Below are 57,671 nucleotides of genomic sequence, written 5' to 3'. Positions count from 1 at the left end.
TTTCAGCGCGTCGCTGATTTCACGGCTGGCTAACGGCGCGATGGAGCTCATGTCGATCAGCACTGTCCCCGGTTTCGCCCCTTCAATAATGCCGCCCTCTCCCAGCGCCACTTCTTTCACATGCGGAGAATTCGGCAGCATGGTGATGATCACATCGCACTGCTCGGCAATATCTTTCGCCGTGGCGGCGGTTTCTGCGCCTGCGGCAATCACTTCCGCAATGGATTCCGGGTTACGGTCAGCAACCACCAGCGAGTAACCTGCCTTGAGGAGGTTTTTACTCATTGGTTTACCCATAATACCGAGGCCAATAAAACCAACTTTCATTGTCATGTCTTTATCTCTCTCTACTGTCGAGGGGGGTTATTTCTTAAAAGAATCAGCCAATTTTTGCGTGGCTGAACGGAACACGCCAAGATCGCTGCCAACGGCAACAAACGTCGCGCCCCACTCCAGATAACGACGCGCATCCGCCTCTACCGGGGCCAGAATGCCGCTTGGTTTGCCGTGTGCTTTCGCGCGGGCAAAAATATGCTGAATAGCTTTCTGCACATCAGGGTGTGACGCATTGCCGAGGTGGCCTAACGCCGCAGCCAGATCGCTTGGGCCGACGAAGACCCCGTCGACGCCTTCTGTCGCCGAGATTGCGTCAACGTTATCAACGCCCTGCTGACTTTCGATCTGCACGATGATGGTGATGTTCTTATTCGACTGCGCAAAATAGTCCGGTACGGTGCCAAACATATTGGCGCGATGGGATACGGACACGCCGCGAATACCTTCCGGCGGATAGCGGGTCGACGCCACGGCGTTCACCGCCTCTTCTTCCGTCTCCACGAACGGGATCAGGAAGTTGTAAAATCCGATATCCAGCAGGCGTTTGATAATTACCGGCTCGTTGGTCGGTACGCGCACTACCGGCGCGCTGGCGCTGCCTTTCAGCGCCATCAATTGCGGGATAAACGTCGATATGTCGTTCGGCGCGTGTTCGCCGTCCAGCACCAGCCAGTCAAAACCCGCCAGGCCTAAAACTTCGGTACTGATTGGGCTGGCTAATGCAGACCAGCAGCCAATCTGAATCTGTTGCGCCGCGAGAGCCGCTTTAAACTTATTCGGAAAAATCGTGTTATTCATCGCTTACACCTTTGTTTATTTCTGCAATTCCATACGTTTAATGTCACCGACAATAAACAGGTAGCAAACCATTGCCATCAGCGCCGAGCACCCTACAAACATCAGCGCAGCATTAAATGAGTGCAGCTCGCTCACCAGATACCCAATCACCAGCGGGGTGACGATGGAAGCCACATTGCCAAATACGTTAAATACCCCACCGCACAGACCGACAATCTCTTTCGGCGCAGTATCGGAAATCACCGGCCACCCCAGCGCCCCGAAGCCTTTACCGAAGAACGCCAGCGCCATCAGCGCCACCACCAGGGTGGTGTTATCGGTGTAGTTACACAGAATAATGGTCGAGGCGAGCAGCATTCCGAGCACAATCGGCAGCTTACGTGCCAGAGTGATGCTGAAGCCACGTTTAATCAGATAATCAGAGAACACGCCGCCGAGTACGCCACCGGCAAATCCGCACAGCGCAGGAATCGAAGCCACCAGGCCCACTTTCAGGATCGACATGCCTTTTTCCTGTACCAGGTAAATCGGGAACCAGGTGAGGAAAAACCAGGTAATTGTGTTGATAAAATACTGTCCGAAGAACACGCCGAGCATCATACGGTTAGTGAGCAACTGCTTGATATAATGCAGTTTAGGACCGCCTGACTTCACATCACCCGGCTTTTTATGGTCCATATCCACGACCGCGCCGTTTTCAGAGATAAACTTCAGCTCTTCTTGCGACATACGCGGGTGATCGGTTGGGTTATGAATAAACTTTACCCACAGTCCGGTGAGCACAAAACCAATCACGCCCATCACGGTAAAGACGTGTTCCCAGCCCCAGGCGAAGGTCAGCCAGCCCAGCAGCGGCGAAAACAGCGCCAGAGAGAAATACTGTGCGGAGTTAAAAATTGCGGACGCCGTACCGCGCTCTTTCGTCGGGAACCAGGCCGCCACGATACGGGCATTCGCCGGGAAGGACGGCGCTTCCGAGAAGCCCAGCATAAAGCGCATGATGAACATTGAAATACCCGCCCAGGCCAGCGGGAACACGTCGACAAAGCCCTGCAGGAAGGTAAACAGCGACCAGAAGAACAGGCTGTAGGTGTAGACTTTCTTTGAACCGAACTTATCCAGCAGCCAGCCGCCGGGGATTTGCATTAACAGGTAAGCCCAGCCGAAAGCGGAGAAAATGTACCCCATTGAGATGGCACTGAGCTGTAACTCTTTCGCCACTTCCGTGCCGGCAATTGACAGCGTTGCACGGTCCGCATAGTTAACGGCTGTAACGATAAATATTATCAGCAATATTAAGTAACGGGTGTGCGTGCCTTTCTTTTTCTCGACAACTGTATCCAGAATCATTCTAATTACCTCGGGTACATTAAATTTTTATTATTATTGGGTAGATATTCCTGGTGATAAATTACTGATAATAAGAATGCATAATAATTTATCAGACGCTATGAAACCGTGATTTAGTATAATCAGCAGCGCCACGTTAATCATTGTGCAAGCGCTCATTAAACATGCGTTATTAAAATAATGTTTTGGGCATATGCACACATACATGGGCGCTAATGCACACATTTACGTATTGCTACCCCTGGTGGGGCGGCCTTGCTGAGTTTAAGTGATCATCATCACATTCTTGGCGATAAACTCCTGACATTCTTATTTCACGATACCGAATCTTTATTACTTATAATTAGATTCAAAATATAAATATCCACACTATTATCACCACCTTGTTGGAGAATACTGGACAATGGCCGACATCGAAATCAGACAAGAATCGCCAACGGCGTTTTATATTAAAGTTCACGAAACAGATAATGTGGCGATAATTGTCAATGACAATGGTCTGAAAGCTGGGACGCGTTTTCCAGACGGACTGGAACTCATTGAACATATTCCCCAGGGACATAAAGTGGCGCTCTTGGATATTCCTGTTCGCGGCGAAATCGTGCGTTATGGCGAAGTGATAGGCTATGCCGTTCGCGATATCCCACGCGGCAGTTGGATTGATGAATCAATGGTTGAGCTACCCAAGGCCCCGCCGCTGGAGACGCTGCCGCTGGCAACCAAAGTGCCAGAGCCGCTGCCGCCTCTTGAGGGTTACACCTTCGAAGGTTATCGCAATGCGGACGGTAGTGTCGGCACCAAGAATCTGCTCGGTATTTCCACCAGCGTGCACTGCGTGGCGGGCGTGGTGGATTATGTGGTGAAAATCATTGAGCGCGATCTGCTGCCCAAATACCCGAACGTTGACGGCGTGGTCGGACTCAATCACCTGTACGGCTGCGGCGTGGCGATTAATGCCCCAGCCGCCATCGTGCCGATTCGTACCATTCACAATATTGCGCTAAACCCGAACTTTGGTGGTGAAGTGATGGTCATTGGCCTCGGCTGCGAAAAACTGCAGCCAGAGCGCCTGCTGGAAGGCACGCACGATGTGAAAAGTATTCCGGTCGACAGCGCCAGCATCGTCAGCCTGCAGGATGAAAAACACGTTGGCTTTCAATCGATGGTTGCCGATATTTTGCAGGTGGCCGAACGCCATCTGGCAAAACTCAATCAACGCCAGCGTGAAACCTGCCCGGCGTCAGAACTGGTGGTCGGCATGCAGTGCGGCGGCAGCGATGCGTTTTCCGGCGTGACGGCCAACCCGGCGGTCGGTTATGCCTCCGACCTGTTAGTACGCTGCGGCGCCACTGTAATGTTCTCTGAGGTTACCGAAGTGCGCGATGCCATCCATCTTCTGACCCCACGTGCGATTAACGAAGAAGTAGGTAAACGCCTGCTTGAAGAGATGGCCTGGTACGATAACTACCTTGATATGGGCAAAACGGATCGCAGCGCCAACCCTTCTCCAGGCAACAAGAAAGGCGGTCTGGCAAACGTGGTGGAAAAAGCGCTGGGTTCTATTGCCAAGTCTGGCAAGAGCGCGATTGTCGAAGTCTTGTCGCCGGGTCAACGCCCAACCAAACGTGGCCTGATTTACGCGGCTACACCCGCCAGTGATTTTGTCTGCGGTACGCAGCAGGTCGCTTCCGGGATCACCGTGCAGGTGTTCACCACCGGTCGCGGTACGCCGTACGGCCTGATGGCCGTGCCGGTGATAAAAATGGCGACCCGTACCGAGCTGGCCAACCGTTGGTTTGACCTGATGGACATCAATGCAGGCACCATCGCCACCGGGGAAGAAACCATTGAAGACGTGGGTCTGAAACTGTTCGAGTTTATTCTCGACGTCGCCAGCGGGCGTAAGAAAACCTTCTCGGATCAATGGGGACTGCATAACCAGCTGGCGGTGTTTAACCCGGCGCCAGTGACCTGATTATCCACGTTTTTTCTTCATGAGCATGCCTTCGGGCATGCTTTTTTTTTTGCCATATACTTTCGCAATCCTCCCTTTTCTTTCGAAACTTTCATTTATCAGATCGAAATCACAAAAAAACGTTACGAAACCCTATACTTTATTTCGAAGAAAGCAATCGAAAGACTTCGGAGGAAGTATGTTTATCATCTCAAGCAAAATGATGCTGAAGAAGGCACAGCGAGAAGGCTATGCCGTACCGGCGTTTAACATTCACAACCTGGAGACCTTACAGGTTGTCGTGGAAACAGCAGCCGAACTACGCTCTCCGTTGATCGTCGCCGGCACGCCTGGCACTTTTAGCTATGCCGGTGTCGGTAATATCGTTGCAATCGCCAGTGAACTGGCAAGATGCTGGAACCATCCTCTCGCCATCCATCTCGATCACCATGAAAGCGCCACCGATATTGAAGAGAAAGTCGCTACAGGTATTCGCTCCGTCATGATCGATGGTTCCCATCTGCCGTTTGTCGACAACATTGCGTTAGTTAAACACGTAACGGATTACTGCCACCGCTATGACGTTAGCGTTGAAGCTGAGCTCGGACGGTTGGGTGGACAAGAAGATGACCTAATCGTGGACGGAAAAGATGCGCTTTATACCCACCCAGAACAGGCTCGGGAGTTCGTGGAAAAAACCGGTATCGACTCACTGGCGGTCGCGATTGGCACAGCTCATGGACTGTATAGCACTGAACCTAAACTGGATTTTGAACGGCTAACAGAAATTCGTCAGTCCGTTGATATTCCACTGGTTCTACATGGCGCATCCGGCCTGCCAGCACATGATATTAAGCGTGCCATCTCTTTAGGGATCTGCAAAGTCAACGTCGCTACCGAACTCAAAATCGCCTTTTCTGGCGCACTCAAAACCTATCTGAGTACAAATACCAATGCGAATGACCCACGGCATTACATGATGCCAGCAAAAGCCGCCATGAAAGAAGTGGTACGTAAAGTCATTGCCGACTGCGGTTGCGAAGGAAAACTATAAGTAACTGATTAATATGAATTGTATGAATTCTGGCAAAGGTCTGTTTTAAAGCTGGATCACGAAAGCTGCTTTTACCCTTTGCCTTCAATCCAAAAATATTATGAAGATAAACAAAAGATATCGGAGATAGAAGTGAAAGAAATAATCTCTCGTCATAAAGCAGGTGAACATTTAGGTATTTGTTCTGTTTGTTCAGCACATCCGTTGGTCATTGAATCCGCATTACGCTTTGATCTCAATACGGACAGTAAAGTTCTGATCGAAGCAACGTCTAATCAGGTTAATCAGTTTGGTGGCTATACCGGGATGAAACCCGCCGATTTCCGTGATTTTGTCTATGGCATCGCACAAGAAATTGGCTTCCCTCGAGAAAGACTGATCCTGGGGGGCGATCACCTCGGCCCTAACTGCTGGCAAAATGAAGTAGCGGCAGAAGCGATGGAGAAATCCGTAGCCTTGATTAAAGCTTACGTCGCCGCAGGATTCAGCAAAATCCATCTTGATGCTTCAATGTCCTGCGCTGACGATCCGACACCGCTAGACCCGATGGTTGTTGCTCAGCGAGCAGCCATACTTTGCCAGGCAGCAGAATCAACAGCAACCGAAGAACAGAAACGCCAACTGACTTACGTGATTGGCACTGAAGTTCCCGTACCTGGTGGAGAAGCCACCACCATCGGTAGCGTTCATGTCACACGTGAAGAAGATGCCGCCCGGACACTGGAAACCCATCAGGTTGCCTTCAGTGCATTAGGGCTTGAAGAAGCGTTAACGCGCGTAATCGCCATTGTGGTCCAGCCCGGCGTCGAATTCGATCACACTCAAATTATTCACTATCAGCCACAAGCTGCAAAAGCGCTTTCCGCCTGGATCAAAGAGACCCCAATGGTCTACGAAGCGCATTCCACAGATTATCAAACCCGCCAGGCATACCGTGCGCTGGTACGCGATCACTATGCGATTTTGAAAGTGGGTCCAGCACTCACCTTCGCTCTGCGTGAAGCTATTTTTGCCCTTGCGCAAATGGAAAATGAACTGGTATCTCCGGAGCAAAGAAGCCGGGTATTGGAAGTGATTGACGAAGTTATGTTGAATGAACCGGACTACTGGAAAAAATACTATCGCCCAACCTGGAGTCAGGCGATGGTTGATATTCACTTCAGTCTCTCCGACCGTATTCGTTACTACTGGCCGCATCCCCGCATTCGTCAAAGCGTAGAGAAATTAATAACCAATCTTAATGACGTCGCTTTACCACTGGGGCTAATTAGCCAGTTTATGCCCGTGCAATTTGAGCGTCTGTCTGAAGGAACGTTAACCGCGACGCCACACAATCTGATTATCGACAAAATTCAGGACGTTCTGCGCGCCTATCGCTTTGGTTGCGCACCAGCACTTGCCTGAAATCAGGAGAATATATGAGCCAACTTTTTGTCCGAACAGGAATTAACTTTAGCTCGTGTCAGCATGCGCTGACACATATTGGGGAGGAGATGCTGGCCAAAGGGGTCGTGCACGAAAGTTACCCGCAGGCCCTGATTGAGCGTGAAGCAACCTTTCCAACTGGAATAGCGCTGGAACGTCATGCCGTTGCGATTCCACATTGTGAAGCTGTCCATGCTAAATCTCCTGCTATCTATCTGATTCGCCCGGATACACCGGTCAACTTTCAACAAGCGGATGATGATGAAGAGATCGCCGTCTCTTTAATTATCGCCTTAATCGTTGAGAACCCGACGGCACAACTGAAGCTCCTGCGTCGTCTGTTTAGTGAGCTACAAAACCCGAACACCATTGAAGCATTACTGAATGCGCCCGATGCAGAACTGGCAATGCTCTTTCGGGAAAAAATCCTTGAGTCTGAGCTCTGTGCCCAGATTTGATAAAAAACTGATAATAAAAGGAATACCCTATGAAACGTAAAGTAATTGTGGCCTGTGGCGGTGCTGTAGCAACTTCAACAATGGCTGCGGAAGAAATTAAAGAACTCTGTGAAGCCAACAATATACAACTCGACCTGGTTCAGTGTCGTGTAACAGAAATCGAAACCTATATGGACGGCGCAGACCTCATTTGTACCACGGCTCGCGTTGACCGTACATTTGGCGATATCCCGGTGGTTCACGGCATGCCTTTTGTCTCAGGCGTGGGTATCGAAGCATTGCAGCAAAAAATCCTGACCATCCTCGTGGGGTAACGCCATGTTTAGCGAAATAATGCGTTATATCCTCGATTTAGGTCCAACGGTTATGCTGCCGTTAGTGATCATCATCTTCTCAAAATTGCTGGGAATGAAGCTCGGGGATTGTTTCAAATCTGGTCTGCATATCGGGATTGGGTTTGTCGGCATCGGCCTGGTAATCGGCCTGATGCTGGACTCTATTGGACCTGCCGCAAAAGCAATGGCAGAACAGTTTCAAATTAACCTGCACGTCATCGATGTCGGCTGGCCTGGTTCATCACCGATGACCTGGGCTTCGCAAATTGCGTTAATTGCGATTCCTGTCGCCATTGGGGTGAATATCCTGATGCTGGTTACCCGCATGACCCGTGTGGTGAATGTCGACATCTGGAATATCTGGCATATGACGTTTACCGGCGCCATGTTGCATCTGGCGACCGGTTCATACTGGTTGGGCATCCTCGGTGTGGTTGTTCATGCCGCCTTCGTCTACAAACTGGGCGACTGGTTTGCCAAAGACACGCGCGACTTTTTTGGCCTGGAAGGCATCGCCATTCCACATGGTTCCTCGGCATATCTGGGCCCGATAGCGGTCCTGGTTGATACGATCATTGAAAAAATCCCAGGTCTGAACCGGATTCATTTCAGTGCGGATGATGTACAAAAACGCTTCGGCCCCTTCGGAGAACCCGTCACCGTCGGTTTTGTGATGGGGTTAGTGATCGGCATGCTGGCAGGGTATGACGTTAAAGCTGTGCTCCAACTGGCGGTTAAAACAGCTGCCGTTATGTTGCTCATGCCGCGCGTCATTAAACCGATTATGGATGGACTCACTCCCATTGCAAAGCATGCTCGCAAGCGCCTGCAGGCAAAATTTGGTGGCCAGGAGTTCTTGATTGGCCTGGATCCTGCGCTACTGCTCGGCCATACGTCAGTGGTTTCCGCCAGTCTTATCTTTATCCCGCTGACCATTCTGATTGCCGTTCTGGTACCAGGAAACCAGGTTCTGCCATTCGGCGATCTCGCGACCATTGGTTTCTTTGTCGCCATGGCGGTAGCCGTTCATCAGGGAAACCTTTTCCGCACGCTGATCTCCGGCGTCATCATCATGGGTATCACCCTGTGGATAGCCACGCAAACCATTGGTTTACATACCCAGCTAGCCGCCAATGCGGGCGCATTGAAAGCCGGTGGCATGGTGGCTTCAATGGACCAGGGCGGTTCCCCAATCACCTGGCTGCTAATCCAGCTCTTCACCTGGCAGAACGTGGTGGGTTTCATCATTATCGGTGCTATTTACCTGTTGGGTGTACTGCTGACCTGGCGTCGGGCGCGTAATTTCGTGGCGGCTGAAAAAGCGGCAGCCATAACAGAAAGCCAGACCGCATCTTAATTTCTGGGGAGCATTTGCTCCCCTTCACTTTTCTGGAGACACTTATGAAATCAGTGGTTATTCACGCTGAGGGCGACGTACGCGTTGAAGAACGTCCCATACCACAACTGCAAACTGATGAAGATGTACTGGTCAAGGTGGTCAGTTCAGGGCTTTGCGGCTCAGATATTCCCCGAGTCTTCAATCATGGCGCTCACTATTATCCAATCACACTTGGGCATGAGTTCAGTGGCTATGTTGAGTCTTACGGCGCGGGCGTAACCGATCTACAACCCGGAGATACCGTTGCCTGCGTACCGCTGCTCCCCTGCTTCCACTGTCCTCAGTGCGAGCGTGGATATTTCTCATTGTGTAAGCAATATCAGTTTGTCGGATCGCGCAGCGAAGGCGGCAATGCAGAATATGTGGTGGTAAAACGCGCCAACCTGTTCCGCCTGCCTTCAGAAATGCCGATTGATGATGGCGCATTCATTGAGCCCATTACCGTTGGCCTGCATGCTTTTCACCTCGCTCAGGGATGCGAAGGCAAAAACGTGATCATCGTTGGTGCAGGTACTATCGGTTTACTGGCAATGCAATGTGCTCGCGAACTCGGCGCAAAAAGCATCACGGCGATTGATATCAACCCGCAGAAGCTGGCGTTAGCAAAAGAACTGGGGGCAACCTATGTGTTTAACAGTCGGGAGATGAGTGCGACCGAGATCCACTCTGGTCTGGAGAACATTCAATTTGACCAACTCATCCTGGAGACTGCGGGAACCCCACAAACTGTTACTCTGTCGATCGAAATTGCCGGACCTCGCGCTCAACTGGCATTAGTCGGTACGCTGCATCACGATCTGGCGCTAGCTTCAGGTGTTTTTGGGCAAATATTGCGTAAAGAGTTAACCATCCTTGGCAGTTGGATGAACTATTCCAGCCCATGGCCTGGAGAAGAGTGGGAAACCGCTGCCCGTTTACTCACGGAGAAACGCTTACAGCTTGAGCCGTTAATTGCCCACAGTGGCGATGCCGACAGCTTTGCCAGCGCAGTCAAGTCACTCAATGGCGCGCCGATGCAGGGGAAAATTCTGCTCAAACTCTCCTGACCCAACGAGCCAGCAACCTGCGCTGGCTCACATTTACTTTCGAAATTTAGCGTTCACCTTTCGCAATCCTTCGATTAAACTAGTGGCAGTCAAATTATCAGGCAAATCAATATGAACTCATTTGAGAGAAGGAATAAAATTGTCGACCTGATTAATACGCAAGGTAGCGTACTGGTAATGGATCTTTCGAATACCTTTGGTATTTCTGAAGTAACCATTCGCGCCGACCTGCGGTTATTAGAAGAGAAGGGTCTGGTCACCCGTTTTCATGGCGGTGCGGCAAAACCAGGAAGCCATCTGGCTGAAGGTGACAATCAGGAAGTATTATTAGAAGACCGGTATCAGCTTGCCAGCGATCCCAAAAAGCGGATCGCTCAGGCTGCAACGGCAATGGTCGAGGAAGGAATGACCGTGATTCTGGATAGCGGAAGCACGACCTTACTGATCGCTGAGGCGCTAAACCGAAAAAGTAATATCACAGTTATTACCAATAGCCTGCCCGCTGCGTTTACGTTATCGGAAAACAAAGACATTACGCTGGTCGTCTGCGGCGGCACGGTGCGTCACAAAACTCATTCAATGCATGGCACTATCGCTGAACGTTCCCTTCAAGGGATAAGCGCAGACCTGATGTTCGTTGGCGCCGACGGGATTGATGCCACTAATGGTATAACGACATTCAACGAAGGCTATTCGATTAGTAGCGTGATGGCTGCTGCGGCACATAAGGTTATTGCCGTACTGGATGCAACAAAATTTAACCGACGAGGTTTTAATCAGGTACTTCCAATGGAGAAGATTAACTGCGTAATAACCGACGACAGTATCAGCAAACAGGATAAATCAGCGCTGGCCAAAACAGGGGTTGAACTGCTGGTCGTTTAAATTACCCTCCATAGCCCCCCTTTCGTCGCGCCAACGCGTTGCAGTTTGCCTTTTAGCTGCAACGCTTTCAGATAGCGTTCTACAGTTCGGGCTGAGATTTCACACTCATCAGCGATACTTTTGGCGGATCTGCCTGGCTGATTCGACAAGATTTGTAGTATGCGTTTTTCAATATCCAGTAAATCAGGCGACATTTCTTCCGACATTTCTTCCGACATTTCTTCCGACATTTCTTCCGACATTTCTTCCGACATTTCTTCCGACATTTCTTCCGACATTTCTTCCGACAGGGCTGATGATTTCCCCAATCCCTCTTGCAAAGCAGAGATGATGTTTTCAAGGATAAATTCTATAAATGGCGTGCAGCTACTTTGCCGATCGCACTGCCCTAACACCTGGTAGTAGCGATCCTGTTGGTAGTGGATCAGTGTCTCTACTGGTAACCACGCCAATTCCGATCGCCACTCACGGAGGATTAATGTCTGCCACAACCGGCCCATCCGTCCATTGCCGTCGGCAAAAGGATGAATGAATTCAAATTCATAATGGAAAATAGCACCAGCAATCAGTGGGTGGAGCTCTGTCGTTTTTAACCAGCCCAGTAGGTCATTCATCAATCGAAGAACTTGTGACGCCGGTGGGGCCATATGGATAAGCTGTTTCTCCCTGTAAACACCGACATTGCCGGATCGCAATTGACCCGGGTTATCGACAAGCCCCATCATCAGGATTTGATGTGCCTGTAAAAGATCGGAGAGTCTTTCACTTTTCCACTCTGACATTTTTTCATAGGCCAGAATCGCATTTCTGACTTCCTGTATATCTTTAGCCGGAGCCAGAATACGTTTCCCCTCCATCAGAGCGGTGACTTGTTCCGTAGTCAACGAATTATGCTCAATCGCTAAAGAGGCCTGAATAGTGCGAATACGATTCTCTTTGCGCAAAAGAGGAGATGCCCTACCAGCCATCGCCGCCCAATTCCCCATCAACTCCCCAATTTCAATGACTTGATTGAGGATCAATGGAGTGATGACGAAAGGTGGTTGGTAGGTGCTCACTGTTACTCCCCCTGCTGTTCCAGCGCGTACTTATACAGCGCATTCTTCTTCACACCGTGGATCTCAGCGGCCAGTGCGGCGGCCTTTTTCAGCGGCAGCTCTGCCTGCAATAAGGCCAACGTACGCAGCGCATCAGCCGGAAGGTCGTCTTCTTGCGCTTTGTGTCCTTCGACAATCAGCACCATTTCGCCTTTACGACGGTTTTCATCTTCCTTGACCCACGCCAGCAGTTCGCCGACCGGCGCACCGTGAATGGTTTCCCAGGTTTTGGTCAACTCACGCGCCAACACCACGTAGCGGGATTCGCCCCAGACGGCAACCATGTCTTCCAGGCTATCCAGCAAACGGTGGGTGGATTCATAAAAAATAAGCGTACGCGGTTCAGCCTCAATGGCTTTCATCGCATCACGACGCCCTTTCGATTTGGCAGGCAGAAAACCTTCATAGCAAAAGCGGTCTGAAGGCAGACCTGCAGCGCTCAGGGCAGCAATCGCCGCGCAAGGGCCTGGCAGGGGAACAACGCGGATCCCTGCTTCGCGACAGGTCCGTACCAGATGGTAACCAGGATCGTTAATCAGCGGCGTTCCGGCATCAGAAACCAGCGCAATGTTTTGCCCTTCTTTAAGCTTCGCCACCAGCGTTTCGGCCTTTTGCTGCTCGTTGTGATCATGTAAAGCGAACAAACGCGCGTTAATCGCGAAGTGTTGTAACAAGAGTCCTGTATGACGAGTGTCTTCAGCGGCAATCAAATCAACGGCTTGTAAAACTTCGAGCGCTCGTTGGGTAATATCAGCCAAATTTCCTATAGGAGTAGGTACAATAAAGAGTTGGCCTTGAGAATTATCCGCCGATTCGTGTTGTTTCATTGTGTCGTCCGTATTGCCGATTTAATATTGAGCATTGAGTAAAAAAATATCACTGGATACAGTATGGTACCCTCAACATTTTCTCGTTTGAAAGCCGCACGCGCGCTACCAGTCATTCTGGCTGCACTGATTTTCGCAGGCTGTGGCACCCAGGCGCCAGACCAGAGTGCAGCCCATATGCAGGGCACTGCGCAGGCTGATTCCGGCTTTTATCTGCAACAAATGCAGCAAAGCTCAGATGATAGCAAGACCAACTGGCAATTACTCGCCATTCGTGCACTGCTGAAAGAAGGCAAGAGCCAGCAGGCTTTCGAGCTGTTCAACCAGCTACCACAGAAGCTAAGCGATACCCAGCGTCGTGAGCAGTCACTGCTGGCTGTCGAAATTAAGCTCGCGCAGAAAGATGTCGCTGGCGCACAGGCCCTGCTGGATAAGCTAACCCCCGCCGATTTTGATCAAAACCAGCAGGCGAGATACTGGCAGGCGCAAATCGACGTCAACCAGGGTCGTCCATCGCTGACTTTACTGCGCGCCCTGATCGCCCAGGAACCGCTGCTGGCCGCGAACGCTAAGCAGAAAAACATGGATGCCACCTGGCAGGCGCTGTCATCCATGACCCAGGAGCAAGCGCAGACGCTGGTCATCAATGCGGATGAAAACGTGCTGCAAGGCTGGTTGGATCTCCAGCGCGTCTGGTTCGATAACCGTAACGATCCAGACATGATGAAAGCCGGTATTGCTGACTGGCAGAAACGTTATCCACAAAACCCGGGGGCAAAACTGTTGCCAACGCAGTTGGTTAACGTGCAGAGCTTTAAACCCGCTTCCACCAGCAAAATTGCCCTGCTGTTGCCGCTGAACGGTCAGGCTGCGGTGTTTGGCCGTACTATTCAGCAAGGCTTTGAAGCTGCGAAAAATATGGGTACTCAGCCCGTAGCGGCCCCTGCTGTTGCCGCGCCTGCTGCGGATACAGCGGCCGCGACGACTACGGAACAGCCGCAAACGACTGACGGTGTTGCCAGCCCGGCTCAGGCGTCAGTAAGCGATCTGACCAACGAGACGCCAGCACAGCCAGAAGCTACAGCCCCACAACCAACAGCGCCTGCGCAGCCAACAACCGCCAGCGCACCAGCGAATCCGTCCGCGGAGCTGAAAATCTACGACACGTCATCACAACCGCTGAATCAGATCCTGACTCAGGTTCAGCAGGATGGCGCCAGCATCGTGGTTGGCCCACTGTTGAAGAACAATGTTGAAGAGCTGATGAAAAGCAACACGCCATTAAACGTCCTGGCGCTTAATCAGCCGGAGTCGGTGAAAAACCTGCCGAACGTCTGCTACTTCGCTCTGTCGCCAGAAGATGAAGCGCGCGACGCAGCACGCCACATTCGCGATCAAGGAAAACAGACGCCGCTGTTGTTGATCCCGCGGAGTTCGTTAGGCGATCGCGTTGCCAACGCCTTTGCACAGGAGTGGCAAAAACTGGGTGGCGGCGTGGTGCTGCAGCAGAAGTTCGGCTCCACCGCTGAGCTGAAAATGGGCGTCAACGGCGGCTCGGGGATTTCCCTGACGGGCAGCCCGGTGGCCTCTTCTGTACCCGCGCAGCCTGGCGTGACGATTGGCGGTCTGACCATTCCGGCAGCACCTACCGATGCGCAAATCACCGGCGGCAGCGGTCGTGTTGATGCCGTATATATTCTGGCAACGCCGGAAGAAATTGCATTTATAAAGCCGATGATCGCCATGCGCAACGGTAGCCAGAGCGGTGCCACGCTGTACGCCAGCTCCCGTAGCGCACAGGGAACTGCCGGCCCGGATTTCCGTCTGGAGATGGAAGGCTTGCAGTACAGCGAAATTCCGATGCTGGCAGGCGCTAACGCACCTCTCATGCAGCAGGCGCTGGGCGCGGTTCGTAACGACTACTCGCTGGCACGTATGTACGCGATGGGCGTCGATGCCTGGTCGCTTGCCAACCACTTCTCGCAAATGCGTCAGGTGCAGGGTTTCGAAATTAACGGCAACACCGGAGCCTTAACCGCAACGCAGGATTGTGTGATTAACAGGAAGTTATCATGGCTCAAATACCAGCAAGGACAAGTCGTCCCCGCCAGTTAACGAGTAAACAGACCGGTGACGCGTGGGAATCCACCGCGCGTGACTGGCTGCAGAGCAAGGGACTGCATTTTATCGCCGCCAACGTGCATGAGCGTGGCGGCGAAATCGACCTGATAATGCGTGAAGGCAACACCACCGTATTTGTTGAGGTTCGCTATCGGCGCTCAGCCCAGTTTGGCGGTGCAGCGGCGAGTGTGACCCGGAGCAAACAACACAAATTATTACAGACTGCCCGCTTGTGGCTTGCGCGCCACAATGGAAGTTTTGATACTGTGGATTGCCGGTTCGATGTGTTAGCCTTCACCGGAAATGATGTTGAGTGGTTTAAGGACGCGTTCAACGACCGCTCATAGTTGAAGATTCAGAGCCTGGTTCTTAAGGATTAGCGTGTTAGATAGAATTAAAGTCTGCTTTACAGAAAGCATTCAAACTCAGATAGCTGCGGCTGAAGCACTTCCGGATGCGATCTCCCGTGCAGCCATGACGCTGGTTCAGTCCCTGCTCAATGGCAACAAAATTCTCTGTTGTGGTAATGGGACGTCCGCTGCCAACGCACAGCATTTTGCTGCCAGCATGATCAATCGTTTTGAAACAGAGCGCCCAAGTTTACCTGCGATTGCACTAAATACTGATAATGTGGTCTTAACTGCGATTGCCAACGATCGCCTGCACGACGAAGTTTATGCAAAACAAGTCCGTGCGCTGGGACATGCAGGTGATGTTCTGCTGGCAATCTCTACGCGTGGTAATAGCCGCGATATCGTAAAAGCCGTTGAAGCCGCCGTGACACGCGACATGACAATTGTCGCACTGACCGGGTATGACGGAGGGGAGCTGGCCGGGTTACTGGGGCCGCAGGATGTTGAAATCCGTATCCCTTCACACCACAGCGCCCGCGTTCAGGAAATGCATATGCTGACGGTCAACTGCCTTTGCGATCTCATCGATAACACGCTTTTCCCTCACCAGGATGATTAAGGAGTACACATGAAGGCATTTTCGCCGCTTGCTGTGATTATCGCTGCCCTGCTACTGCAAGGCTGTGTCGCTGCCGCCGTTGTCGGAACTGCTGCTGTCGGCACCAAAGCCGCGACGGATCCTCGCAGTGTAGGCACCCAGGTAGATGACGGAACCCTGGAATTACGCGTCAATACCGCGTTGTCGAAAGATGCCCAGATCAAGAAAGAGGCGCGTATCAACGTGAGCGCGTATCAGGGTAAAGTGCTGCTGGTCGGTCAGTCGCCAAATAGCGAACTGTCTGCGCGAGCAAAACAGATTGCGATGGGCGTAGAAGGTACCACTGAGGTCTTTAACGAGATCCGTCAGGGTCAGCCAATCGGCCTGGGCGATGCGTCTAACGATACCTGGATAACCACTAAAGTACGTTCCCAGTTGCTGACCAGCGATCAGGTGAAATCCTCTAACGTGAAAGTCACCACCGAAAACGGGGAAGTGTTCCTGTTGGGTCTGGTAACTGAACGTGAAGCGAAGGCTGCGGCAGACATCGCCAGCCGGGTAAGCGGCGTGAAACGCGTCACGACGGCTTTTACGTTTATTAAGTAAGACAAGCTACAAATGCCGGATGGCGACGCCAGAGCGTCCTCTCCGGCATTTTATTTGGCTCTTTCGCGCAGTTCGGAAGAGGTCAGGATCGAAACGCCTTCATGTCCAGGTGCCAGTGCCTCCGCCAGCATAGCCCGGGCTACATCACGCGCCTCAATCGACTTCCAGTTCCCCGGTAGCAGCCGAAATAACGGCGCTAAAAACCTCTCATTCGCCCGCTGTTTATCCCGCTCTCCGAGTAACATTGAAGGCCGAACAATCGTCAGCCGCGGCCAATTTTGCGCGATCAGCGCCTGCTCCATTTCCCCTTTCACCCGGTTATAAAAAAACGGTGAATTGGCATTGGCACCCATCGAACTGACCACCAGCATATGCTGAGCGCCCAACCGACGCCCCGTCAGGGCCGTGTCCACCACCAGCGTATAGTCAGCATGGATAAACGCTTCTTTGCTACCCGCTTCACGCCGGGTGGTTCCCAGACAACAAAAGACAATATCTACCGGATCGGTGACCTGCGCCAGCGCATCGGTTAGCTGCGGATCATAGGGATTATAGACGCCAGCCGTATCAGCCAGCGGTCGACGCGTCGGCGCCGTGATGGCATTGACCCGGGGTTCATTGAGCAGCATACGCAGCAAATTTCCGCCTACTAGCCCCGTTGCGCCTGTTATTAATACCTGACTCATCGCTAATCTTCCCCTGACTCTTTAATCACTCTATTAACTATAGATCACGTTGCCAGTGCATTTTTTTACCAAAACCCAGCGTGTTGTCCGTGAATTTGACTTCATCCAGTCGAATCTCCCACACGGGCGCAGGCAGCATTCTGGCGACCGGGAAACGGCGGTTGTAGGCGTTACGCGCGGCTTCACTCTCCTGCCCTTCAAGACGCCGGATTTCCCCTTTAAACTGTACGCCACGAATCAGGGCGACCGTTTTGGGCTGACCATTTACCGTGCCGGCAATCGGCGCGCGCGGCCCGGACATCTGCGCATGGCGCGTTTTCTCTTCGGTCAGCACATAGAACACCATCTTCTGCGCATCAAACAGGTAAAACGCATTGGCGCACCATAATTCACCGTCATGATGTACACACCAGGTCACGACGTGCTGCTTTGCCAGCCAGCGGGTCACCGCAGTCAGTGTTTCCATTTCTGTTCTCTTTTATACTGTAGGCCTGAAAATTATAACGTCGATGGTGACAATGACACCCTGGTATCTGTACCTGATCCGTACTGCGGACAACGCCTTATACACCGGAATAACCACCGATGTGCAGCGCCGCTATAAGCAGCATCAAAGTGGGAAAGGCGCGAAGGCGCTGCGCGGAAAGGGGGAACTCACGTTGGCATTTGCGGCTCAGGTCGGCGACCGTTCGCTGGCCCTGCGCTTAGAATATCGCGTCAAACAGCTTACAAAGCGGCAGAAAGAGCGCCTTGTTGAAGGCGAAGGGCTTGAGGCACTACTGAGCAGCCTGCAAACCCCCGGCGCTTAAAAACGATTGAAGTAGTCGTGGTATTCCACAAGGCCCGTCACACCCTCCAGCGCATCTTCCGCCAGGCGATGAACCTGGAACGCGCTTTCGGTACCCGGCCAGCGGCAACGCAGGTCATGATGGGCAGCCAGCTCAAAACCAAAGCGGCTGTACAGCGCCGGATCGCCCAGCGTAACCACCGCGGCGTAACCAAACTCGTTCAGGGAATCGAGTCCTTCATAGACCAACTGACGCGCCAGGCCCTGCCCACGGTAGTTTTCATCCACCGCGAGTGGCGCCATGCCGACCCATTGCAGGTCTTCGCCCTGGACATCGACAGGGCTGAACGCGACGTAACCCACTACCTGACCTTCGTCATCGGTAGCAACCAGACCCAGCGTTATGAAACCGTCTTCACGCAGGTCGTGCACTAATTTCGCTTCCGCATCGCTCTCAAATGAACGACGCAGCAATGCATCAATACCTGGGGCATCAATGGGAATTTCAACTCGAATCAGCATGGCTCACCTACCGAAGTCTGTTTGGTTTCTGGCGACGTTTTCATCCCCGCCTCAACAAAATCCGCCAACTGCATCAGCATGACGCGCAACGCTTTAGGCATCTGATCCAGTTCGATGGCGTCCATCAGATTTTTTACATACAGCCCTAATTCTGTATCACCTTCAATCACCAGGCGACGCTGGAAGAACAGCGTATCCGGATCCTGCTTACGCGCCGCGATCATCAGGAGATCGCTGGCATCCGCGCTAAAACTCACATCCGCCTCTGCATTCTGGCTGACGATAAGTTTATCGTTCTCAACAGAGGTATACCATTTAAGGCCAATGTCACGCACATGAATGCTCAGCCAGCGACCGTCGAGAAACTCCAGCTCCCCATCGGCCAGCGCCTGACTAAACTGCCAGCTCAGGACCTGCTCCAGAACCTGGCGCTTCAGCGCAAAGGGCGTCAGTTTAACCGGTACACTCATCAGAGAAGGACCAAAATGTACTAAGCGTGAACGCAGTTTATCCAACACGAGCTTTACTCCCTGTTTCAATTATCCTGCTATTTTGCCATATCAAATAAACGACATAGCGGCATAAATCAACAATTCGCTACGAAATTGTTACCTCTTATTGGTATCACCAATACGACTTTAACTGCCTCAAATCAAAAATTGTCTCAGCAAGGTTAACTAAAATCCCTCTTCGTTAACATTTCTGCGCCCTTTACGGCGCAACGTTCAGGATAAATTATGGAGCTGCTCTGCCCTGCCGGAAACCTCCCGGCGCTTAAGGCGGCCATCGAGAACGGCGCTGATGCGGTCTACATCGGGCTGAAAGATGATACCAACGCCCGTCATTTCGCCGGCCTTAATTTTACCGAGAAAAAATTGCAGGAAGCGGTGAGTTTTGTCCATCAGCACCGCCGTAAGCTGCACATCGCGATTAACACCTTTGCGCATCCGGATGGTTACGCGCGCTGGCAACGTGCCGTAGATATGGCGGCGCAACTGGGTGCGGATGCGCTGATCCTCGCCGACCTCGCCATGCTTGAGTATGCCGCAGAGCGCTACCCGCATATTGAGCGTCATGTCTCTGTTCAGGCATCTGCAACCAATGAAGAGGCGATTAATTTCTATCATCGCAACTTTGATGTCGCCCGCGTGGTACTGCCGCGCGTACTGTCTATTCACCAGGTGAAGCAGCTCGCTCGCGTCACGCCAGTTCCCCTGGAAGTGTTCGCCTTTGGCAGTCTGTGCATTATGGCGGAAGGTCGCTGCTATCTTTCATCCTATCTGACGGGCGAGTCTCCTAATACGGTTGGCGCCTGCTCTCCTGCCCGTTTTGTTCGCTGGCAGCAGACCCAACAAGGGCTGGAATCCCGTCTTAATGAAGTGCTGATCGACCGTTATCAGGACGGAGAAAACGCCGGTTATCCGACGCTGTGTAAAGGCCGCTATCTGGTTGATGGCGAGCGCTATCATGCGCTGGAAGAACCCACCAGCCTGAATACGCTGGAGCTGCTGCCAGAACTGCTGGCGGCCAATATTGCCTCGGTGAAAATCGAAGGGCGTCAGCGTAGCCCGGCCTACGTCAGCCAGGTGGCGAAAGTGTGGCGCCAGGCGATCGACCGCTGTATGGCCGACCCGCAAAACTACGCCCCACAGGCCGCGTGGATGGAAACGCTCGGTTCAATGTCCGAAGGCACGCAGACCACGCTTGGCGCGTATCACCGTAAATGGCAGTGAGAGAAGCAATGAAATATTCCTTAGGGCCGGTGCTGTGGTACTGGCCGAAAGAAACGCTGGAAGATTTTTATCAGCAGGCCGCCACCAGCCAGGCCGACGTTATCTATCTTGGCGAAGCGGTGTGCAGTAAACGCCGCGCTACCAAAGTAGGCGATTGGATCGATATGGCGAAATCGCTCGCTGGCAGCGGTAAACAGGTGGTGCTGTCAACGCTGGCGCTGGTGCAGGCCTCCTCTGAGCTGGGAGAGCTGAAGCGCTATGTCGAAAACGGCGACTTCCTGCTGGAAGCCAGCGATCTCGGCGTGGTAAACATGTGTGCCGAGCGTAAGCTGCCGTTTGTCGCCGGGCATGCGCTCAACTGCTACAACGCGGTAACCCTGCGTTTGCTGCTCAGGCAGGGCATGGTGCGCTGGTGTATGCCGGTAGAACTGTCCCGTGACTGGCTGGTCAATCTGCTTAACCAGTGTGAAGAGCTGGGTATTCGCAATCAGTTTGAAGTAGAGGTACTGAGCTACGGGCATCTGCCGCTGGCGTACTCTGCCCGCTGCTTTACCGCACGCTCTGAAGACCGTCCAAAAGACGAGTGTGAAACCTGCTGCATCAAATACCCGAATGGACGCGATGTGCTGTCGCAGGAGAATCAGCAGGTCTTTGTCCTCAACGGCATCCAGACCATGAGCGGCTATGTTTACAACCTCGGCAACGAGCTGACGTCCATGCAAGGCCTGGTTGATATTGTGCGTCTGTCCCCTTCAGGCAACGACACGTTCGCCATGCTTGATGCCTTCCGCGCCAATGAAAATGGCACTGCCCCATTGCCGCTTGCTGCCCACAGCGACTGCAACGGCTACTGGAAACGGCTGGCAGGTCTTGAACTACAGCCGTGATTAATAGCTCACTTTGTTAACAACATTCGCTAATCTTTAATGCAGTATTAAAAGATTAACCGGTAACAAAGTGAGCCGTTATGACTGACAAAACTATTCCGTTCTCGGTGCTGGATCTGGCACCGATCCCTGAAGGATCTTCAGCAAAAGAGGCCTTCACACACTCGCTTGATCTCGCTCGACTGGCCGAAAAGCGCGGCTACCACCGCTACTGGCTGGCAGAACATCACAACATGACCGGCATCGCCAGCGCTGCGACCTCTGTGCTGATTGGCTATCTGGCTGCCAATACCACCACGCTGCATCTTGGTTCTGGCGGCGTTATGCTGCCCAACCATTCGCCGCTGGTGATCGCCGAGCAGTTCGGTACCCTGAATACGCTGTATCCGGGGCGAATCGATCTCGGGCTTGGCCGCGCGCCGGGTAGCGACCAGCCGACCATGCGCGCGTTGCGCCGCCATATGAGTGGTGATATCGATAACTTCCCGCGCGACGTAGCTGAACTGGTGGACTGGTTCGACGCCCGCGATCCAAATCCTCATGTACGCCCGGTTCCCGGCTACGGCGAGCAGATCCCGGTCTGGTTATTAGGCTCCAGCCTGTACAGCGCACAGCTGGCAGCCCAGCTCGGCCTGCCATTTGCCTTCGCCTCGCACTTTGCTCCGGATATGTTGCATCAGGCGCTGCATCTGTATCGCACCCAGTTCAAGCCCTCAGCGCGTCTGGCAAAGCCGTATGCGATGGTGTGCATCAACATCATTGCCGCCGACAGCAACCGCGATGCCGAATTTCTTTTCACCTCAATGCAGCAGGCGTTTGTGAAACTGCGTCGTGGCGAAACCGGCCAGCTACCGCCACCGGTAGAGAATATGCATCAGCTGTGGTCCGCTTCTGAGCAGTACGGCGTACAACAGGCGCTGAGCATGTCGCTGGTTGGTGATAAGGCGAAAGTGCGACACGGTCTCGACGCCATTTTGCGTGAAACCCAGGCCGATGAAATTATGGTTAACGGCCAGATTTTTGATCATCAGGCACGTCTACATTCGTTTGACCTGGCGATGCAGGTGAAAGAAGAGTTGGTGGGGTAATCGTTGTTTTGCCCGGTGGCATTTGGCTTACCGGGCCTACGAGATCGTATAGGCCGGATTAGGCGCAACCGCCATCCGGCACTAAAAGGTTACTGGTACACAGGCAACAAATTCACGCTCGACAGAATATGGATAACCGCGTTGCCGATACCGAATACCAGGATCAGCGCAATCATCGGCTTGCCGCCCCAGACACGGAATTTCGGGCTGCCAAAACGCTCGCGGGATTTACGGGCCAGCAGCGCCGGAACAATGGCGGCCCAGATGGTCGCGGCAAGCCCTGCATAGCCAATGGCGTACAGGAAACCGTTCGGCCACAGCAGGCCACCGACAATCGGCGGGACAAACGTCAGCAATGCCGTTTTAAAACGTCCCATTGCCGAGTCATCAAAGCCAAACAGATCCGCCAAATAGTCAAACAGACCGAGCGTGACCCCGAGGAATGAACTCGCCACCGCAAAGTTGGAGAACACCACCAGCAGCAGATCCAGACTGCGGCTGTTCAGCACGCCGCTCAGCGCCTGTACCAGCACATCAATGTTACCGCCCTGCTGCGCAATACCGATAAATTCCGGACGCGGGATGTTACCCATCGTCCCCAGCAACCATACGGTATACAGCACCAGCGCCAGCAGCGTGCCGTACACCAGGCACTTAACGATGGTCTTCGGATCTTTGCCGTAATACTTCATCAGGCTCGGGACGTTGCCGTGATAGCCGAATGAGGCCAGGCAGAACGGTAACGTCATCAGCAGGTACGGCGTATACGAAGCGTTGCTCTGCGCCACGTTAAACAGCGTCGTGGGCGTAACATGCCCCAGCAGACTGCCGAAGGTCAGGAAAAAAGTAATCACCTTCGCGCCCAGCACAATCGCCGTCATGCGGCTAACCGCTTTGGTGCTTAACCACACCACGAACGCCACCAGCAGCGCAAAACCAAGACCCGCCGCACGCGCCGGAACGTTCAGCGACATCTCCGAGAAGGTGTGATGCAGGATCGAACCACTCGCCGAGATATACGCATAGGTAAGGATATAGAGAACGAAAGCAATCGAGATGCCGTTCACAACGTTCCAGCCTTTGCCCAGCAGATCTTTCGTGATGGTGTCAAAGCTGGAACCAATGCGGTAATTGAGGTTAGCTTCAAGGATCATCAGTCCGGAGTGCAGCATGCAAAACCAGGTGAAGATCAGCGCCGCCATTGACCAGAAGAACCACGCCCCGGACATGACCACTGGCAGAGAAAACATCCCTGCGCCAATAATGGTGCCGCCGATGATCACCACGCCGCCAAGCAGCGAAGGTGACGTTTGGGTGGTGGTTAGTGTTGCCATTTAGCCATCTCTCCAGTCATTTATATTGTGACTACATTTCAATGTGCTGCACTGTACCAGTACACGAGTACAAATGAAATAAAAAAAGCCCCGATTGTTGAGATCGGGGCTGTATATTTTACTTTACGGTATTAAACCGTAATTTCGCATGGATTACGCATCACCACCGAAACGACGACGACCAGCGGAATCATCACGACGCGGAGCAGAAGAATCGTCACGACGCGGACCGCGGTTGCCTTCACGACGTTCGCCGCTGAAACGACGACCTTCGCTACGACCGCCTTCACGACGCTCACCGCTGAAACCACGACCTTCGCCACGACCACCTTCACGACGCTCACCGCTGAAACGGCCACCGCCACGACGCTCACCACCGGTGTGCGGAACTGCATCGCCAACCAGCTGCATGTTCATCGGCTTGTTCAGGATGCGAGTACGGGTAAAGTGCTGCAGCACGTCGCCCGGCATACCTTTCGGCAGCTCGATGGTAGAGTGGGAAGCAAACAGCTTGATGTTACCGATGTAACGGCTGCTGATATCGCCTTCGTTAGCAATCGCACCAACGATATGACGGACTTCAACACCGTCATCACGGCCCACTTCAATGCGGTACAGCTGCATATCGCCAACGTCACGACGTTCACGACGCGGACGGTCTTCACCACCACGCTCATTACGGTCACCACGCGGGCCACGATCGTTGCGGTCACGCGGACCACGATCGTCACGGTCGCGGAATTCGCGTTTCGGACGCATCGGCGCATCTGGCGGCAGGATCAGCGGGCGTTCGCCCTGAGCCATTTTCAGCAGTGCGGCTGCCAGCGTTTCGATATCCAGTTCTTCTTCCGGCTGCATTTTCGCCAGCAGAGCACGGTACTGATCCAGATCGCTGCTTTCCAGCTGCTGCTGTACTTTAGCGGCGAATTTTTCCAGACGGCGTTTGCCCAGCAGGTCTGCGTTCGGCAGTTCTACTTCCGGAATAGTCAGCTTCATGGTGCGTTCGATGTTACGCAGCAGACGACGCTCACGGTTCTCAACGAACAGCAGCGCGCGACCCGCACGGCCCGCACGACCGGTACGGCCGATACGGTGAACGTAAGATTCGGAATCCATCGGGATGTCGTAGTTAACAACCAGGCTGATACGCTCAACGTCCAGGCCACGGGCCGCAACGTCGGTAGCAATCAGAATATCCAGACGGCCATCTTTCAGACGCTCCAGAGTCTGCTCACGCAGGGACTGATTCATGTCGCCGTTCAGTGCAGCGCTGCTATAACCGCTACGCTCCAGCGCTTCTGCCACTTCCAGGGTCGCATTTTTGGTACGAACGAAGATAATCGCCGCATCAAAGTCTTCTGCTTCCAGGAAACGCACCAGCGCTTCATTTTTACGCATGCCCCAGACGGTCCAGTAGCTCTGGCTGATGTCAGGACGGGTAGTTACGCTGGACTGAATGCGTACTTCCTGCGGCTCTTTCATAAAGCGGCGGGTAATACGACGAATCGCTTCCGGCATAGTCGCGGAGAACAGAGCGGTCTGATGACCTTCCGGGATCTGCGCCATGATGGTTTCAACGTCTTCGATGAAGCCCATACGCAGCATTTCATCAGCTTCGTCCAGTACCAGACCGCTCAGTTTGGAGAGGTCCAGAGTACCGCGCTTCAGGTGGTCCAGCAGACGGCCCGGCGTACCGACAACGATCTGTGGTCCCTGACGCAGGGCACGTAATTGCACGTCATAACGTTGGCCGCCGTACAGGGCAACCACGTTCACGCCGCGCATGTGTTTAGAAAAATCCGTCATGGCTTCTGCAACCTGAACCGCCAGTTCGCGGGTCGGTGCCAGCACCAGAATCTGAGGTGCCTTCAGCTCAGGATCAAGATTGTTGAGCAGCGGTAAAGAGAACGCTGCAGTTTTGCCGCTACCCGTCTGGGCCATACCCAGAACATCGCGGCCGCCCAGCAGATGCGGAATGCACTCTGCCTGGATTGGAGATGGTTTTTCGTAACCCAGATCGGTAAGGGCTTCAAGGATAGGAGCCTTCAGGCCCAGATCTGCAAAAGTGGTTTCGAATTCAGCCATGTAGTACGTGTGCCTCAAAATTAATGGCGGCCAGTCTACATAACTCATCATGAAATTGATCTGCAATTTTCATTGAAAAGTGTGAACCGGCTCAAAGTAGGTGTATTAACGAACAACAACGCCCTCACCCGTGAAGGTGATGGCAATCAAAAAAGATTACGGGCTGATGTGTACGTCAGCTATTGCTGGTCCGATTCTGCCAGGTCATCTTGGTCCTGGCCCAGGAGCGATAATTCCAACAATGCGTATCGGTGCTCAACAAAGTTATGAACGTTGTTAGCCACCGCCAGTTTGAACAATGCCGTAGCGTTGTCCAAATCCCCCAGACTTAGGTAGTACTTACCTAAATAGAAGTTGGTTTCACTGAGATGCTCAGCGAGCGAGGTGTTATCCGTTGCGTCCGCCTTTAGGCGTTCCATCAGCGTTGCTTCGCTAATGTTGCCCAGGTAGAACTCGACAATGTTCCATCCCCATTGCTCTTTATCCGATTTCTCAAAGCGTTGCTTTAACGCTTCTTTAGCCTGCTTCTCATCGAGCTTCTGCTCGGCGAGATAAAGCCACAGACTACGGAAAGGATCATTGGGATCGTCTTGATAAAACGCTAGCAGATCATCTTGCGCTAACTTGTCGCGACCGCCGTAATACAATGCGATACCGCGATTTAAGTGCGCGTAGTTGTAAGTTGGATCAAGCTCAAGTACAGAATCAAACGCTTCATAGGCAGCATCAAAATTGCCTGCCTGCGTTAAATATATACCTAAGTAATTGAATACTTCAGGCATATCTGGTCGGATTGCCAGCGCTTGTGAAAAATCATTTCGCGCCAGTGCCCTCAGACCGAGACTATCATACAACACTCCGCGCTCATATAAAAGCTGTGCGCGTTCGTCATCGGTTAAAGCCCGACTGGCAAGAATTTGTTCCATACGTGCCAGAATCACTTCCTGCTGCAAAGTCGGTTGCAATGGTACTGCGAGGACTTCACTCTTACGCCAGGCGGAATTACTGCATCCAGCCAGCGTGAGTGCTGTCGCAACGAAACACCAGCGCAAAAAAGGCTTCATTTCCCACTCCCGAAGACAACGATTGAATGAACGTCCAGGTTCCCCGGTTGCTAACAAGGCGTCCTGCCGGGTTAAAAGCCCTCCGCTTTCACGGAGGGCAATGGCAACCTTACTCGCCCTGGCTTGCCGGAGCTTCCGGTTCGCCTGCAGGCTGAGACTGCTCAGTTGCTTCTTTAATGCTCAGACGTACACGGCCCTGGCGATCAACTTCCAGAACTTTGACCGGTACTTCCTGGCCCATCTGCAGGTAATCGGTCACTTTCTCAACGCGTTTGTCAGCGATCTGAGAGATGTGTACCAGACCTTCTTTACCGCCACCAATGGCAACGAATGCGCCAAAGTCAACGATACGGGTCACTTTACCATTGTAGATACGGCCTACTTCGATCTCTGCGGTGATCTCTTCGATACGACGGATAGCATATTTCGCTTTCTCGCCGTCGGTCGCAGCAATCTTCACAGTACCATCATCTTCAATTTCAATGGTGGTGCCGGTTTCTTCGGTCAGAGCACGGATAACAGAACCGCCTTTACCGATAACGTCTTTGATCTTGTCCGGGCTGATCTTGATGGTGTGGATACGCGGAGCGAACTGAGAAATGTCACCACGCGGTGCGTTGATCGCTTGTTCCATCACACCCAGGATGTGCAGACGCGCACCTTTAGCCTGGTTCAGAGCAACCTGCATGATCTCTTTGGTGATACCTTCAATTTTGATATCCATCTGCAGTGCAGAGATACCGTCGCGGGAACCCGCCACTTTGAAGTCCATATCGCCCAGGTGGTCTTCGTCGCCCAGGATGTCAGACAGAACAACAAAGTTGTCGCCTTCTTTCACCAGACCCATCGCGATACCCGCAACGGCAGCTTTGATCGGCACGCCTGCGTCCATCAGCGCCAGAGAGGCACCACATACGGAAGCCATGGAAGAAGAACCGTTAGATTCGGTGATTTCCGAAACCACACGTACGGTGTACGGGAATTTATCCAGTTCCGGCATCACTGCCAGTACGCCACGCTTCGCCAGACGACCGTGACCAATCTCACGACGCTTCGGAGAACCGACCATACCGGTTTCACCTACGCAGTACGGAGGGAAGTTGTAGTGGAACAGGAAGTTGTCAGTACGCTCGCCCATCAGCTCATCAAGGTTCTGCGCATCACGAGTGGTGCCCAGGGTCGCGGTAACCAGCGCCTGAGTTTCGCCACGGGTGAACAGTGCGGAACCGTGGGTACGCGGCAGAACGCCAGTACGCACGTCCAGACCACGGATCATATCTTTTTCACGGCCATCGATGCGCGGCTCGCCTGCCAGTACGCGGCTACGAACAACATTTTTCTCGATAGCGTGCAGGATTTCACCCAGTTCGTTAGCGTCCAGGGTTTCGTCTTCAGCCACCAGAGTCGCGATGGTTTCAGATTTGATCACGTCAACCTGAGCGTAACGCTCTTGTTTGTCGGTGATACGGTAAGCATCGCTCAGACGAGCTTCTGCCAGTGCGGCAACGCGTGCGTTCAGCGCTTCGTTGACGGCTTCTGGCTGCCAGTCCCAACGCGGTTTGCCAGCTTCTTTCGCCAGCTCGTTGATAGCCTGAATAACAACCTGCTGCTGTTCGTGGCCGAATACTACAGCGCCCAGCATCTGGTCTTCGCTCAGCAGTTCAGCTTCGGATTCAACCATCAGTACGGCAGCTTCAGTACCAGCAACAACCAGGTCCAGCTTGCTTTCTTTCAGTTCGTCCTGAGTCGGGTTCAGTACGTACTGGTCATTGATGTAACCAACACGTGCAGCACCGATCGGGCCGTTGAACGGGATACCAGACAGAGTCAGCGCAGCAGATGCACCAATCATTGCCACGATATCCGGGTTAACCTGCGGGTTAACGGAAACAACGGTCGCGATAACCTGAACTTCGTTAACGAAGCCTTCCGGGAACAGCGGGCGAACCGGGCGGTCAATCAGACGCGCGATCAGAGTTTCGCCTTCACTCGGACGGCCTTCACGACGGAAGAAGCTACCCGGGATACGGCCAGCAGCGTAGGTACGCTCCTGATAGTTAACGGTCAGTGGGAAAAAGTCCTGGCCTGGTTTCGCTTTTTTCTGGCCAACAACGGTAACGAATACCGCAGTGTCATCCATGCTAACCATAACAGCGGCAGTCGCCTGACGCGCCATCATGCCGGTTTCCAGCGTAACGGTATGCTGACCGTACTGGAATTTACGAACGATCGGATTAAGCAAATTAATATCCTTTCTCTATTTTTTGACGGCACATTTTTGCGCCATCGTTAATACCCGATCTTCTGCGCATCCTCGCGACTAATGACAACCCTAACCCATAAGCATGAGTAAAGCCTCTCATTAGCCGCGCGAACCTCTGCAACGGAAGATCATTCATAGCAACAATACATTAGTTTCCAGCGAATTGCTGCCATCTGCTGGAAAAAAGGGGCCATGAAGGCCCCCTCTTTCTGAAACTCGAAAGAATTAGCGACGCAGACCCAGACGCTCGATCAGCGCGGTGTAACGTGCAACATCTTTACGTTTCAGGTAGTCGAGCAGTTTACGACGCTGAGAAACCATGCGCAGCAGACCACGACGGCTGTGGTGATCTTTTTTGTGCTCTGCAAAGTGGCCCTGCAGGTGGTTAATCTGTGCAGTCAACAGAGCAACCTGAACATCGGTAGAACCGGTGTCGTTTGCATCACGACCAAACTCAGAAACGATTTTAGCGGTAGCTTCAGTACTTAGAGACATTTTAAAACTCCAAAGTGTTAAGAATGAAAGGATGCCGATCTCTAATTCAGCTATCCCAGTGTATACACGCCTTCTTCAAACTGACCCTGCGCTGGCTGTGTCCGCTCACCTCGGTCACTTACCTGAGTAAGCTCCTGAGGATCCTCAGACCTGCCGCCTTGATGCAGCTCGAATGATTTTGTGTACACGCCACGCAGATTGTTAAACAATTTACGCGACGTTAAGCGGCAGTATTCTACTCGCAGCGCCCTTTTATCGCAAGACAGAGAGCGCTATGCAGGATACTCAACCACCAGGCGACGAGGGGCGACACGACCTTCATCGTCCATCTCCCCCATGCCGATAAACTTGCCGTCATCGCCTTCCGTCACGCGCACCAGCCCTTCAAGCGGCGCACCTGACGTCCGTACCGGGTTACCATTTTTAAAGTAAACCGACGATGTTAAAGGCAAATTAACAACAGGGTAGTCCGATGCAGGACTGTCCATTGGCATCAACAAAGGATCAAGCAGCTGCGCCGCCGGAATGTTCTGCTGTTCGGCCTGTTCAACCAGCTCATGCAGATGTTCCAGCGTAACCATACGATCCACCGGATACTTGCTGACCGTCAAACGACGCAGATACGTTACGTGCGCGCCGCAGCCCAGCTTCTCACCGAGATCGTCAACGATGGTGCGAATATAAGTGCCTTTGGAGCAGTGAACTTCCAGCTCCAGCTCGTTACCTTCGTGGCGAATAAACAGCAGCTCATATACGGTAATCGGGCGCGCTTCACGCGGCACTTCAATGCCCTGACGCGCATATTCGTACAGCTTTTTACCCTGGTACTTCAGCGCCGAATACATTGACGGAATCTGCTCGATATCGCCGCGGAAAGTCTCCAGCGCGCTGGCAAGCTGCTCTGCGCTGAAGGTTACCGGACGCTCCTGCACGATTTGCCCATCGGCATCGGAGGTGTCGGTACGCTGGCCCAGACGGGCAACCACACGATAGCGTTTGTCAGAATCCAGCAAATACTGGGAAAACTTAGTCGCTTCACCGAGGCAGATAGGCAGCATGCCTGTTGCCAGCGGATCCAGCGCGCCGGTATGTCCCGCGCGGTTGGCATTGTAGATGCGCTTTACTTTTTGCAGTACGTCATTGCTGGACATGCCCTGCGGCTTATCCAGCAGTAGAACACCGTGAATGTCGCGACCACGACGACGAGGACGACTCATCAGTCCTCCTTGCTGTCGTCCGCTGGGTTCACACGACGCTCATCGTCATGTTTCACCACGCTGGTCACCAGGTTGGACATGCGCATCCCTTCAACTAACGAATTGTCGTAGAAGAAGGTCAGCTCAGGCACGATACGCAGACGCATTGCTTTACCCAGCAAAGAGCGGATAAAACCAGAGGCTTCCTGCAGTGCCTTAATGCCGTTTTTCACGGCAGCTTCGTCCTGATCGTTGAGGAAAGTCACGAACACTTTAGCGTATGCCAGGTCTCGGGACATCTCAACACCCGATACGGTGGTCATCATACCAACACGCGGGTCTTTGATTTCGCGTTGCAGGATGAGTGCGATTTCTTTCTGCATCTCCTGCGCGACACGCTGTGGGCGACCAAATTCTTTCGCCATAATAAATTCTCCAGAATAAAGACAAAAAAGGGGCCATAAGCCCCTTTTTAAATTTCTTGCCGGGTGGCGCTTCGCTTCCCCAGCCTACACTTAATCATCTTCTAAGGATTTTGGTTTGCAGTAAGGCGGCAAACTCGTAAATCCCCGGGAGCATAGATAACTATGTGACCGGGGTGATCGAGCGCAGCCAACGCAGTTGCGGCCCAAAAGACGACGAAGATTATGCGATGGTACGTTTGATCTCGATAATCTCGAACACTTCGATCATATCGCCAACGCGAACGTCGTTGTAGTTCTTAACGCCGATACCACATTCCATGCCGTTACGGACTTCGTTGACGTCATCTTTGAAGCGGCGCAGGGATTCCAGCTCGCCTTCATAGATAACCACGTTGTCGCGCAGTACGCGGATTGGGTTGTGACGTTTAATCGTGCCTTCGGTAACCATACAGCCTGCGATAGCGCCGAATTTCGGTGATTTGAACACATCACGAACTTCAGCCAGACCAATGATCTGCTGTTTCAGTTCCGGAGACAGCATGCCGCTCATCGCTGCTTTCACTTCGTCGATCAGATGATAGATGACGGAGTAGTAACGCAGATCCAGGCTTTCTGATTCGATAACTTTACGTGCAGAGGCATCAGCACGGACGTTGAAGCCAACCAGAATCGCGTTGGATGCCGCAGCCAGGGTCGCGTCGGTTTCGGTGATACCACCTACGCCAGAACCGATAATCTTCACTTTTACTTCGTCGGTAGACAGTTTCAGTAAAGAGTCGGAAATCGCTTCTACAGAACCCTGAACATCGGCCTTCAGAACGATGTTCACTTCGTGAACTTCGCCTTCGGTCATGTTGGCGAACATGTTCTCCAGTTTAGATTTCTGCTGACGAGCCAGTTTAACTTCACGGAATTTGCCCTGACGGTACAGTGCAACTTCACGGGCTTTCTTCTCGTCACGAACAACGGTAACTTCGTCACCCGCAGCCGGAACACCGGACAGACCCAGGATTTCCACCGGAATGGACGGACCCGCTTCCAGTACTTCCTGACCCAGTTCGTTACGCATCGCGCGAACGCGGCCGTATTCGAAACCACACAGTACGATGTCGCCTTTGTTCAGCGTACCTTCACGTACTAGCACGGTAGCAACCGGACCACGACCTTTATCCAGGAAGGATTCGATAACCGCACCGCTCGCCATACCTTTACGCACAGCTTTCAGTTCCAGTACTTCGGCCTGCAGCAGGATAGCATCCAGCAGTTCGTCGATACCGGTACCCGCTTTCGCAGAAACGTGAACGAACTGGCTCTCGCCGCCCCAATCTTCCGGCATGATGCCGTACTGGGACAGTTCGTTTTTAACGCGATCTGGATCCGCTTCTGGTTTATCGATTTTGTTGACTGCAACCACTACCGGCACACCTGCCGCTTTCGCGTGCTGGATAGCTTCAATAGTCTGCGGCATCACGCCGTCATCTGCTGCAACAACCAGAACAACGATATCCGTTGCCTGAGCACCACGAGCACGCATGGAGGTAAACGCGGCGTGACCCGGGGTATCCAGGAAGGTGATCATACCGTTGTCAGTTTCAACATGGTACGCACCGATGTGCTGAGTAATGCCGCCCGCTTCGCCAGAGGCAACTTTCGTGGAGCGAATGTAGTCCAGCAGAGACGTTTTACCGTGGTCAACGTGACCCATGATGGTCACTACCGGTGCGCGCGGTTCTGCCGCAGCGCCGGTGTCACGGTCGCTCATTACTGCTTCTTCCAGCTCGTTTTCACGACGCAGGATAACTTTGTGGCCCATCTCTTCGGCAACCAGCTGTGCGGTTTCCTGGTCGATGACCTGGTTAATGGTCGCCATTGCGCCCAGCTTCATCATCGCTTTGATGACCTGAGAACCTTTGACTGCCATCTTGTTCGCCAGATCGCCAACGGTGATGGTTTCGCCGATCACAACGTCACGGTTAACGGCCTGAGCCGGCTTCTGGAAGCCCTGCTGCAGAGCGGAACCTTTACGCTGCTTACCGCCTTTACCGCCGCGAACCGCTGCACGCGCTTCTTCACGGTCAGCTTTAGATTCAGCGTGTTTGTTACCTTTCTTCGCCGGACGCGCTGCTTTCGTGCTGCGAGTACGACCACGACCGCCTTCTACTTCGCGATCGTTCTCGTCTTCTGCCTGGCGAGCATGCTGAGAGGTGGTGACGTGATAATCGCTGGTATCTTCAACAGGTTCAGCGTTATTCACACCATTCTTCTCGTTTTCTTCCGCCATACGGCGAGCTTCTTCCGCTACGCGGCGCGCTTCTTCTTCAAGCTTGCGACGTGCTTCTTCTTCCGCTTTACGCTTCAGTTCTGCGGCTTCATTTTCACGGCGGGCTTTTTCGGCCTGGGCGGTTTTAGTCATATCGTCGGTCTGTTGATTGCTCACTTTGTCTTTTTCCGCAGCTTCACGTTTCGCTTTATCAGCGGCTTCACGCTTAGCTTGTTCTGCGGCCTCACGTTCGGCTTTTTGTTGCGCCTCGCGTTTGGCAGCTTCTTCTGCCTCACGACGGGCTTGCTCTTCCGCTTCACGCTGCGCCTGCTCTTCCGCGGCAAGGCGTTCAGCCTCTTGCGGATCGCGTTTCACAAAGGTGCGTGTCTTGCGGACTTCGATTTGTACCGATTTGCTTTTTCCACCGGTACCTGGAATATTGAGAGTACTGCGCGTTTTACGCTGCAATGTCAACTTATCGGGCGCTGAGCCGTTTTCACGGTTCAGATGCGCCAGTAAGGTTTGTTTCTCTTGTGCGGACACAGAGTCGTCAGCAGACTTCGGGATACCTGCATCAGCAAATTGCTGTACCAGGCGATCCACGGAGGTCTGTATCTCTGCAGCCAGCGTTTTTACGGTTACATCTGTCATACTGTTCCTTCCTGCTACAGTTTATTACGCTTCGTCGCCGAACCAGCAAATATTACGGGCAGCCATAATCAGCTCACCGGCTTTTTCGTCGGTCAACCCTTCGATATCAGCCAGATCATCAATGCCCTGTTCAGCGAGATCTTCCAGCGTACAAACACCACGGGCAGCCAGTTTGAAAGCCATCTCACGATCCAATCCTTCCAGATTCAGCAGATCGTCAGCCGGTTTGTTATCACCGAGACTTTCTTCCTGGGCCAGTGCCAGAGTGGTCAGTGCGTTTTTAGCACGCTCGCGCAGCGCTTCAACGGTCTGTTCATCCAGGCCGTCAATTTCCAGCAGCTCTTTCATTGGCACGTAGGCCAGTTCTTCCAGCGTCGCAAAACCTTCTTCTACCAGAACCGTCGCGAAATCTTCATCGATATCGAGATATTTGGTGAAGGTATCAATGGCTGCATGTGCTTCAGCCTGATGCTTCGCCTGCAGGTCATCAACGGTCATCACGTTGAGTTCCCAACCGCTCAGTTGTGAAGCCAGGCGGACGTTCTGACCATTACGTCCAATCGCCTGAGCCAGGTTACCGGCTTCAACCGCGATATCCATGGTGTGTTTGTCTTCATCCACCACGATAGAAGCGACGTCTGCTGGCGCCATTGCGTTAATCACGAACTGCGCCGGGTTATCATCCCACAGGACGATATCGATACGCTCGCCGCCCAGTTCAGTAGAAACCGCCTGAACGCGCGCACCGCGCATACCCACACAGGCGCCGACCGGATCAATACGCTTGTCGTTGGTCTTAACGGCGATTTTCGCACGTGAACCCGGATCGCGAGCAGCCGCTTTAATTTCGATCACTTCTTCGCCAATTTCCGGCACTTCAATGCGGAACAGCTCTATCAGCATTTCCGGTTTGGAACGGGTTACGAACAGCTGGGCACCGCGCGCTTCCGGGCGTACAGAGTAAAGAACGCCACGGATACGGTCGCCTGGGCGGAAGTTTTCACGCGGCAGCATGTCTTCACGCAGGATCACGGCTTCAGCATTGCTGCCCAGATCCAGAGAAATGTTGTCGCGGTTAACTTTCTTCACCACACCGGTGACGATTTCGCCTTCGTGTTCGCGGAACTGATCGACAACCATTGCGCGTTCGGCTTCACGTACTTTCTGTACGATAACCTGTTTCGCGGTCTGGGTGGTGATACGGTCAAAGGTGACAGATTCAATCTGATCTTCAACATATTCGCCCACGTTCAGGCTTTCGTCTTCGAAGCGTGCCGCTTCCAGCGTAATTTCTTTGGTCGGCTGAGTAACTTCTTCTACGATTACCCAACGACGGAAGGTATCGAAATCACCGCTTTTACGATCGATTTCTACGCGAACGTCGATCTCTTGCTCATATTTTTTCTTTGTTGCTGTAGCCAGCGCACTTTCCAGCGCTTCAAAAATTTTCTCGCGTGGCAGCGCTTTTTCGTTGGATACGGCTTCAACAACAGCCAAAATTTCTTTGTTCATCGCGGGCTTTTCACCTCAATCCAGACTGTTAAAAGTGGGGAACCAGGTTCGCCTTCTGGATATTACTCAGCGCGAACACTTCATCTTTACCTTCGACTGTGACCGTGATCATCTCACCATCCACCGCTTTGATAACGCCCTGCCATTTACGACGGTTTTGTACCGCCATACGAAGAACCAGCGTCACTTCTTCACCCAGGAAACGCACGTAGTGTTCAGCTGTGAACAGAGGACGGTCGAGACCCGGAGAGGAGACTTCCAGGTTGTAGGCAACGGTGATTGGGTCTTCGACATCCATCACGGCGCTTACCTGATGGCTCACATCAGCACAATCATCAACATTGATGCCATCTTCACTATCAATATAGATGCGCAGTGTGGATGTGCGACCACGAATAAATTCGATGCCGACCAACTCGTAGCCCAGGGCTTCAACTGGCGCTGTAATCATCTCTGTTAATTTTTGCTCTAATGTGGACAAGCCCACCCCCAAGACATAAAAAAAGGGCCTAAAGCCCAGTTATTCTGTAGTCAGATAACAAAAAACCCCGATAAATCGGGGCTTTATATAACTGAACCCTATAACCGCACCTGCGGTTCGGAAAACCTTCCGAAAGAATTTTTTTCAAATCCAGCTACGAAGGCCTAAGTCTTCACAGTATATTTGAAAAAGAACTCTAAGGGAAAGTGGTTGCGGGGGCCGGATTTGAACCGACGACCTTCGGGTTATGAGCCCGACGAGCTACCAGGCTGCTCCACCCCGCGCCTGAAACGTGGCAAATTTTACTCGTTTTGGGTAAAAAATGCAAATACTGCTGGGATTTGGTACCGAGGACGGGACGTAAAATCTGCGCACAGTATATTGATTCACTATGCGGTATGTCAACCTTGTTACGACTATGCAAATCAATGAATGCTGCCCAGCGAATATTCGACCAGATAAATGTGTCACCCGCGCCGTTATTTAACGAAATTATCACTAAACTCTTCCTGTCATCCAGAAAAGATGATTAAATGAAAACTCACTTATTTTGCATAAAAATGCAATTAGTATAATAAGCCGACCTCTTCACCAGTCTATCAAGCAGGGTTTTATTTTATGACGACGATTCTCAAGCATCTCCCGGTAGGTCAACGTATTGGTATCGCTTTTTCCGGCGGCCTGGACACCAGTGCAGCACTGCTGTGGATGCGACAAAAAGGGGCTGTCCCATATGCATATACTGCGAATTTGGGCCAGCCGGATGAGGATGACTATGACGCCATTCCTCGCCGTGCAATGGAATATGGTGCTGAGAATGCTCGCCTGGTAGATTGCCGTAAGCAACTGGTTGCCGAAGGGATCGCAGCGATTCAGTGCGGTGCATTCCACAACACCACTGGCGGACTGACCTATTTCAATACCACTCCGCTGGGCCGTGCTGTCACCGGCACCATGCTGGTTGCGGCCATGAAAGAAGATGGCGTAAATATCTGGGGTGACGGTAGCACCTATAAAGGTAACGATATTGAACGTTTCTATCGTTACGGTCTGCTGACCAACGCCGAACTGCAGATTTACAAACCATGGCTGGATACCGATTTTATCGATGAACTCGGTGGTCGCCATGAGATGTCCGAATTTATGATTGCCTGTGGTTTCGACTACAAGATGTCCGTTGAGAAAGCGTACTCCACGGACTCCAATATGCTCGGGGCGACCCACGAAGCAAAAGACCTCGAGTTTCTGAACTCCAGCGTCAAAATCGTCAACCCGATTATGGGCGTGAAATTCTGGGATGAGAGCGTGAAGATCCCGGCAGAAGAAGTCACCGTGCGTTTCGAGCAGGGTCATCCGGTAGCGCTGAACGGTAAAACCTTCAGCGACGACGTTGAGATGATGCTAGAAGCCAACCGCATCGGCGGCCGTCACGGTCTGGGTATGAGCGATCAGATTGAAAACCGTATCATTGAAGCGAAAAGCCGGGGCATCTACGAAGCTCCGGGGATGGCATTGCTGCACATCGCCTATGAGCGTCTGCTGACCGGGATTCACAACGAAGACACCATCGAGCAGTATCACGCGCACGGTCGCCAGCTTGGTCGTCTGTTGTATCAGGGCCGCTGGTTTGACTCTCAGGCGCTGATGCTGCGTGACGGTCTGCAGCGTTGGGTTGCCAGCCAGATTACAGGTGAAGTGACGCTGGAACTGCGTCGCGGTAATGATTACTCAATCCTCAACACCGTGTCTGACAATCTGACTTACAAACCAGAACGTCTGACGATGGAAAAAGGCGACTCGGTATTCTCTCCGGATGATCGTATCGGTCAGTTGACCATGCGTAATCTGGATATCACTGATACCCGCGAGAAGCTGTTCGGTTATGCGCAGTCTGGCCTGCTTACCGCCTCTTCCACAACCGGCCTGCCGCAGGTTGAAAATCTGGAAAACAAGGCGAAGTAAATATTCATCATCTTAAGGCCGCGAAAGCGGCCTTTTTTATGCGCAGAAAATAGGGATGTTCTGTGACCCTGAGGCCTGATAAGCCAGGCATCATCAGGTATTGTAATAGTCGGACGGCGTCCTAAATGTCTTATCCGACCTACAGAACTACCACAAATGACAGACGAAAAAAAAGACGCTTTGCAGCGTCTTTTTTTTGGAATTTGGTACCGAGGATGGGACTCGAACCCACAAGCCCGTTAGGGCACTACCACCTCAAGGTAGCGTGTCTACCAATTCCACCACCTCGGTACAGAATACTTAGCGTGGGATATCGCTGGTCGGCTGAGCCGGAGCAGCTGGCTGAGTTTGCTCGGTTTTCGCCGGTGCACTCAGATTTTCCCACTCACTTCCTTTATTGGTCTTATTGCTGTTCATGTTACCCAGCACCAGACTGATGATGAAGAACAAGGTTCCCAATACAGCTGTCATGCGGGTCATGAAGTTACCAGAACCACTTGAACCAAACAGAGTACCAGAAGCGCCTGCGCCAAAAGAGGCTCCCATATCAGCGCCTTTGCCTTGCTGCAGCATGATCAAGCCTACCAGGCCAATTGCCACAATAAGGAAAACTACTAAAAGAGCTTCGTGCATAATCAACCTGTTCCTTGCGGAGTTGCCGCGTACAATGCTTCGACCATTAAAGCGGGAATGTTTACTGTTTCCCACTGAAGCGGGTGTGAATACTAACCAAAGCGAATAACCTTCGCAAGGGCAATTTGTTGGCATTGTATCAACTGCGGAAAAAATCGCCATATCAATCAAAAACGCAGCAACTTCTCCCAGCATCTCTGCATGACGGCGCGTTGATCGTCAAGATTCGCCCATACCACAACGGGGATTTCACAAATCAGGTCAGCGTTTTCTGGCCAGCAGTGAATAATTTGCTGGTTCACCAACTCTTCCGCCACCATCGATTCGGGTAACCATGCCATCCCCATATGCCGCAGCACCATTTCTCGTATCGTTTCGCTTAAACCACTCTCAAACACTTTTTTCAGACGTGGGCGGACGCGTTGTTCAGCTGGCTCAATAATGCGTCTGACAAAGGTGTAGTCGCTATAGCATAGCCATGGGATCGGCGCATGCGGATCGTGAAGCGCATTAGCCAACTGCGCAGAAATAACCGGTATAAATCGCTCATACCGCCATAGTGAACGTTTTAACCCTCCGGCAATCTCCAGCCCCGGCTGCGAAGACGGTAAATCGTAGGTCACCAGCAGATCGATTTGCCGATCTATCAAGGCGTTAAAGTGGTTGTCTATCCCCTGAATACTGGCATTAACCGTAAAATTTAACTGCGGTTCGCTCTGTCGCAGATAGTTGATCATATCCGGCAGGATATTCACCGACAGCGTATGCAGGCTAACCATCACCAGCGTATTGTCCGTTGCTGGCGTCATCGCCGATAGCTCGTGGCGCGCCTCTGTTAGTGTACTGAGGACGTGCCGGGCATAGGGTTCAAAGCGTTCACCATAGCGTGTCAGCGTAACGGGGGTCGTGGTCCGGTCAAACAACGGCACCCCTAACACCTCTTCCAGCGCCTTTATACGCCGACTGAGTGCGGGTTGAGTAATATGCCGCTGCGCCGCGGCCTGAGAGTAGTTTCCATGCTGACTCAATGCAAGAAAATCTTCCAGCCACTTACAATCCACGTTGAACTCTCCACCATGCCATAACCGCATCCTCCAATACCAAATCGGTAATAGTCATAGTTATAGTAATGGCTTTATGATGGGCATCATAACAACAATATTCCTTTTCACCTGCCGACTCTCACCCACGACGTTTGACAGGACCGATATGTTTACTTTATTGACCAATGCCCGTGTTTTTTCTCCCGAGGATTTAGGCCTCTGCTCCCTGCTCATTCATGCCGACCGAATTGTGGCGGTAGAAAAAGATCTTTCCCTGTTTGATGGCGTCGACGAGGTCATCGATTGTCATGGCAAATGGGTTATCCCAGGCATAATAGATCAACATGCCCATCTTACCGGTGGCGGTGGCGAGGCTGGATTTGCCAGCCGAACGCCAGCCGTCAAGCTACGCGATCTGATTCAGGCAGGTATTACCACGGTTGTCGGCGTGTTAGGTACCGATGCCATTTCTCGTTCGCCCAAAGACCTCTACGCCAAAATGCAGTCTCTCAACCTTGAGGGATTACGCGCATTTATGCATACGGGAGCCTACGCGGTACCCAGCCCAACTATTACGCGATCCATCCGCGATGACATGACCTTTATTCCAGCGATTCTTGGCGTCAAAATCGCCCTCGCCGATCACCGTGGTTCTTACCCCTCTTTCCAGGAATTGCTGAGAATAGTAAGTGATATCCGCGTGGCTTCCCTGCTGGCAGGCAAAAAAGGGTTACTGCATGTACATCTTGGGAATCTGCCGGAAGGGATGTCACAGCTTATTGAGCTGTGTGATGCAGGCATTCCGATTCACCACATTTCACCGACCCATGTTGCGAGAACAGCGCCCTTGTTCGAACAGGCGATTGCGTTCGCTCATCGTGGCGGCCATATCGACGTTACGTCTGGCGGTAGTCGCTTTATGCCTCAGGAGCAGGCAATCCTCCACGCTCTGGAGGCCCAGGTTCCAGCCGATCGCATCACGATCAGCTCTGATGGTAATGGCAGCGTTCCGCGCTTTAACGCCCAGGGTATTGTGGAAGGCTTAAGCGCGGCACCGGTCGCAGGTAACCTTAATCTTCTTCCTCGTCTGATTGATGTGGGGATCCCAGTGCCACAAGCGATCGCGATGTTGACGGCAAACGTTGCGCGCTCGCTGGGTATTTCCGGCGGCGTGCTCTGCGCCGGGGAACGTGCCGATATCTGTGTACTCAATGATGACCTCTCGCTGGCCCATCTGTTCGCTGCGGGTAAGCCGTTGCTGCGGGATGGCGAGTGCCTGGTTACTGGCAACTTCGAGTAAGGGGGCAAGAATGTCATTATTACTGGCGCTAATTGCCATCATTTTTGCCGGACGTCTGATCCTCAAAAAATATCACCCCCAGTCAGTGTTGCTGTTGACCGGGATTGTGCTGCTGCTTATCGCGCATTTTAGCGGGATGACCACGCTCAGTGACCTGGTGAAAAAAAGCACCGGATTCGGCCCCTTTGATGCCTTCGAGTTTATTCGCGATACCCTGAGCGTGCGCCTCGGCGGCCTTGGGCTGCAAATTATGCTGATTGGTGGTTTCGCTACATATATGTCGGCCATTGGCGCAAGCCAGGTGCTGGTTCGGGTGACATCTCGCCCTTTGCAACGCCTGAACTCACCGTATCTGCTGTTGGGGCTGGCGCTGTTGCTGGGTCAATTCCTGTCGCTGTTTATCAGCAGCGCCACCGGGCTGGGTCTGCTGTTGATGGCGACGCTCTACCCTCTGCTGACCCGTCTTGGCTGTAGCCGCGCTGCCGTTGCCGCCGTTATCGCCAGTACCTGTGCGGTTGAATTTGGTCCAGGTTCCGGCAACTCGGTTCTCGCCGCCAAAACCGCAGGCATCGAGGTGGTGAACTATTTCGTGCAGGATCAGTTGCCGATCGTCGTCCCCGTTATTCTGTTCATCGCCCTGTTACATATTGTTGTGCAACGCTTTTTCGACCATCGGGAAAGCAGTGACGGTGTGGCTCAGCAGATGCAGACATTAACGTCGACCGATGAAACTGAAGCACCGATCGCCTGGCTTTTTCTGCCCATGCTACCTCTGGTGTTGATGCTGGTGTGCAGTGATTTAGTATTCAGTTCGCTCAAAACTACGCTGGATACCGCCGTACTGATAAGCCTCGCCATTACCCTGGTTTGTGAGTATTGCCGTCATCGTAAGGCGCGCGAGGTGATGGCAGGCGTACAAAAAGTCTTTGACAGCATGGGCAGCGTTTTTGCCACCGTCGTCACGCTGATTATCGCCGGTGAAGTCTTTTCAGCCGGACTGAAAGCTATTGGCGCCGTCGATGCGCTGCTGTCGCTTTCCGGTGAATTTGGCCTCAGCGCCGCCTCTATTATCCTGCTGATGACCCTTATCACCTTTGCAATTTCAGCGCTAATGGGCTCCGGAAATGCGGCGTTTTTCTCCTTCGCCCCAATGGTACCGGACATCAGCCGTCATATCGGTAGCGATATCGCAGTCATGATGTTGCCTATCCAGATATCGGCGGGTATTGGTCGTACGTTATCCCCCATTGCCGGCGTCATCATTGCTATCGCGGGAATTGCAGGCGTCTCACCTGTGGACATTGTTAAGCGCACCGCGATTCCGATGCTGGGCGGTTGGTTACTGATGATTGCGCTGACCTTTGCCCGGTCAGGGCATTTGCTGGCGGTTCTGCCGTGGCTGGCAGTCCTTGTAATATTAATGATCGGTGGTTACTTCTGGCAGCGCCGACATAAACAGTCGCTTCCCGTACAGTAAAAAAAAACCGGAGTCCCAGACTCCGGTTTTCACTGTCTTTAGTGATTACACCGCTTTGACGGCATCGGCAATACGGTGAGCGAATTCAGTCACCTGCGCTTCATCTTCACCTTCAACCATCACGCGAATTAACGGTTCAGTACCTGACTTACGCAGCAGAACACGTCCGCGATTGCCCAGTGCAGCTTCAACTTCAGCCATCACCGCTTTCACGTTTTCATGTTCCAGCGGATCGCCGCTACCTGCGGTGTAACGTACGTTAACCAGCAGTTGCGGGAACATTTTCATGCCGCTGCACAGATCGTGCAAACTCATATGGTTGCGCACCATCGCCGCCAGTACCTGCAGGCCCGCCACGATACCGTCACCGGTGGTGGTTTTGTCCAGCAGGATCACATGGCCTGAGTTTTCAGCACCGATACGCCAGCCTTTTTCCTGCATTTTTTCCAGTACGTAGCGGTCGCCGACTTTCGCACGGGCAAACGGAATACCCAGCTGTTTCAGCGCCAGCTCGAGGCCCATATTGCTCATCAGCGTACCTACCGCACCACCGCGCAGTTGCCCCTGACGCAGGGCTTCACGGGCAATGATGTACATGATCTGATCGCCATCGACCTTATTGCCTTCGTGGTCAACCATAATGACACGGTCGCCGTCACCATCCAGCGCAATACCCAGATCGGCTTTTTCCGCCATCACGCGCGCCTGCAGGGCACGAACGTCGGTAGCGCCGACTTCTTCATTGATATTCACACCGTTTGGCTCACAGCCAATAGCAATCACGTTTGCGCCCAGCTCACGCAGTACATTTGGCGCAATGTGGTACGTCGCACCATTAGCGCAATCCACCACAATTTTAAGCTCACTCAGACTCAATTCATTCGGGAAGGTGCCTTTGCAAAACTCGATATAACGACCGGCAGCATCAACGATGCGGGTAGCTTTACCCAGTTCAGCCGAGTCCACGCAGGTGATCGCTTTTTCCATTTCGGCTTCGATAGCTTCTTCAACCGCATCCGGCAGTTTGGTCCCATCGATGGAGAAGAATTTAATTCCGTTGTCATAGTACGGGTTGTGCGAAGCGGAGATAACAATCCCGGCTTCAGCACGGAAGGCGCGCGTCAGATATGCAACGGCAGGTGTTGGCATTGGGCCTGTGAAAGAAGCCGATAGTCCGGCGGCAGCCAGACCCGCTTCCAGTGCGGACTCCAGCATATAGCCAGAAATACGCGTATCTTTGCCGATAATAATTTTACGTGAACCATGACGTGCCAGCACTTTTCCTGCAGCCCAACCCAGTTTGAGTACAAAGTCAGGGGTAATTGGGGCGTCGCCTACGCGACCACGGATCCCATCGGTGCCAAAATATTTACGATTACTCATAGCGTTTATTTTCCTTTGCAGACAATGTGGCTTCCACCACACGCATCGCTTCTACGGTTTCTTTGACGTCATGGACACGAATGATATGCGCCCCTTGCATTGCGGCAATGACCGCACACGCAAGGCTACCGCTCAGGCGTTCGGATGGCCCCACATTCAGCAACTGGCCAACCATTGATTTTCGTGACATCCCAACCAGCAATGGCAGATTAAAATGATGAAACTCAGCCAAACGTGCCAGTAATGTGTAGTTGTGAGTAAGATTTTTACCGAATCCGAACCCGGGGTCGAGCAACAATTTATCTTTTGTGATTCCAGCCCGCTCGCAGCGTGCTATTTGTTCAACAAAGTAACGATTTACATCAGCAAAAACATCCTCGTACTTTGGTGCTTCCTGCATGGTTTTCGGCTGACCCTGCATATGCATCAGACAAACCGGTAATCCGGTTTCTGCTGCGGCTTCCAGCGCCCCAGGCTCCGAGAGTGAGCGAATGTCATTAATGATATGTGCGCCGACTCTGGCGCACTCGCGAATCACTTCTGCTTTTGAAGTATCGACCGAAATCCACACTTCAAAACGTTGAGCAATCGCCTCCACCACCGGGATCACTCGCTGCAACTCTTCTTCCACGCTCACATCGGCCGCGCCTGGACGTGTGGATTCACCACCCACATCAATGATAGTCGCCCCGGCGTTAATCATCAGGTTTGCGTGTTTTACCGCCTCAACCAGAGAGTTGTGCGCACCACCATCGGAAAAGGAATCTGGCGTGACGTTCAAAATCCCCATGACGTGCGGATGGCTGAGATCCAGTGAAGACCCCTGAGCAAAGAGTTTCATAGTTTTATCCCTGATAACATCTTGAATATACAAATAAGAAAAACCCCGGGGCAAGCCCCAGGGTTTTAAATTAGAACACGGTCATCATCAACGATAACTTATTTGTCGCCCAGTTGCTCTGACATGGTGCCAGAGTCCGGCGCACGCGGTTCATCAACCGGACGCGGCGCACTCGGCTTGCCGGTGCTGCCAGAGTTGTTGTTAGAAGAACCCGGTTCTTCCCAACCCGCTGGCGGACGTACCTCGCGGCGAGCCATCAGATCATCAATCTGCGGCGCATCGATGGTCTCATATTTCATGAGCGCATCTTTCATCGAGTGCAGAATGTCCATGTTTTCGTTCAGCAGACGACGCGCACGGTCATAGTTACGCTCAATCAGAAGTTTAACTTCCTGATCGATAATACGAGCCGTTTCATCGGACATATGTTTAGCTTTCGCCACAGAACGTCCAAGGAACACTTCGCCTTCTTCTTCAGCGTACAGCAACGGACCGAGTTTCTCGGAGAAGCCCCACTGAGTAACCATGTTACGCGCCAGGTTAGTCGCGACTTTAATGTCGTTCGACGCACCGGTAGAAACATGTTCAACACCGTAGATGATCTCTTCGGCCAGACGACCGCCGTACAGCGTGGAGATCTGACTTTCCAGTTTCTGACGGCTGGCGCTGATAGCGTCGCCTTCAGGCAGGAAGAAGGTCACACCCAGCGCACGACCGCGCGGGATAATCGTCACTTTGTGCACCGGATCGTGTTCCGGTACCAGGCGACCGATAATCGCGTGGCCTGCTTCGTGATACGCGGTAGATTCTTTCTGCGCTTCCGTCATCACCATGGAGCGACGTTCCGCCCCCATCATGATTTTGTCTTTCGCTTTCTCGAATTCAACCATCGATACAACACGCTTGTTGCCACGAGCCGCAAACAGCGCCGCTTCGTTGACCAGGTTCGCGAGATCTGCACCGGAGAAGCCAGGCGTACCACGTGCAATGATTGCCGCATCGATATCCGGAGACAGCGGTACGCGACGCATATGCACTTTCAGGATCTGTTCACGACCGCGGACATCCGGCAGACCAACCACAACCTGACGGTCGAAACGGCCTGGACGCAGCAGCGCAGGGTCAAGAACGTCCGGACGGTTAGTTGCCGCGATAACGATAATGCCTTCGTTACCTTCGAAGCCGTCCATCTCAACCAGCATCTGGTTCAGTGTCTGCTCACGTTCATCGTGACCACCGCCCAGACCTGCACCACGCTGGCGGCCTACGGCGTCGATTTCATCGATGAAGATGATGCACGGTGCCGCTTTCTTGGCTTGTTCGAACATGTCACGCACACGAGATGCACCGACACCCACGAACATTTCCACGAAATCAGAACCGGAAATGGTGAAGAAAGGAACCTTCGCTTCACCTGCGATAGCTTTCGCCAGCAGGGTTTTACCCGTACCCGGAGGACCGACCATCAGGACGCCTTTCGGGATTTTACCGCCCAGCTTCTGGAAACGGCTCGGTTCGCGCAGATACTCAACCAGCTCAGCAACTTCTTCTTTTGCTTCGTCGCAACCAGCAACGTCTGCAAAAGTCGTTTTGATCTGATCTTCCGTCAGCATGCGCGCTTTGCTCTTACCGAACGACATGGCACCTTTGCCACCACCGCCCTGCATTTGACGCATGAAGAAGATCCAGACACCAATCAGCAGCAGCATTGGGAACCAGGAAATGAAGATAGAAGCCAGCAGGCTCGGCTCTTCAGGCGGTTCACCAACAACCTTGACGTTTTTGGTCAGCAGGTTATCAAGCAGCTTCGGATCGTTAACCGGAATGTAGGTCGTGTAACGGTTACTATCTTTCTTGGTAACGTTAATCTCACGTCCGTTGATCTTCGCTTCACGAACCTGGTCCTGATTGACCTCTTGCAGGAAGGTAGAGTAATCAACCTTACGGCCATTAGACTCGCTGGGCCCAAAGCTCTGGAATACTGACATCAGCACAACGGCAATGACCAGCCAGAGAATTAGGTTTTTCGCCATGTCACTCAAGGGATTAACCTCATATTACAACTGTGTTAAAAACAGCGTCAGGATACTCTATATCCAGTTTCTTTCAAACTTTCGTTTGAAATCTACCGGTTATGGTTTACGCCCGGTCGCTACAATATACACTTCACGCGAACGGGCGCGAGAAGAGTCCGGCTTACGAACTTTGACCTTCGTAAACAGGGAGCGAATCTCTCTTAGATACTCATCGAAGCCTTCGCCCTGGAACACCTTCACTACAAAACTACCACCTGGCGCTAATACATCACGAGCCATTCCAAGCGCCAGCTCTACCAGATACATGGCCCGGGGAATATCCACCGCCGGTGTTCCACACATATTTGGCGCCATATCAGACATGACAACTTGTACTTTACTGTCACCTACGCGTTCAAGTAACGCTTTCAGGACTAATTCATCACGAAAGTCGCCCTGAAGGAAGTCCACACCAACGATTGGATCCATAGGTAAAAGATCGCAAGCGATAATGCGGCCAGTGTTGCCGATCTGCGTAACCGCATATTGCGACCAGCCACCGGGTGCAGCACCGAGATCAACAATCGTCATCCCCGGTTTAAAAATTTTGTCACTTTGCTGTATTTCATCAAGTTTAAACCAGGCACGGGAACGTAACCCCTTTTTCTGCGCCTGCTGAACATATTTATCGCTAAAGTGTTCCTGAAGCCAGCGACTCGAGCTGGCAGAACGCTTTTTACCTGTCATTTCACATTCCCAAAGGGCAGTTCATCGTAACCAATGGTGTAAATTTCTACACAGCTATTTGGCGATATATGGGAGATGGCGGTAGAATGACCCGTTTTCAATCCCAACGTAAGCAAAAATATACGATGAATCTGAGTACTAAACAAAAACAGCACCTGAAAGGTCTGGCACATCCGCTCAAGCCTGTAGTTATGCTTGGCAACAATGGTTTGACCGAAGGGGTACTGGCCGAGATTGAACAAGCGTTAGAGCACCATGAACTTATCAAGGTGAAAATCGCCTCGGAAGATCGCGATACTAAAACCTTGATCGTGGAAGCTATCGTACGCGAAACCGGCGCCTGCAATGTACAGGTCATCGGTAAAACGCTGGTACTGTATCGCCCGACTAAAGAACGTAAAATCTCGCTGCCACGCTAAGAATATCCCAAAGTTGCACACGAAGTTTGTGTAAAACGCGGGATTTTCCGCTAGCAGGAGAGCAAAATGCCACGCTCTCTTCGTTGATAAAAGGCCGCTAAGCGGCCTTTTTCCTTTCTTTACAATGTATCAACATCTTAACCAAGATGCGAATTACAGGTATTCTACCTTCGTTACTTCATATTCAACTTCACCGCCCGGCGTTTTAATAACCACCACGTCATCCTGCTCTTTACCGATCAGGCCACGAGCAATAGGCGAGTTCACCGAAATCAGGTTCTGTTTAAAATCGGCTTCATCATCGCCGACAATACGCCAGGTCTGCTCTTCGTCGTTATCGAGATTCAGCACGGTAACCGTTGCGCCGAAAACTACACGACCATTGTTCGGCATTTTTGTGACGTCGATAACCTGCGCGTTGGACAGTTTAGCTTCGATATCTTTAATGCGCCCTTCGCAGAAACCCTGCTGTTCGCGCGCCGCGTGATACTCTGCATTTTCTTTCAGGTCGCCATGCTCGCGCGCATCTGCGATAGCGGCAATGATTTCAGGACGGCGCACCGATTTCAGAAAATCCAGTTCTTCGCGCAGTTTTTCAGCACCACGTAAGGTCATTGGGATAGCTTGCATTTGTTATACCTCTTGAACATTCCTGTAGGGGGCGGCTGCTCTCACCCCGGCTGCTAAGCCCACTCTGGCATACGCCATGCCAGAGTCAGAAGCAAAAAAATACCGACCCGGGGCTCAGGGTCCCAGGTCAGCTACAATTCTCTATTTGATGATCATTTTACCCTGGAGTTCCCTATGGGTCATCGTTTACTTTTTGGGGCGTTGCGCCGTAGTATGACGGCCTGTTTCCAGGTTGTTAGCGCGAGATTATGCGATTTTCCAGATTTACCATTGGATTGACTGCCAGTATAGCGTTCAGCGTTCAGGCTGCGAACGTCGACGAGTATATCAATCAGCTCCCTGCCGGGGCCAACCTCGCCCTTATGGTACAGAAGGTTGGCGCACCTGCTCCTGCTATTGATTACCATAGCCAGCAGATGGCTCTGCCGGCCAGTACCCAGAAAGTGATCACCGCGCTGGCGGCATTGATTCAGCTCGGGCCTGACTTTCGTTTTACCACCACGCTTGAGACTAAAGGCAACGTGGAAGGCGGCGTTTTGAAAGGTGACTTAGTGGCGCGATTTGGTGCCGATCCGACGCTAAAACGTCAGGATATTCGCAATATGGTGGCAACCCTGAAAAAATCAGGCGTGACGCAAATTGCCGGAAATGTCATGATCGACACCTCCATTTTCGCCAGCCATGATAAAGCGCCTGGCTGGCCCTGGAACGACATGACGCAGTGTTTTAGCGCACCGCCCGCGGCGGCTATTGTCGATCGTAACTGTTTCTCGGTTTCACTCTATAGCGCGCAAAAACCTAACGATCTCGCCTTTATCCGCGTGGCATCTTACTACCCGGTCACCATGTTCAGTCAGGTGCGTACTCTCGCTCGTGGCTCTGCCGAAGCGCAATATTGTGAACTGGACGTGGTTCCAGGCGATCTCAACCGCTTTACGTTGACCGGATGCCTGCCCCAACGAGCCGATCCGCTGCCGCTGGCATTCGCTATTCAGGACGGCGCCAGCTATGCCGGGGCGATTGTCAAAGATGAGCTAAAACAAGCCGGTATCACTTACAGCGGGACTCTGCTGCGCCAGACGCTGGTCAACGAGCCGGGGACCGTGGTAGCCAGTAAGCAGTCGGCGCCGCTGCACGACCTGCTTAAGATTATGCTGAAAAAATCGGACAACATGATTGCTGATACCGTTTTCCGTATGATTGGCCATGCACGATTTAACGTGCCTGGCACCTGGAGAGCAGGTTCTGATGCCGTACGCCAGATTCTGCGTCAGCAAGCGGGTATTGATATCGGCAACACCATTATTGCCGACGGTTCTGGTCTCTCGCGCCATAACCTGATTGCCCCAGCGACCATGATGCAGGTGCTGCAATATATCGCTCAGCACGATAACGAGCTGAACTTTATCACCATGCTACCGCTGGCAGGCCATGACGGCTCTTTGCAATACCGTGCGGGTCTGCATCAGGCTGGCGTAGATGGCAAAGTATCGGCGAAGACAGGCTCACTGCAGGGGGTCTATAACCTGGCAGGCTTCATCACCACGGCAAGCGGTCAGCGCATGGCATTTGTGCAGTATCTGTCTGGTTATGCGGTAGAGCCAGCTGATCAGCGTAATCGCCGTATTCCACTGGTCCGCTTCGAGAGCCGGTTATACAAGGATATTTATCAGAATAACTGAGTATGTTTGCCGGATGGCAGCGCTAACGCACCTAATCCGGCCTTCTGAAACCTGGAAACAAAACCCCGGCAACATGGCCGGGGTTTTTAATGTGATTAACGCTTGTAGATGAACTCAACGCCTTCTTCGTCGTCTTCGTCCCAATCGTCATCCCAGTCATCTTCTGCTTCGTCTTCGACTTCAGCGAGTTGCTGGCGGTGATAATCATCCCACATGAACTCGACTTTCTCTGGCTGTTTCGCTTCTTCAGCCTGAACAATCGGGTTCTCGATGATAAAGGTCATCACATCCCAGCAGAGATCCTTCACGCCCAACTGGCTGGCGGCGGAGATCAGGTAATATTTACCTTCCCAGCCTAACGCTTCGGCGATCGCTTTCGCTTTCTCTTCCGCTTCAGCCTTGTCCAGCAAATCAATTTTGTTGAACACTAACCAACGCGGTTTAGACGCCAGATCCTGGCTGTATTTCTCAAGCTCGCCAATAATGATACGGGCATTTTCAACCGGATCGGAACCGTCAATCGGATCGATATCAATGAGGTGTAGCAGTACGCGGCAGCGTTCCAGGTGTTTCAGGAAGCGGATACCCAAGCCTGCGCCTTCAGCCGCGCCTTCAATCAGACCCGGAATGTCGGCAACCACGAAGCTCTTTTCGTTGTCCATACGCACCACACCCAGGCTCGGAACCAGAGTGGTGAACGGATAGTCAGCGACTTTCGGCTTCGCCGCGGACACCGCACGGATAAACGTCGATTTACCGGCGTTTGGCATGCCCAGCATCCCGACGTCCGCCAGCAGCATCAGCTCCAGCATCAGATCGCGTTTATCGCCCGGTGTACCCATCGTTTTCTGACGCGGAGTACGGTTGACCGAGGATTTGAAACGGGTGTTGCCCAGACCGTGCCAGCCGCCTTTAGCGACCATCAGACGCTGACCGTGTTTGGTCATGTCGCCCATGGTTTCGCCCGTGCCCTGATCGATAACACGCGTACCTACAGGCACTTTAATCGTGACATCTTTACCACGCTTGCCGGTGCAATCACGGCTCGCGCCATTCTGTCCACGTTCCGCGCGGAATGATTTTTCAAAACGGTAATCGATCAGCGTGTTAAGGTTTTCGTCGGCTTCCAGCCAAACGTCACCACCATCACCACCGTCTCCACCGTCCGGACCGCCTTTTGGGATGTACTTTTCGCGGCGGAAGCTGACGCAACCATTACCGCCATCACCTGCAACGACCAGAATCGATGCTTCATCAACAAACTTCATTTTACTCTCCGTAAATCATTCGCCTGAGCGGGGCTGCGAAACCACCGTTTCATGCTTACGTAAACCGCCCCAAATTCGATGACCAATGGCGGAATACATCGCGCCCGCAACCACGATAAACGCACCGAGATAACCTAATAGGTTTAGCATCGGTCTGGCGAAGAAATCGGGCCAGGCCAGTGATAATAAATCTGAAAATAACAACGTAAACAGCGGAGTGAGCGTAATAATGGCGCTCACCTGTGCCGCCTGCCAACGCGCCATCGCTTCCGCGAGAGCACCGTATCCTACCAGCGTATTCAGGCCGCAGAATACAAGGCATGCCAGCTGCCAGTCACTGAGCTGCGTGATGACACCGGGTTTAGCCAACGGCAACAACGCAATCGTACATAAAGTGTACAGTAAAAACAGGATCTGCGGTGATGCCAGGCGGCGCAATAACACCTTTTGCGCGACCCCATAGCTCACCCAGACCATCGCCGCACCAACACCAAAGATAACGCCCCAGGTGTAATCGGTGAGACGGGTAAAAATTTCGATCAGACTGGTATTAAAAAACAGAACCAGGCCGCTCAGAAGCATAATGGCGCCAATCACCTGCGTACCGCGCATCTTTTCTTTTAGGATAAAGACGCTGGCAATCATCATACCAACCGGTGACAGCTGACCGATAACCTGCGAAGCCGTTGGGCTCAAATATTGCAAGGATGAACTAAACAGAATGAAGTTACCGAACAACCCACCGGTAGCGATAGCCAACAGGATCAGCCAACGCGCTTTGCGAAAAATACGCAACGGAGGGAGCTTTTTTTTAACCGCAAGAATAGCGCCAAGGCCAATGCTTGCCATTAAAAAACGGTAGAACACCACGGTAGGAGGCTCCATCACCTCCAGCACTTGCTTCATCGCTATTGGCAAAGCGCCCCAACATACTGCCGTTGTGAGTGCTAACAGAATACCAATACCTGCCTGCTGCTTCATGCCGTATTCCCTGCAAGGGCTCGTTTCCGGGTTATCACGGCGCGACGAGCGTATTTACCGGCCGTCGAATGTAAAAAGCCCCGCAACGTGTTGCGGGGCTTTTATCCGTTACCGGGACGCGAAAAACTTATTCAGCAACGATGCTGATGAATTTACGGTTTTTCGGGCCTTTCACTTCAAATTTCACTTTACCGTCTGCTTTAGCAAACAGAGTGTGGTCTTTGCCGCAACCAACGTTGGAGCCAGCGTGGAATTTAGTACCACGTTGACGAACGATGATGCTACCAGCCAGAACTGTTTCACCGCCGAAGCGTTTTACGCCCAGACGTTTAGCTTCTGAATCGCGACCGTTACGAGTCGAGCCGCCAGCCTTTTTATGTGCCATTTAATCTGCTCCCCTTAACTTAAGCGCTGATGCCAGTGATTTTTACATCAGTGAACCACTGACGATGGCCCTGCTGCTTACGGTAGTGTTTACGACGACGAAACTTAACAATTTTAACTTTCTCGCCACGACCGTGAGCAACAACTTCAGCTTTGATAACGCCGCCATCAACGAAAGGAACGCCGATTTTGACTTCTTCACCGTTTGCGATCATCAGAACTTCTGCGAATTCAACAGATTCGCCAGTTGCGATGTCCAGCTTTTCCAGGCGAACGGTCTGACCTTCGCTTACTCGGTGTTGTTTACCACCACTTTGGAAAACCGCGTACATAAAAAACTCCGCTTCCGCGCACACCTTTTTGATGATTCAGAGTGCGCTATAAATATTCACAATAGGGCGCGAATATTACGCAAAACGCGAGCCTTTGACAAGTGCTACGTCAATACATGAAGAAAAAAAACACAACATGTACGGTAACGTTTATCTATGGCGTTTTTTCAGTACAATCAGCATATATTTATAACCCTAAACCCGACGTTACCTTCCGATACAGTGAGGTAATCGGGGCGAGAAGCCCGGCTTTTGCGATGAATTTAGAAAAAATCAATGAGTTAACCGCGCAAGATATGGCGGGGGTCAATGCGACAATCCTTGAACAGCTCAATTCCGACGTGCAGCTGATCAATCAACTGGGGTACTACATCGTTAGCGGCGGCGGAAAACGCATTCGCCCAATGATCGCCGTACTCGCCGCGCGTGCAGTTGGCTACCAGGAAAATGCGCACGTTACGATTGCAGCCCTCATCGAGTTTATCCACACCGCGACCCTGTTGCACGACGATGTTGTGGATGAGTCCGACATGCGCCGCGGAAAAGCCACGGCGAATGCGGCGTTTGGCAATGCGGCCAGCGTGCTGGTCGGCGATTTTATCTATACCCGCGCTTTTCAGATGATGACCAGCCTCGGTTCGCTGAAAGTGCTGGAAGTCATGTCGAAAGCGGTCAACGTTATCGCCGAAGGTGAAGTCTTGCAGTTGATGAACGTCAACGACCCGGACATCACTGAAGAAAACTATATGCGCGTTATCTACAGTAAGACCGCGCGTTTGTTTGAAGCGGCTGCCCAATGCTCTGGCATTCTGGCTGGTTGCAGCGAAGAACAAGAGAAAGGGTTGCAGGATTATGGCCGTTATCTCGGTACTGCTTTCCAGTTAATTGACGATTTGCTGGATTACAACGCGGATGGTGAGCAACTGGGTAAAAACGTCGGTGATGACCTCAACGAGGGTAAACCAACGCTGCCGCTGCTGCATGCCATGCGCCACGGCACCCCTGAACAAGCACAAATGATCCGCCAGGCTATTGAGCAGGGTAATGGCCGTCACCTTCTGGAGCCTGTTCTGGAAGCGATGAACGCCTGTGGTTCCCTGGAGTGGACTCGCCAACGTGCAGAAGAAGAGGCTGATAAGGCCATCGCTGCGCTGCAGGTACTGCCTGATACGCCGTGGAGAGAAGCGCTGATTGGTCTGGCGCATATCGCCGTACAGCGCGACCGTTAATACCCTGCGGCATCTTTCATCATCCCGTGCCCTGCACGGGATGATTTTATAAATTCCAATAAACACGTCCCCCTCTCCAGCAACCTTCGCATAAATTTGGCATATTCTGAATATACTCACACTTTACATGAACATTTTAGAACATTCTTTCTCCGGGCGTTATAGTGTCTCCACAACCGATCGTGGAACCATAAGTCGATAACCAAAGGAGAGATGAGTTTATGGAAAACAAGCTGATTGACTGGCATCCGGCCGATATCATCGCCGGACTGCGCAAGAAAGGGACCTCAATGGCCGCTGAATCACGTAAAAATGGATTAAGCTCATCAACGCTGGCCAATGCGTTAACACGCCCATGGCCAAAAGGTGAGTTGATTATCGCCCGATCGTTGGGAACCGACCCGTGGGTGATTTGGCCGTCACGCTATCACGATGCAAAAACACATGAGTTTATCGACAGAACGCGGATGATGAGGGGACGCAAAGAGAAACAGAATCCTGAATGAACACTGATGAGTAGTAACCCCCGGTTCACAGAACTGGGGGTTACAAGAGACGTAGACGATTACTCGCCTTTCACGCGCTCAATGTTTGCACCCAGCGCGCGCAGTTTATCTTCGATGCGCTCATAGCCGCGATCGATGTGATAAATACGATCGACTACCGTCGTACCTTCAGCAATACACCCTGCCAGCACGAGGCTTGCAGATGCGCGCAGATCGGTCGCCATAACCTGTGCGCCGGAGAGCGTTTCCACGCCGTGGCAAATCACGGTATTGCTTTCGATTTCTGCGTGAGCGCCCATACGGCTCAGCTCAGGCACGTGCATAAAGCGGTTCTCAAACACGGTTTCCGTGATGAAACCCGTCCCTTCTGCCACCAGGTTCAGCAACGTGAACTGGGCCTGCATATCGGTAGGGAACGCCGGGTGCGGTGCCGTGCGCACATTGACCGCTTTCGGACGTTTACCGTGCATGTCCAGGCTGATCCAGTCGTCACCGACTTCGATATCCGCTCCCGCATCACGCAGCTTCGCCAGAACGGCATCCAGCGTGTCAGGTTGTGCATTACGACAGATAATTTTGCCGCGAGAAATTGCCGCTGCGACCAGGAAAGTACCGGTTTCGATGCGGTCAGGCAGAACGCGATACACACCGCCGCCGAGGCGCTCAACGCCTTCGATGGTAATACGATCGGTACCCTGGCCTGTGATTTTTGCGCCCAGCGCAATCAGGAAGTTCGCGGTATCCACGATCTCCGGTTCACGCGCGGCGTTTTCGATGATGGTAGTGCCTTCGGCAAGCGTTGCTGCGCACATGATAGTGACCGTCGCGCCGACGCTCACTTTGTCCATGACGATATGCGCGCCTTTCAGGCGGCCATCAACGGACGCTTTCACATAGCCTTCTTCAAGCTTAATAGTCGCGCCTAACTGCTCCAGACCAGTAATGTGCAGGTCAACCGGACGCGCGCCGATGGTGCAGCCGCCCGGCAGTGAAACCTGGCCCTGGCCAAAGCGGGCAACCAGTGGCCCAAGCGCCCAGATGGATGCACGCATGGTTTTGACCAGATCGTACGGCGCACAGAAGACGTTCACGTCACGCGCATCAATGTGCACAGAACCATTACGCTCAACTTTCGCCCCCAACTGGCTCAGCAGCTTCATTGAGGTGTCAACATCCTTCAGTTTCGGGACGTTCTGGATCTCTACAGGTTCTTCAGCCAGCAGCGCCGCAAACAGGATCGGCAGCGCGGCGTTTTTAGCGCCTGAAATTGTGACTTCGCCCTGGAGCTTGGTTGGCCCCTGAACACGAAATTTATCCATTATTCTGTTCTCTGTTAAGAATTTATCTTCGCTACCGGCATATCACCCGTAGCTCAAAAACCGTTAAGTTTGCGATCGCGCGCCCATTCCGCTGGAGTAAACGCCTTAATCGACACGGCATGAATGCGGTTGTCCGCAATGTACTCCATCAACGGGCCATAGACCGATTGCTGTTTCTTGACCCGGCTCATGCCTTCAAACATCTCACCCACGGCAATAACCTGAAAGTGACTGCCGTCGCCAGAAACGTGGACTTCCTGGAGGGAGAGTGCATTCATCAGCACGCTCTGAATTTCATTATTTTCCATGGGCTCTTCATTCGTCAGATAGTGAAAACAGCCCAACATCTTAGAGCAAAGTGGCGCTGTCATAAATAAGCAAAAAGCCCCGCTGATAAATCAGACAAGGCTTTAGTGGCAGATCCCCCACAGAGGATTTGCCGGATGGCGGCACAAGACCTTATCCGGCTTACAAAAATTAACGCGGAAGAACGTCGTCAGGCAAATTGTAAAGCTGCGCCAGCGTGTACACTTTATCGTTAACGCCAGCGAGCGAAACGCTGTTCCCCTGCTGCTTGCCCTCATTAATCAGGTGCAGCAGTAATGCCAGACCACCGGTATCCACCCGGGAAATCTGGTTCAGGTCGATGCAGGATACCCCTTTCATCGCCTCAACTCGCGCATCCCATAATGGGTTTAACACGTCCTGATCCAGCTCTCCCACCAGCACCAGCTTGTCGCCTTCACGCATCCAGGTGAGTGACTGCGTCATTATTTTTTCTCTTCCAGCGTGATTTTCTGCTGAGAAATAGATTTCAGCTGTGCCGTCAGGCCATCAATACCTTTCGTACGCAGCAGGTCGCTCCACTCATTCTGTTTGGTGGTGATCATACTTACGCCTTCAGCAATCATGTCATACGCCTGCCAGTTACCCGTCTGGGAATTTTTACGCCACTGGAAATCCAGACGTACCGGAGGACGACCGTTTGGATCGATGATGGTTACGCGGATAGGCACGATGGTCGCATCACCCAGCGGCTGCTCAGGGGCAATCTGATAGGTCTGGCCGTGGTACATCGCCAGCGCCTGACCGTAAGCCTGCTTCAGATATTCACGGAATGCGGCAAAATAGGCGTCACGCTGAGCCGGTGTCGCATCTTTGTAGTAGCGGCCCAGTACCAGTGCGCCTGCATACTTAACCTGCACGTAAGGCAGCAGTTCCTGATCGACCACCTGACGCAGGTAATCCGGGTTGGAACGGATTTTAGGTTGCTCGTTCTTCAGACGGTCAAACGTCTTCTGCGCCGCCTCATCCATCAGTTTGTACGGGTTCGTCTGGTCCGCTGCGGTTGCCGCGCTAAGTGGAGCAATCACCAGCATAGCCACCATCATCAATCGTTTAAACATACG

Annotated in this window: 57 protein-coding genes, 2 tRNA genes and 1 pseudogene (1 of these 60 only partly in view); 23 read left to right on the top strand and 37 right to left on the bottom strand. The window is 52.5% G+C overall.

The features are described 5' to 3' along the window. The 3 genes in view from garR to garP are tightly spaced (at most 30 nt apart) and all read right to left on the bottom strand, a layout consistent with a single transcriptional unit that may run on beyond the window. On the bottom strand, positions 1–333 hold the 5' portion of the coding sequence (gene garR, locus HV243_RS02800; RefSeq protein WP_016154635.1) for a 2-hydroxy-3-oxopropionate reductase. 558 nt of this gene lie to the left of the window's left edge; 333 of the gene's 891 nt are visible here — the first part of the coding sequence; the start codon lies at positions 331–333; its stop codon lies beyond the left edge, outside the window. A gap of 30 nt (positions 334–363) precedes the next feature. Next, on the bottom strand, positions 364–1,134 hold the full coding sequence (garL, locus tag HV243_RS02795; protein WP_053389273.1) for a 2-dehydro-3-deoxyglucarate aldolase: 771 nt from the start codon (positions 1,132–1,134) through the stop codon (positions 364–366). Between the two features lie 15 nt (positions 1,135–1,149). Beyond that, positions 1,150–2,484, bottom strand: coding sequence for a galactarate/glucarate/glycerate transporter GarP (garP, locus tag HV243_RS02790; RefSeq protein ID WP_053389272.1), 1,335 nt, complete (start codon positions 2,482–2,484; stop codon positions 1,150–1,152). Positions 2,485–2,887: 403 nt separating this feature from the next. Here garP and garD point away from each other — a divergent pair, with 403 nt between their 5' ends. The 8 genes from garD (at position 2,888) to HV243_RS02750 (ending at position 11,040) form a co-directional block, all read left to right on the top strand. Further along, positions 2,888–4,459 carry a galactarate dehydratase gene (gene garD / locus HV243_RS02785; protein ID WP_016154637.1) on the top strand — a complete coding sequence of 524 codons (1,572 nt, stop codon included), beginning with the start codon at positions 2,888–2,890 and terminating at the stop codon, positions 4,457–4,459. Between the two features lie 178 nt (positions 4,460–4,637). Continuing rightward, a complete protein-coding gene (locus HV243_RS02780) occupies positions 4,638–5,492 on the top strand; it encodes a tagatose bisphosphate family class II aldolase (RefSeq protein ID WP_047358513.1) in 855 nt (284 codons plus the stop codon). A 132-nt stretch (positions 5,493–5,624) separates the two neighbouring features. Beyond that, on the top strand, positions 5,625–6,896 hold the full coding sequence (gene gatZ, locus HV243_RS02775) for a tagatose-bisphosphate aldolase subunit GatZ (RefSeq protein WP_016154646.1): 1,272 nt from the start codon (positions 5,625–5,627) through the stop codon (positions 6,894–6,896). Positions 6,897–6,910: 14 nt separating this feature from the next. Beyond that, positions 6,911–7,375 (top strand): PTS galactitol transporter subunit IIA, encoded by a 465-nt coding sequence (gene gatA, locus HV243_RS02770; RefSeq protein ID WP_019077770.1) that lies wholly within the window; start codon positions 6,911–6,913, stop codon positions 7,373–7,375. Between the two features lie 29 nt (positions 7,376–7,404). Further along, positions 7,405–7,689, top strand: a complete 285-nt coding sequence (gene gatB, locus HV243_RS02765) for a PTS galactitol transporter subunit IIB (RefSeq protein ID WP_003828616.1) — start codon at positions 7,405–7,407, stop codon at positions 7,687–7,689. Positions 7,690–7,693: 4 nt separating this feature from the next. Then, positions 7,694–9,067, top strand: a complete 1,374-nt coding sequence (locus tag HV243_RS02760; protein WP_016154648.1) for a PTS galactitol transporter subunit IIC — start codon at positions 7,694–7,696, stop codon at positions 9,065–9,067. A 44-nt stretch (positions 9,068–9,111) separates the two neighbouring features. After that, a complete protein-coding gene (gatD, locus tag HV243_RS02755) occupies positions 9,112–10,155 on the top strand; it encodes a galactitol-1-phosphate 5-dehydrogenase (RefSeq protein ID WP_053390164.1) in 1,044 nt (347 codons plus the stop codon). Positions 10,156–10,266: 111 nt separating this feature from the next. Beyond that, positions 10,267–11,040, top strand: a complete 774-nt coding sequence (locus tag HV243_RS02750) for a DeoR/GlpR family DNA-binding transcription regulator (protein ID WP_003828620.1) — start codon at positions 10,267–10,269, stop codon at positions 11,038–11,040. Here the strand turns inward: HV243_RS02750 and HV243_RS02745 are convergent. Together HV243_RS02745 and rsmI are read right to left on the bottom strand one after the other, a co-directional pair. Then, positions 11,037–12,098, bottom strand: coding sequence for a Fic family protein (locus HV243_RS02745; RefSeq protein ID WP_181603928.1), 1,062 nt, complete (start codon positions 12,096–12,098; stop codon positions 11,037–11,039). The two genes, HV243_RS02750 and HV243_RS02745, sit on opposite strands and share 4 nt — an antisense overlap. Positions 12,099–12,100: 2 nt before the next feature. Further along, positions 12,101–12,964 carry a 16S rRNA (cytidine(1402)-2'-O)-methyltransferase gene (gene rsmI / locus HV243_RS02740; RefSeq protein WP_016154652.1) on the bottom strand — a complete coding sequence of 288 codons (864 nt, stop codon included), beginning with the start codon at positions 12,962–12,964 and terminating at the stop codon, positions 12,101–12,103. 63 nt (positions 12,965–13,027) lie between these two features. Between rsmI and HV243_RS02735 the strand changes: the two genes are divergently transcribed. Genes HV243_RS02735 through dolP form a run of 4 tightly spaced genes read left to right on the top strand, consistent with a single transcriptional unit; the run spans position 13,028 to position 16,642 of the window. Further along, positions 13,028–15,079: a penicillin-binding protein activator gene (locus HV243_RS02735; RefSeq protein WP_047358516.1), complete on the top strand. Its 2,052-nt coding sequence runs from the start codon at positions 13,028–13,030 to the stop codon at positions 15,077–15,079. Next, the gene (locus tag HV243_RS02730) at positions 15,037–15,432 is read left to right on the top strand and encodes a YraN family protein (RefSeq protein ID WP_019077774.1); all 396 of its coding nucleotides are present in this window, start codon (positions 15,037–15,039) and stop codon (positions 15,430–15,432) included. The genes HV243_RS02735 and HV243_RS02730 overlap by 43 nt, the downstream gene beginning before the upstream one ends. A gap of 34 nt (positions 15,433–15,466) precedes the next feature. Next, a complete protein-coding gene (gene diaA, locus HV243_RS02725; RefSeq protein ID WP_003024948.1) occupies positions 15,467–16,057 on the top strand; it encodes a DnaA initiator-associating protein DiaA in 591 nt (196 codons plus the stop codon). Between the two features lie 9 nt (positions 16,058–16,066). After that, complete coding sequence (dolP, locus tag HV243_RS02720; RefSeq protein WP_003024954.1) at positions 16,067–16,642, top strand: division/outer membrane stress-associated lipid-binding lipoprotein; 576 nt, start codon at positions 16,067–16,069, stop codon at positions 16,640–16,642. A gap of 50 nt (positions 16,643–16,692) precedes the next feature. On the opposite strand, the gene HV243_RS02715 is transcribed toward dolP, so the two are convergent. After that, positions 16,693–17,328, bottom strand: coding sequence for an NAD(P)H-binding protein (locus HV243_RS02715; protein WP_016154656.1), 636 nt, complete (start codon positions 17,326–17,328; stop codon positions 16,693–16,695). Positions 17,329–17,365: 37 nt separating this feature from the next. Then, positions 17,366–17,794, bottom strand: a complete 429-nt coding sequence (locus HV243_RS02710; protein ID WP_016157562.1) for a YhbP family protein — start codon at positions 17,792–17,794, stop codon at positions 17,366–17,368. 43 nt (positions 17,795–17,837) lie between these two features. Here HV243_RS02710 and HV243_RS02705 point away from each other — a divergent pair. Further along, a pseudogene (locus HV243_RS02705) lies at positions 17,838–18,147 on the top strand (GIY-YIG nuclease family protein). On the opposite strand, the gene HV243_RS02700 reads toward HV243_RS02705, so the two are convergent. Beyond that, positions 18,134–18,637, bottom strand: a complete 504-nt coding sequence (locus HV243_RS02700; RefSeq protein WP_016154659.1) for an N-acetyltransferase — start codon at positions 18,635–18,637, stop codon at positions 18,134–18,136. The pseudogene HV243_RS02705 and the gene HV243_RS02700 sit on opposite strands and share 14 nt — an antisense overlap. Beyond that, the gene (locus HV243_RS02695) at positions 18,631–19,155 is read right to left on the bottom strand and encodes an SCP2 domain-containing protein (RefSeq protein WP_016154660.1); all 525 of its coding nucleotides are present in this window, start codon (positions 19,153–19,155) and stop codon (positions 18,631–18,633) included. Before HV243_RS02695 ends, HV243_RS02700 begins: the two co-directional genes overlap by 7 nt. A 219-nt stretch (positions 19,156–19,374) precedes the next feature. Here HV243_RS02695 and HV243_RS02690 point away from each other — a divergent pair, with 219 nt between their 5' ends. The 3 genes from HV243_RS02690 (at position 19,375) to HV243_RS02680 (ending at position 22,345) form a co-directional block, all read left to right on the top strand. Next, the gene (locus tag HV243_RS02690; RefSeq protein ID WP_016154661.1) at positions 19,375–20,370 is read left to right on the top strand and encodes a peptidase U32 family protein; all 996 of its coding nucleotides are present in this window, start codon (positions 19,375–19,377) and stop codon (positions 20,368–20,370) included. An 8-nt stretch (positions 20,371–20,378) separates the two neighbouring features. Next, positions 20,379–21,257 carry a U32 family peptidase gene (locus HV243_RS02685; protein ID WP_049270845.1) on the top strand — a complete coding sequence of 293 codons (879 nt, stop codon included), beginning with the start codon at positions 20,379–20,381 and terminating at the stop codon, positions 21,255–21,257. An 80-nt stretch (positions 21,258–21,337) separates the two neighbouring features. Then, positions 21,338–22,345, top strand: coding sequence for an LLM class flavin-dependent oxidoreductase (locus HV243_RS02680; protein ID WP_016154663.1), 1,008 nt, complete (start codon positions 21,338–21,340; stop codon positions 22,343–22,345). Between the two features lie 89 nt (positions 22,346–22,434). Here the strand turns inward: HV243_RS02680 and mtr are convergent, their stop codons facing one another. From mtr to HV243_RS02620, 12 genes are all read right to left on the bottom strand, one after another. Next, entirely contained in the window at positions 22,435–23,679 is a 1,245-nt protein-coding gene (gene mtr / locus HV243_RS02675) for a tryptophan permease (RefSeq protein WP_016154664.1), read from the bottom strand. Between the two features lie 153 nt (positions 23,680–23,832). After that, a complete protein-coding gene (locus HV243_RS02670) occupies positions 23,833–25,764 on the bottom strand; it encodes a DEAD/DEAH family ATP-dependent RNA helicase (protein ID WP_047413955.1) in 1,932 nt (643 codons plus the stop codon). After that, positions 25,757–25,837: a protein YrbN gene (yrbN, locus tag HV243_RS02665; RefSeq protein ID WP_010723222.1), complete on the bottom strand. Its 81-nt coding sequence runs from the start codon at positions 25,835–25,837 to the stop codon at positions 25,757–25,759. The genes HV243_RS02670 and yrbN overlap by 8 nt, the downstream gene beginning before the upstream one ends. Before the next feature lie 106 nt (positions 25,838–25,943). Continuing rightward, on the bottom strand, positions 25,944–26,828 hold the full coding sequence (gene nlpI, locus HV243_RS02660) for a lipoprotein NlpI (protein WP_003024982.1): 885 nt from the start codon (positions 26,826–26,828) through the stop codon (positions 25,944–25,946). A 109-nt stretch (positions 26,829–26,937) separates the two neighbouring features. Beyond that, entirely contained in the window at positions 26,938–29,070 is a 2,133-nt protein-coding gene (gene pnp / locus HV243_RS02655) for a polyribonucleotide nucleotidyltransferase (RefSeq protein WP_008785911.1), read from the bottom strand. 246 nt (positions 29,071–29,316) lie between these two features. Next, positions 29,317–29,586 carry a 30S ribosomal protein S15 gene (gene rpsO, locus HV243_RS02650; protein WP_000059465.1) on the bottom strand — a complete coding sequence of 90 codons (270 nt, stop codon included), beginning with the start codon at positions 29,584–29,586 and terminating at the stop codon, positions 29,317–29,319. A gap of 272 nt (positions 29,587–29,858) precedes the next feature. Next, complete coding sequence (truB, locus tag HV243_RS02645; RefSeq protein WP_047358518.1) at positions 29,859–30,803, bottom strand: tRNA pseudouridine(55) synthase TruB; 945 nt, start codon at positions 30,801–30,803, stop codon at positions 29,859–29,861. Then, positions 30,803–31,207 carry a 30S ribosome-binding factor RbfA gene (gene rbfA / locus HV243_RS02640; RefSeq protein ID WP_003024988.1) on the bottom strand — a complete coding sequence of 135 codons (405 nt, stop codon included), beginning with the start codon at positions 31,205–31,207 and terminating at the stop codon, positions 30,803–30,805. Before rbfA ends, truB begins: the two co-directional genes overlap by 1 nt. Positions 31,208–31,427: 220 nt before the next feature. Next, complete coding sequence (infB, locus tag HV243_RS02635) at positions 31,428–34,118, bottom strand: translation initiation factor IF-2 (RefSeq protein ID WP_016154667.1); 2,691 nt, start codon at positions 34,116–34,118, stop codon at positions 31,428–31,430. 24 nt (positions 34,119–34,142) lie between these two features. Further along, positions 34,143–35,630 carry a transcription termination factor NusA gene (gene nusA, locus HV243_RS02630; protein ID WP_003024992.1) on the bottom strand — a complete coding sequence of 496 codons (1,488 nt, stop codon included), beginning with the start codon at positions 35,628–35,630 and terminating at the stop codon, positions 34,143–34,145. 28 nt (positions 35,631–35,658) lie between these two features. After that, positions 35,659–36,111, bottom strand: coding sequence for a ribosome maturation factor RimP (rimP, locus tag HV243_RS02625; protein ID WP_003024996.1), 453 nt, complete (start codon positions 36,109–36,111; stop codon positions 35,659–35,661). A 207-nt stretch (positions 36,112–36,318) separates the two neighbouring features. Next, a tRNA-Met gene (locus tag HV243_RS02620) sits at positions 36,319–36,395 on the bottom strand. Between the two features lie 334 nt (positions 36,396–36,729). Here HV243_RS02620 and argG point away from each other — a divergent pair. After that, a complete protein-coding gene (gene argG, locus HV243_RS02615) occupies positions 36,730–38,073 on the top strand; it encodes an argininosuccinate synthase (protein WP_003024998.1) in 1,344 nt (447 codons plus the stop codon). Between the two features lie 204 nt (positions 38,074–38,277). On the opposite strand, the gene HV243_RS02610 is transcribed toward argG, so the two are convergent. The 3 genes from HV243_RS02610 to HV243_RS02600 all read right to left on the bottom strand — a co-directional run bounded on the left by HV243_RS02610 (position 38,278) and on the right by HV243_RS02600 (position 39,767). Next, positions 38,278–38,364 (bottom strand) — tRNA-Leu (locus tag HV243_RS02610). A gap of 9 nt (positions 38,365–38,373) precedes the next feature. Then, positions 38,374–38,706 (bottom strand): preprotein translocase subunit SecG, encoded by a 333-nt coding sequence (gene secG / locus HV243_RS02605; RefSeq protein WP_003025000.1) that lies wholly within the window; start codon positions 38,704–38,706, stop codon positions 38,374–38,376. 167 nt (positions 38,707–38,873) lie between these two features. Then, positions 38,874–39,767, bottom strand: coding sequence for a LysR family transcriptional regulator (locus tag HV243_RS02600; protein WP_046275528.1), 894 nt, complete (start codon positions 39,765–39,767; stop codon positions 38,874–38,876). A 148-nt stretch (positions 39,768–39,915) separates the two neighbouring features. Between HV243_RS02600 and iadA the strand changes: the two genes are divergently transcribed. Together iadA and dcuC are read left to right on the top strand one after the other, a co-directional pair. Further along, complete coding sequence (gene iadA / locus HV243_RS02595; protein ID WP_053389270.1) at positions 39,916–41,049, top strand: beta-aspartyl-peptidase; 1,134 nt, start codon at positions 39,916–39,918, stop codon at positions 41,047–41,049. A 10-nt stretch (positions 41,050–41,059) separates the two neighbouring features. Continuing rightward, complete coding sequence (gene dcuC, locus HV243_RS02590; protein ID WP_053389269.1) at positions 41,060–42,526, top strand: C4-dicarboxylate transporter DcuC; 1,467 nt, start codon at positions 41,060–41,062, stop codon at positions 42,524–42,526. A 45-nt stretch (positions 42,527–42,571) separates the two neighbouring features. On the opposite strand, the gene glmM is transcribed toward dcuC, so the two are convergent. The 4 genes from glmM to rlmE all read right to left on the bottom strand — a co-directional run bounded on the left by glmM (position 42,572) and on the right by rlmE (position 47,512). Then, positions 42,572–43,909 carry a phosphoglucosamine mutase gene (gene glmM / locus HV243_RS02585; RefSeq protein WP_016157569.1) on the bottom strand — a complete coding sequence of 446 codons (1,338 nt, stop codon included), beginning with the start codon at positions 43,907–43,909 and terminating at the stop codon, positions 42,572–42,574. Then, positions 43,902–44,750: a dihydropteroate synthase gene (folP, locus tag HV243_RS02580; RefSeq protein WP_016154672.1), complete on the bottom strand. Its 849-nt coding sequence runs from the start codon at positions 44,748–44,750 to the stop codon at positions 43,902–43,904. Before folP ends, glmM begins: the two co-directional genes overlap by 8 nt. A 98-nt stretch (positions 44,751–44,848) precedes the next feature. After that, positions 44,849–46,783 carry an ATP-dependent zinc metalloprotease FtsH gene (gene ftsH, locus HV243_RS02575; protein ID WP_019077783.1) on the bottom strand — a complete coding sequence of 645 codons (1,935 nt, stop codon included), beginning with the start codon at positions 46,781–46,783 and terminating at the stop codon, positions 44,849–44,851. A 99-nt stretch (positions 46,784–46,882) separates the two neighbouring features. Beyond that, positions 46,883–47,512: a 23S rRNA (uridine(2552)-2'-O)-methyltransferase RlmE gene (gene rlmE / locus HV243_RS02570; protein ID WP_003025015.1), complete on the bottom strand. Its 630-nt coding sequence runs from the start codon at positions 47,510–47,512 to the stop codon at positions 46,883–46,885. 125 nt (positions 47,513–47,637) lie between these two features. Between rlmE and yhbY the strand changes: the two genes are divergently transcribed. Beyond that, positions 47,638–47,931, top strand: a complete 294-nt coding sequence (gene yhbY, locus HV243_RS02565) for a ribosome assembly RNA-binding protein YhbY (RefSeq protein ID WP_003025016.1) — start codon at positions 47,638–47,640, stop codon at positions 47,929–47,931. A 153-nt stretch (positions 47,932–48,084) separates the two neighbouring features. Here yhbY and greA read toward each other — a convergent pair whose 3' ends face one another. After that, positions 48,085–48,561 (bottom strand): transcription elongation factor GreA, encoded by a 477-nt coding sequence (gene greA, locus HV243_RS02560; protein WP_016154674.1) that lies wholly within the window; start codon positions 48,559–48,561, stop codon positions 48,085–48,087. Positions 48,562–48,809: 248 nt separating this feature from the next. Between greA and dacB the strand changes: the two genes are divergently transcribed. Then, a complete protein-coding gene (dacB, locus tag HV243_RS02555) occupies positions 48,810–50,243 on the top strand; it encodes a serine-type D-Ala-D-Ala carboxypeptidase (protein WP_053389268.1) in 1,434 nt (477 codons plus the stop codon). 95 nt (positions 50,244–50,338) lie between these two features. Here the strand turns inward: dacB and cgtA are convergent, their stop codons facing one another. The 4 genes from cgtA to rplU all read right to left on the bottom strand — a co-directional run bounded on the left by cgtA (position 50,339) and on the right by rplU (position 53,208). Continuing rightward, complete coding sequence (cgtA, locus tag HV243_RS02550; protein WP_016154676.1) at positions 50,339–51,511, bottom strand: Obg family GTPase CgtA; 1,173 nt, start codon at positions 51,509–51,511, stop codon at positions 50,339–50,341. A 15-nt stretch (positions 51,512–51,526) separates the two neighbouring features. Continuing rightward, positions 51,527–52,492, bottom strand: a complete 966-nt coding sequence (locus tag HV243_RS02545) for a DMT family transporter (protein WP_016154677.1) — start codon at positions 52,490–52,492, stop codon at positions 51,527–51,529. 127 nt (positions 52,493–52,619) lie between these two features. After that, entirely contained in the window at positions 52,620–52,877 is a 258-nt protein-coding gene (rpmA, locus tag HV243_RS02540) for a 50S ribosomal protein L27 (RefSeq protein ID WP_003025030.1), read from the bottom strand. A gap of 19 nt (positions 52,878–52,896) precedes the next feature. After that, positions 52,897–53,208 carry a 50S ribosomal protein L21 gene (gene rplU / locus HV243_RS02535; RefSeq protein WP_003025032.1) on the bottom strand — a complete coding sequence of 104 codons (312 nt, stop codon included), beginning with the start codon at positions 53,206–53,208 and terminating at the stop codon, positions 52,897–52,899. Between the two features lie 257 nt (positions 53,209–53,465). On the opposite strand from rplU, the gene ispB reads away from it, so the two are divergent. Beyond that, positions 53,466–54,437 (top strand): octaprenyl diphosphate synthase, encoded by a 972-nt coding sequence (ispB, locus tag HV243_RS02530; RefSeq protein ID WP_019077785.1) that lies wholly within the window; start codon positions 53,466–53,468, stop codon positions 54,435–54,437. 221 nt (positions 54,438–54,658) lie between these two features. Beyond that, positions 54,659–54,943 carry a DNA-binding transcriptional regulator SfsB gene (sfsB, locus tag HV243_RS02525; protein ID WP_016154679.1) on the top strand — a complete coding sequence of 95 codons (285 nt, stop codon included), beginning with the start codon at positions 54,659–54,661 and terminating at the stop codon, positions 54,941–54,943. Positions 54,944–55,002: 59 nt separating this feature from the next. On the opposite strand, the gene murA is transcribed toward sfsB, so the two are convergent. The 4 genes from murA to mlaC form a co-directional block, all read right to left on the bottom strand. Then, positions 55,003–56,262, bottom strand: coding sequence for a UDP-N-acetylglucosamine 1-carboxyvinyltransferase (gene murA, locus HV243_RS02520; RefSeq protein WP_003839949.1), 1,260 nt, complete (start codon positions 56,260–56,262; stop codon positions 55,003–55,005). 53 nt (positions 56,263–56,315) lie between these two features. Next, the gene (gene ibaG, locus HV243_RS02515) at positions 56,316–56,570 is read right to left on the bottom strand and encodes a BolA family iron metabolism protein IbaG (protein WP_003025040.1); all 255 of its coding nucleotides are present in this window, start codon (positions 56,568–56,570) and stop codon (positions 56,316–56,318) included. A gap of 169 nt (positions 56,571–56,739) precedes the next feature. Then, positions 56,740–57,033, bottom strand: coding sequence for a lipid asymmetry maintenance protein MlaB (gene mlaB, locus HV243_RS02510; protein WP_016154680.1), 294 nt, complete (start codon positions 57,031–57,033; stop codon positions 56,740–56,742). Continuing rightward, the gene (gene mlaC, locus HV243_RS02505) at positions 57,033–57,668 is read right to left on the bottom strand and encodes a phospholipid-binding protein MlaC (RefSeq protein ID WP_016154681.1); all 636 of its coding nucleotides are present in this window, start codon (positions 57,666–57,668) and stop codon (positions 57,033–57,035) included. The genes mlaB and mlaC overlap by 1 nt, the downstream gene beginning before the upstream one ends. Between the last annotated feature and the right edge of the window lie 3 nt (positions 57,669–57,671).

The sequence above is a fragment of the Citrobacter sp. RHBSTW-00599 genome (genome assembly GCF_013784065.1).
Taxonomy (GTDB): Bacteria; Pseudomonadota; Gammaproteobacteria; order Enterobacterales; family Enterobacteriaceae; genus Citrobacter; species Citrobacter braakii.
The sequence above is the reverse complement of the archived record's forward strand: the minus strand, read 5'-3'. Positions and strand labels throughout refer to the sequence as shown.

Coding starts and splice junctions, on each gene's coding strand:
- garD (WP_016154637.1), top strand. CDS start 2,888: ATGGCCGACATCGAAATCAGACAAGAATCGCCAACGGCGTTTTATATT.
- rbfA (WP_003024988.1), bottom strand. CDS start 31,207: ATGGCGAAAGAATTTGGTCGCCCACAGCGTGTCGCGCAGGAGATGCAG.
- argG (WP_003024998.1), top strand. CDS start 36,730: ATGACGACGATTCTCAAGCATCTCCCGGTAGGTCAACGTATTGGTATC.
- HV243_RS02735 (WP_047358516.1), top strand. CDS start 13,028: ATGGTACCCTCAACATTTTCTCGTTTGAAAGCCGCACGCGCGCTACCA.
- HV243_RS02710 (WP_016157562.1), bottom strand. CDS start 17,794: ATGGAAACACTGACTGCGGTGACCCGCTGGCTGGCAAAGCAGCACGTC.
- gatB (WP_003828616.1), top strand. CDS start 7,405: ATGAAACGTAAAGTAATTGTGGCCTGTGGCGGTGCTGTAGCAACTTCA.
- gatA (WP_019077770.1), top strand. CDS start 6,911: ATGAGCCAACTTTTTGTCCGAACAGGAATTAACTTTAGCTCGTGTCAG.
- mtr (WP_016154664.1), bottom strand. CDS start 23,679: ATGGCAACACTAACCACCACCCAAACGTCACCTTCGCTGCTTGGCGGC.
- nlpI (WP_003024982.1), bottom strand. CDS start 26,828: ATGAAGCCTTTTTTGCGCTGGTGTTTCGTTGCGACAGCACTCACGCTG.
- garP (WP_053389272.1), bottom strand. CDS start 2,484: ATGATTCTGGATACAGTTGTCGAGAAAAAGAAAGGCACGCACACCCGT.
- ibaG (WP_003025040.1), bottom strand. CDS start 56,570: ATGGAAAATAATGAAATTCAGAGCGTGCTGATGAATGCACTCTCCCTC.
- iadA (WP_053389270.1), top strand. CDS start 39,916: ATGTTTACTTTATTGACCAATGCCCGTGTTTTTTCTCCCGAGGATTTA.
- rlmE (WP_003025015.1), bottom strand. CDS start 47,512: ATGACAGGTAAAAAGCGTTCTGCCAGCTCGAGTCGCTGGCTTCAGGAA.
- ftsH (WP_019077783.1), bottom strand. CDS start 46,783: ATGGCGAAAAACCTAATTCTCTGGCTGGTCATTGCCGTTGTGCTGATG.
- dcuC (WP_053389269.1), top strand. CDS start 41,060: ATGTCATTATTACTGGCGCTAATTGCCATCATTTTTGCCGGACGTCTG.
- HV243_RS02685 (WP_049270845.1), top strand. CDS start 20,379: ATGAAATATTCCTTAGGGCCGGTGCTGTGGTACTGGCCGAAAGAAACG.
- HV243_RS02780 (WP_047358513.1), top strand. CDS start 4,638: ATGTTTATCATCTCAAGCAAAATGATGCTGAAGAAGGCACAGCGAGAA.
- HV243_RS02700 (WP_016154659.1), bottom strand. CDS start 18,637: ATGCTGATTCGAGTTGAAATTCCCATTGATGCCCCAGGTATTGATGCA.
- sfsB (WP_016154679.1), top strand. CDS start 54,659: ATGGAAAACAAGCTGATTGACTGGCATCCGGCCGATATCATCGCCGGA.
- yrbN (WP_010723222.1), bottom strand. CDS start 25,837: ATGAAAATTGCAGATCAATTTCATGATGAGTTATGTAGACTGGCCGCC.
- glmM (WP_016157569.1), bottom strand. CDS start 43,909: ATGAGTAATCGTAAATATTTTGGCACCGATGGGATCCGTGGTCGCGTA.
- rplU (WP_003025032.1), bottom strand. CDS start 53,208: ATGTACGCGGTTTTCCAAAGTGGTGGTAAACAACACCGAGTAAGCGAA.
- rpsO (WP_000059465.1), bottom strand. CDS start 29,586: ATGTCTCTAAGTACTGAAGCTACCGCTAAAATCGTTTCTGAGTTTGGT.
- HV243_RS02760 (WP_016154648.1), top strand. CDS start 7,694: ATGTTTAGCGAAATAATGCGTTATATCCTCGATTTAGGTCCAACGGTT.
- mlaB (WP_016154680.1), bottom strand. CDS start 57,033: ATGACGCAGTCACTCACCTGGATGCGTGAAGGCGACAAGCTGGTGCTG.
- secG (WP_003025000.1), bottom strand. CDS start 38,706: ATGCACGAAGCTCTTTTAGTAGTTTTCCTTATTGTGGCAATTGGCCTG.
- rsmI (WP_016154652.1), bottom strand. CDS start 12,964: ATGAAACAACACGAATCGGCGGATAATTCTCAAGGCCAACTCTTTATT.
- nusA (WP_003024992.1), bottom strand. CDS start 35,630: ATGAACAAAGAAATTTTGGCTGTTGTTGAAGCCGTATCCAACGAAAAA.
- murA (WP_003839949.1), bottom strand. CDS start 56,262: ATGGATAAATTTCGTGTTCAGGGGCCAACCAAGCTCCAGGGCGAAGTC.
- infB (WP_016154667.1), bottom strand. CDS start 34,118: ATGACAGATGTAACCGTAAAAACGCTGGCTGCAGAGATACAGACCTCC.
- gatD (WP_053390164.1), top strand. CDS start 9,112: ATGAAATCAGTGGTTATTCACGCTGAGGGCGACGTACGCGTTGAAGAA.
- yhbY (WP_003025016.1), top strand. CDS start 47,638: ATGAATCTGAGTACTAAACAAAAACAGCACCTGAAAGGTCTGGCACAT.
- dolP (WP_003024954.1), top strand. CDS start 16,067: ATGAAGGCATTTTCGCCGCTTGCTGTGATTATCGCTGCCCTGCTACTG.
- rpmA (WP_003025030.1), bottom strand. CDS start 52,877: ATGGCACATAAAAAGGCTGGCGGCTCGACTCGTAACGGTCGCGATTCA.
- HV243_RS02715 (WP_016154656.1), bottom strand. CDS start 17,328: ATGAGTCAGGTATTAATAACAGGCGCAACGGGGCTAGTAGGCGGAAAT.
- HV243_RS02680 (WP_016154663.1), top strand. CDS start 21,338: ATGACTGACAAAACTATTCCGTTCTCGGTGCTGGATCTGGCACCGATC.
- folP (WP_016154672.1), bottom strand. CDS start 44,750: ATGAAACTCTTTGCTCAGGGGTCTTCACTGGATCTCAGCCATCCGCAC.
- HV243_RS02545 (WP_016154677.1), bottom strand. CDS start 52,492: ATGAAGCAGCAGGCAGGTATTGGTATTCTGTTAGCACTCACAACGGCA.
- HV243_RS02690 (WP_016154661.1), top strand. CDS start 19,375: ATGGAGCTGCTCTGCCCTGCCGGAAACCTCCCGGCGCTTAAGGCGGCC.
- dacB (WP_053389268.1), top strand. CDS start 48,810: ATGCGATTTTCCAGATTTACCATTGGATTGACTGCCAGTATAGCGTTC.
- HV243_RS02670 (WP_047413955.1), bottom strand. CDS start 25,764: ATGGCTGAATTCGAAACCACTTTTGCAGATCTGGGCCTGAAGGCTCCT.
- ispB (WP_019077785.1), top strand. CDS start 53,466: ATGAATTTAGAAAAAATCAATGAGTTAACCGCGCAAGATATGGCGGGG.
- HV243_RS02730 (WP_019077774.1), top strand. CDS start 15,037: ATGGCTCAAATACCAGCAAGGACAAGTCGTCCCCGCCAGTTAACGAGT.
- greA (WP_016154674.1), bottom strand. CDS start 48,561: ATGCAAGCTATCCCAATGACCTTACGTGGTGCTGAAAAACTGCGCGAA.
- HV243_RS02750 (WP_003828620.1), top strand. CDS start 10,267: ATGAACTCATTTGAGAGAAGGAATAAAATTGTCGACCTGATTAATACG.
- mlaC (WP_016154681.1), bottom strand. CDS start 57,668: ATGTTTAAACGATTGATGATGGTGGCTATGCTGGTGATTGCTCCACTT.
- garL (WP_053389273.1), bottom strand. CDS start 1,134: ATGAATAACACGATTTTTCCGAATAAGTTTAAAGCGGCTCTCGCGGCG.
- truB (WP_047358518.1), bottom strand. CDS start 30,803: ATGAGTCGTCCTCGTCGTCGTGGTCGCGACATTCACGGTGTTCTACTG.
- cgtA (WP_016154676.1), bottom strand. CDS start 51,511: ATGAAGTTTGTTGATGAAGCATCGATTCTGGTCGTTGCAGGTGATGGC.